Origin of the sequence: Fundidesulfovibrio magnetotacticus (assembly GCF_013019105.1) — a bacterium.
Taxonomy (GTDB): Bacteria; Desulfobacterota; Desulfovibrionia; order Desulfovibrionales; family Desulfovibrionaceae; genus Fundidesulfovibrio; species Fundidesulfovibrio magnetotacticus.
This window is the reverse complement of sequence record NZ_BLTE01000006.1, coordinates 1-53,622: the sequence shown is the minus strand read 5'-3', so window position 1 is coordinate 53,622 and position 53,622 is coordinate 1. Positions and strand designations below refer to the sequence as shown.

Genomic DNA, 53,622 nt, shown 5'->3' with positions numbered 1-53,622 from the left:
CCAACCTCAAGCAGGCCGTGGAACAGATCGACATCGGCGGCCCCACCATGCTGCGCGCCTCCGCCAAGAACCTGCACTCCATTCTGGTGGTGCCCTCGGCCGAACACTACGCGCGCGTCACCGCCGAACTGTCGGCCAACGCCAAGAACGGAACCCTCCACGCCCCCCTGGCCCTGCGCCGCGATCTGGCCGTGGACACCTTCCGCCGCACCTCCGCCTACGACGCCATGATCTCCGACTACCTCGGGCGCGCCCCCCAGTAGCCGCGCCGTTCCCCGGAAAACCCCCGCAAGGCCCCGCACGCCGGACACCCGGCGCGCGGGGCCTTGGCGCGATGCCGGCTGCCGTCGCGGAGAATGGAAAAGGCCGCTGGAGGAATAGCCTCCGGCGGCCTAAGGGCTACGCCCTTAGGAATCCCTTTTTGCTTCGCGGGTTTCACCGGGTAAGCCGGTGTTTATGGGGGCGGCCAGTCTCCAGACGCCCGGACAGCAGCAGACACCCGCCGGGAACGCGCTCAAAGCAGCGCTTATCCCGGCGGACTGCCATCGTCGCAAGCGACGATGAACAAGGAATTATCCTCTAAATTCCAAGAAACGGATCTTGCTCGAAAAGCTGGCGCGAAGCGCCACGGCCCCCCGCGCGGGGATTCGCGGCTTTGCGCGAATTCCCGCGCGACAGGCGGCGCAGCCGCAAAGGTCTTGCAAGCGGGAGCCGGGCCTCTGCACGGGGAGAACCCGCGGACCGATTTGAAGACGATCCGCAGGCTCTCCCCGTGCAGAAGCCCGGCTCCGGCAACACAGTCCTTCCCGGTGAAGCCCGCGAAGCAATTGCCGGGTCCAGGGGGGGGCTCCCCCCTGGCGGGTGAGGTCTGGAGAGGGCAGCGCCCTCTCCAGCGGGTCCAGGGCAGAGCCCTGGTGGGGTCCGGGGCGAAGCCCCGCTCTCCGGGTCCAGGGCAGAGCCCTGGCAGCCGGAGGCGTCGTCTTTGTCGGCCGCCTGCCTGGCGGCGTCTCGTGCTCCAGTCCGTGCCGTATCCTGGGGTTCCGGCGTTCAGGCGTCTTGCCCGCGTCGTTGTTTGAGGACGAGCCCCCACTGTTGGACTTTGTGGCGCAGGGTCCGTGGGGAGATGCCCAGGAGTTGCGCGGTGCGCGTCTTGTCGCCGTTCGCGATGCGGAAGGCGCGGTGGATGGCGCGGGTTTCGGCGTCGCGGACCACGTCGTCGAGGAGGAGGCTTTCGGGGAGGTCGTCGTTGTCGGCGTGCGGCGCGGGTCCGTGGTGGAATTCGAGGGGGAGGTCGTCGGGTTCCACGGCGGGGCCGGGGTTTACGAGGACGAGGCGTTCGATGAGGTTTCGCAGTTCGCGGGCGTTGCCTGGCCAGGCGTAGTCCTGGAAGGCGCGCAGGGTGTCCGGGGTGAGGAAGATGGGTGGGCGGTGGTAGCGCAGGCTGAAGTGTTCGATGAAGTGGGAGGCGAGCATGGGGATGTCTTCCTTGCGTAGGCGCAGGGGCGGGAGGAAGACGGGCACGACGTTGAGGCGGTAGTAGAGGTCGGCTCGGAAGCGGCCGTCGCGGACCATTTCGAGGAGGTTTCGGTTGGTGGCGGCCACGATGCGCGCTTCGAAGGGGAGGTTTCGTTCGCCGCCGAGTCTGCGGAAGGTGCGTTGTTCGAGGACGCGCAGGAAGTCGGCCTGGTTGGCGGGTGGTATTTCGCCCACCTCGTCGAGGAAGAGGGTGCCGTCCTGGGCGAGTTCGAAGCTGCCTTTCTGTTGGCGCGAGGCCCCGGTGAAGGCGCCGGCTTCGTGTCCGAAGAACTTGTCGGCGAAGAGTTCACCTTTGAGGACGCCGCAGTTGACGGGTATGAAGGGTTTCTCCTTGCGGTTGGAGAAGACGTGGATGAGCCGGGCGAAGAGCTCCTTGCCGGTGCCGGATTCGCCCTGGAGCAGGACGGGCGCGTCGGAGGGGGCCACCTGGGAGGCGAGTTTGTGGACGTCGCGCATGGCGCGGGAGCCGATGAGCACGGAGGTGACGCCTGTGGCTTCTCCGGGGAGTTCTTCGAGGTCCAGACGTACCGGCAAGTTTTTGCCGTTATCCATGGGCGAGGTCTCCGTCGCGGCTTCAGGGTGTTTCGGGTGGCGGCAAATCAATGCCGCGTGGGGTGGAAATAGACTTTCGGGCGGAGATAGGGAAGCGAAAAGCGGCAAGGCTTTGCCAAAATGTGGCAAGCTTTTGCCGTTCGGGAAGGGTAGAAAAAGATTAAACACCTTGAATTTATGTGATTTTATTGCGGCATGCTTCTTGATTGTGCATTAGGGAACAAGCGTGGGGGGCTGCGTCCGGGATGTCCGGACGGTCCAACGAGAATCTGGAAGCAAGGGAGAGCGTGCCAACATGAAATCGAGATGGTTGCGAGTGGGTATGGTGGTGCTGGCCTTGGGGCTGGCTGGGGCGGCGTTCGCCTACGCCGCGGGGGCGGACGGCGGCAAGGCCATGGCCGAAGCGGCCCAGGCCGCGGGAGCGCCCTCGGGTCCGTGGTGGATGTGGCCAGCCATTCTGCTGGTGTTCTGCTTCGTGCTGGGCATCATCGCGGTGCTGGCGGGCGTGGGCGGCGGCGTGCTCTTCGTGCCGCTGGTGAGCGGGTTCTTCCCCTTCCACCTGGACTTCGTGCGCGGCGCGGGCCTGCTGGTGGCCCTGGCGGGCGCGCTGGCGGCCGGCCCCGGTCTGCTGCGGCGCAACATGGCCAGCCTGCGTCTGGCCCTGCCCGTGGCGCTCATCGCCAGCGCCTGCGCCATCGTGGGCGCCATGATGGGCCTGGCCCTGCCCACCAACGTGGTGCAGATGTGCCTGGGCGGCACCATCCTGTTCATCGCGGTGCTGCTGCTGGTCTCCAAGAACACGGCCAAGCCCGTGGTGACCAAGCAGGACGCCCTGGGCCTGGCCCTGGGCATGAACGGCGTCTACTACGACCCCTCCACCTGCGAGACCGTGGAGTGGAAGACCCACCGCACCCTGCCCGGTCTTCTGCTCTTCATCATCATCGGCATCATGGCCGGCATGTTCGGCCTGGGCGCCGGCTGGGCCAACGTGCCGGTGCTCAACCTGCTCATGGGCGCGCCCCTCAAGGTGGCCGTGGGCACCTCCAAGTTCCTGCTTTCCATCACCGACACGTCGGCCGCCTGGGTCTACCTGAACCAGGGCTGCGTGATTCCCCTGATGGCCATTCCTTCGGTCATCGGTCTCATGTGCGGTTCCTTCGTGGGCGTGAAGCTGCTGGCCAAGGCCAAGCCCAAGTTCATCCGCTACATGGTCATCGGCGTGTTGCTCTTCGCCGGCGCTAAGGCGCTGCAGAAGGGCCTGGGCTTCTAACGAACGCGCAAGGAGAACATCATGGCTGACCAGAAAAACGCCTGCGTCCCCGTGGAGACGCCCAAAGAGCAGCTGCTCTACGCCGATATCCTCTTCTGGGGTTGCTGGGGCGGCCTGGCCCTCATGGCCGTCACCTATTTCATCTACCTCTCGGGCATCATGGCGCCCCATGTGCCCATGGACAAGATCACCGTGCTCTGGAGCAAGCCCGTGGCCACCTACCTCTCCGAGGGCCAGGTGCCCAGCGGATGGGGCTGGGTGGTGCTCATGGGCAAGGGCGACTTCCTCAACTTCGCGGGCATCGTGCTCCTGGCGGGCCTGACCGTGGTGGCCTACATCCCGCTCATCCCCGCCTTCCTGAAGAAGAAGGAGCCCCTCTTCGCGGTGCTGGCTCTGCTCGAAGTGCTTGTGCTGAGCCTTGCCGCCTCGGGCATCGTGGGCAGTGGTGGACATTAGCGCCAAGGTCATGGAAAACGCCTAGACGCACACCATGACCCGCCAAGCGACATAAGGAAAACGCACGATGCCCATCCCCCCCGAAATCCTCGCTTCCATCGACCTTCCCGGCGTCCTGGACGGCCTGCCCCTCGGCGTGGCCGTCCTGGACCCGGAGGGCCGGGTGATCACGGTCAACAGCGCCCTGGAGCGCCTGACCGGAATCTCCAGGGAGGAGGCCCGGGGCGTGCCCTGCCGCCACGTGATCCGCTCGGGCCTGTGCTTTAGGCGCTGCCCGGCGGAAGGCGGGGCCGACACGGACATCGTCAACCGCAACAGGGCGCGCATCCCCGTGCGCCTGAGCGCCGTGCCCGTGCGCGACGCCCTGGGACGCGAACTCTACCGCCTCGACATCGTGGAAGACCTGAGCGCGCTGCGCGAGATGGAGCGCCGCCTGGAAGAGCCCGGCGGCGTGGGCGGCCTGGTGGGCAAAAGCCCCGCCATGGAGCGCATCCTGCGCCTGCTCCCGGCCATGGCCCAGGCCGACGCCCCCGTGTGCGTCATCGGAGAGACCGGCTCCGGCAAGGACTCCGTGGCCGAGGCCATCCACAAGCTCTCGCCGCGCTCCCGCGAACCCTTCGTGCGCGTGGGCTGCGGCCCCACGCCGCCCCAGACACTGGAGGCCGAGCTTTTCGGCCGCCGCGCCGCCTCGGGGGAGATCGTCCCCGGGGCCCTGCAGCGGGCGGGGGCCGGCACGGTCTACCTCTCCGACGTGGGCGACCTGCCCGAGGAGCTCCAGGTGCGCCTGGTGCGCCTGCTCGACGAGGGCGTGGCCGTGCCGGCCGGGGGCAGCGCCCCGCTGCGCTGCCAGGCCCGGGTGCTGGCCTCCTCCGGCGCGAGCCCAGAGGAGCTCACCCGCCTGGGCCGCCTGCGCCAGGACCTGGCCTACCGCTTGGGCGCGCTGCGCGTGGACCTGCCGCCCCTGCGCGAGCGCCCGGAAGACATCGAGTTCCTGCTGGCCCACTTCCTGGAGGTGTTCGCCGCCAAGTTCCGCAAGGACGTGCGCTCCTTCACCCCCAAGGCAAGGCGGCTGCTCCTGGCGCACGACTACCCGGGCAACGTCCGCGAGTTGCGCAACATCGTGGAGTTCGCCGTGATGGTCTGCACCAAGCCAGCCATTCCGCCGGCCTGTCTCCCGGCGCACCTGCTGGGCCTTCTGGGCCAGGGCGGGGAGGAGTAGGCCATGCGTCCCAAAAGAATTCTCGTCCCCCTCCACCGCGACGAGGTGGCCCCCAGGTTCGACCTGGCCGGAGAGGCCCTCATCGCCGACGTGGACCCCGGGGAATCCGGCTTCACCGCCGAGGAATACCTTCTGCCCCAGGCCTCGGCCGAGGGCCTGTGCGACCTGGTGCTGCGCAAGGACGTGGACGTGGTGGTCTGCGGCGGCATCGAGGAGGAGTACTACCACTACCTGCGCTGGAAGCGGGTGGAGGTGCTCGACAACGTGGCCGGGAACGCCCGCGAGGCCATCGCACGCTTCGCGGCGGGACGCCTCAAGTCCGGCGAAATCCTCTTCGACAGGGGGGCAGGCCATGCTCGGTGACATCTTCCGCCGCCACTTCCGCGACCTGCACACCAGCGAGGACGCCATCTCCCCCGAGCGCTACAACGTGCTCAAGCGCAAGATCGTGGGACTCATGGCCCTGGTGACGCTCCTCCCGCTGCTCTTCATGAGCGCCATCAACTTCATGGAGTTCCAGTCCACCATGGCCCGCGAGGTCCAGAACCCCCTGCGGGTGATCCTGGGCAAGACGCGCAACACCATCGAGCTCTTCCTGGCCGAGCGCGCCTCCACGGTGGCCTTCGTGGCCCAGGCCTACTCCTACCAGGAGCTGGCCGACGAACGCGCCCTGGGCCGCATCTTCCGCGTGATCCGCAAGGAGTTCGACGGCTTCGTGGACATGGGCCTCGTCGACTCCAAGGGCCGCATGGTCAACTACGTTGGCCCCTACGACTTCAAGGACCGCGACTACTCCGGACAGGACTGGTTCGCCCAGGTGATGACCAGCGGCAAGTACATTTCCGACGTGTTCATGGGCTTCCGCAAGCTGCCCCACGTGGTCATCGCCATGCAGCACACCACCGAGGACGGCGAGACCTGGGTGGTGCGCGCCACCCTGGACACCCGCGTCTTCGACCGCATCATCGCCGCCATGAGCCTGGAGCCCGGCTCCGACGCCTTCCTGCTCAACCGCAAGGGCATCCTCCAGACCAGCTCCGCCCTCTACGGCAACGTGCTGGAGCCCTGCCCCCTGCGCCTGCCCCCCATCTCCTTCGAGCCCCAGGTGGTGGCCGCGAAAGATCCCTCGGGGCAGGACATCTACATGAGCTACGCCTACTTCCCCAACACCGACTTCGTGCTCATGGCCACCAAGCCCAGGCTCGGGGCCGTGAGCGCCTGGTACACCCTGCGCGGCGACCTGCTGCTCATCTTCGTGGTGGGCGTGGCGGCCATCTTCATGGTCACCTCCAAGGTGACGGGCATGCTGGTGAACCGCATGCGCGAGTCCGAGGAGCGCCGCTCCCTGGCCTTCCGCCAGGTGGAACACGCCCAGAAGCTCTCGTCCATCGGCCGCCTGGCCGCGGGCGTGGCCCACGAGATCAACAACCCCCTGGCCATCATCAACGAGAAAGCCGGGCTCATGAAGGACCTCCTGGCCCTGCAGGAGGAGTTCAAGGGCAAGGCCCGCTTCTCCATCCAGGTGGAGGCCATCCTGCGCGCCGTGGAGCGCTGCCGGGGCATAACCCACCGCATGCTGGGCTTCGCCCGGCGCATGGACGTGAAGATCGAGGCCCTGAGCCTCAACGAGGTCATCCGCGAAACCTCGGGCTTCCTGGTGCGCGAGGCCGAACACCGCAACGTGGAACTCGCCCTGGAACTCGACGAGAACCTCGCGCGCATCGAAAGCGACCGGGGCCAGCTCCAACAGGTGATCCTGAACATCCTCAACAACGCCCTGGCCGCCGTGCCCGACAAGGGACGCATCCTGGTGAAGAGCTGGAACGAAAGCCACGAAAGCGTGGGCTTCTCCATCACCGACAACGGCTGCGGCATGAGCCAGGACACCCTCAAGTGCATCTTCGAGCCCTTCTTCACCACCAAGCGTGGGAAAGGCACGGGCCTTGGGCTCTCCATCACCTACGGCATCATCAAGCGGCTGGGCGGGGAAGTGAGCGTGCAAAGCAAGGAGAACGACGGCAGCACATTTTCCGTGGTGCTGCCGGTGATGGCCCCCCCCTCGGCGGCCGTGGAGGCGCAATGAGCATGAATGACTGGAAAATCCTCCTGGTGGACGACGAAGAGGAGTTCGTCTCCACCCTGGCGGAACGCCTCTCCCTGCGCGGCATCGAGTGCCGCGTGGCCAAGGACGGCGAGGCGGGGCTGGCCATGATCGACCAGGACCAGCCCGACGTGGTGGTGCTGGACATGTTCATGCCCGGGCTCAAAGGCAACGAGGTGCTCAGGCGCATCAAGGAACGCCACCCCCGGGTGCAGGTGATCCTGCTCACCGGCCAGGGGGCCACCAAGGACGCCATGGAAGGCATGCGCCTGGGCGCGGTGGACTACATGATCAAGCCGCTCTCCATCGACGAACTCACCGCCAAGATCGGCGAGGCCGTCAAGGCGGCAAGGAAATAGGTTCCAACATGGACCGCGCGCGCTTCATGGGCCGTATGGCCGCCAGCCTCAGCCACGACCTCTGCAACGTCCTGGCCGTCATCCAGCAGGCCTCGGGCCTCATGGGCGACTACCTCGCCCTGGCGCGCAAGAACCAGCGGCTCTCCCTGGGGGTGCTGCCCAAATTCAAGTACGACGCCAAGTTCCAGGAGATCATCAGCCAGGTGCAGACCCAGGTGGACCGCGGGCAGGACCTCTGCGAATCGCTCAGCCGCCTGGCCCACTCCTCCGACGACGCCCAGTCCCCCACGGACCTGGCGTTCGCGGCGTGGCTCATGGCGAGGCTCTCGGGGCGCATGGCGAAGAAGAACAAGGTGGCCATCACCGTGGAGCCGGGCGACGGGCGAGCCCTGGCGGATGTGGCCATGGTGGACGCCCTGGCGGCCCTGGAGGCGGCGCTGCTCGCCGCGGCCTGGCGCTGTCGAGAGCAGGGCGAACTGCGGCTTCGGGGCGGCCTCGAGGGCGACGAGGCCTACGTGGACATTCTGAATCCGGCGCTGAACGCCGGCGAGGCAGGCTCCCTGGCAGGGGAGTTGGCGGCGTGCCGGGGGCCATTCCAGGCCAGGGCCGTCGAGGGCGGGGTGCGGCTGGGCTTTCCCAGGGCCGGCCGAGAGGGTTGAACGGTATTTCGGCGCGTTAGCGCCCAACGCTGGAAGGAGACTCGCATGAACAAGATCAAGCTGCTTCTCGTGGACGATGAGGAGAACTTCGTCAACACCCTGGCCGAGCGCATGAAAATGCGCGACGTGCCCTCCAAGGTGGTCTATTCCGGCGAAGAGGCCCTGGAAGTGGTCAAGCTGCAGGAGCCCGACGTCATGGTCCTGGACCTGCGCATGCCTGGCATCGACGGCATGGAAGTGCTGCGCAAGGTGCGCGCCGTCAACCCCAAGGTGCAGGTGATCATCCTCACCGGCCACGGCACCGACCTCGACGAGGAAGAGGCCCGCAAGCTGGGCGCGTTCCACTACCACAAGAAGCCCATCGACATCGACGAGCTGCTGGGCACCGTGAAAAAGGCCTACCGCGAGCGCATGGAAGACGCCATGGTGGCCGCCACCCTGGCCCAGGCCGGCGACTTCGAAGGCGCCCAGGAAATCCTCGACGAGAACAAGTAACCGGGAGCGGGCCATGCGCCCAGAAGTCCTGCTCATCGACGACGAGCGCGATTTCGTGGACCTCCTGGCCCAGCGCCTGGAGGCCAGGGACCATCCGGCGCTCGCGGCCTACGACGCCGCCGGGGGAATCGGGCTCATGGAGCAGGGAGCCCTCCCCGTGGTGGTGCTCGACGTGAACCTCCCGGACCGGGGCGGCCTGGAGGTGCTCGAAGAGATCAGGCGGCGCTGGCCGCTCACCCAGGTGGTGATGCTCACCGGCCAGATCGACCTGGGCACGGCCGTGGCGGGCATGAAGCTGGGCGCGCTCGATTATCTGGTGAAGCCCACCGACGTGGAGGCCCTGGTGCGCGCCATCGTGCGCGCCAAGGGCCGCTTCCGGGAGCAGTCCGAGAGCCTGCGCGTGGCCGACACCGCGCGCATGGCCTCCCTGGGCCGACTGGCCGGGGGCGTTGCCCACGAGCTGCTCAACCCCGTGAACACCATCATGCAAAAGGCCGGCTGGGCGGCCGAACTGATGGAAGAACCGGAATTCCAGGCATGCCCGGGCCTGCCCGAGGTGCTGGCCGAGCTCAAGGGCATCGAGGCCCAGAGCAGGCGCTGCAAGGAGGTTGTGGGCACGCTCATGCGCATGGGCGGGCGCATCGACCCCAGGCCCAGCGAGTTCGAGATGTCCCAGGTCCTGGAGGCCGTGGCCGCCCAGGTGGAGGCCAGGGCGAGGGAGCGGGGCGTGCGGGTGGCGGTCTTCTGCGAGCCGGGGCTGCCCCGGGTGACGCTGCCCCGGGCGGAGATCGAGCAGGTGCTGCGCCTGCTGGCGGACAACGCCCTGGAGGCCATGGCCCTGCGCACGGCGGGCAACCCCGCGCGGAAGCCCGACGGGGCGCCCGGACATGCCGGGGAGTCGTCGGCCGGTTCGGTCGGCCCCGGCGGCCTGCTCAGCCTAGGGGCGTTCCTCGGCGAGGGCGGCGTCCTGGAGGCGCGCGTGGAGGACACGGGGCCCGGCGTGCCGGAAGAGATCGCGCCCCACATCTTCGAGCCTTTCTTCTCCACCAAGGACGTGGGCCAGGGCGCGGGCCTGGGCCTGTCCGCGTGCAAGGGGATCATGCGGTCCCTGGGCGGCGACGTGCTTCTGGAACGCGCGGGCGGACCGGGCGCGGTGTTCCGCGTGCTGGCCCCGCTGCCGGGAGCGGCCCCAGGGGCCTGATCCGCGCCAAAACCCGGCGTGCGCGCCCCGGCCGTCCGGCGGGGGCGCGCGGAAAAAGACGCTCTAGTTGAGCCAGGGTTCGAAGAGCTTGTGCACCTCGCGCATTTCGGCCTCCATCTCGGCGAAGGAGGGCTTCTGCACGGGGTGGCGGGTGATGATGGTCTGGCGGACGGTCATGGCGAACTCGTCCCAGCGGGCCTGGCCCTGCACCTCCGTGAGCAGCAGGAAGGCCTCCTTGCGCATCTCGGGGTCGAGCAGGTCTTTTTTCTCTCCGGCAAAGAAATTCTTCACTTTTTCAACCCATTCCATCGCGGACCTCCATGGGGTCGGGTTCCGGGGCGCGGTCGCGCCCGTTCATTGCGGATAGGCGTTGCGGCAGTAGCGCTGGCACCAGTCGCGGGCGAATTCGGGTGCGCCTTTGCACCCGGTGAGGCCCATCCGCTGGACCTGCTCCGCATAAACGCCCTTGCAGCCGTCCAGGCAGGCCTGCTGGGAAGGCTGGGGCACGCCGATCACGGTGAGGTAGGCGTCGCAGGTGTTGATGGGCACGCAGTCGGTCTGCGGTCCGGCGTCGTACTGGTAGCAGAAGCCCTTGAATTCCGATTCGGTCATGGGGCGCACAGGGCCGCAGGCGGCGGCAAGGGCCAGGAGCGCCAGACAAAGGACGATTCGCATGAAGCCTCCGGGGGGACGCAAAGTCCCACGCCTTGAAGATACATGCTCCGGCCCGGAAATCAAGCGGCGGTCGCCGCTTGGCGGAAGCGCTTGACGCGCGCCGCCCGAAGGGCGACTAGGAAAGAGCGCGGCCCGGCCATGCCGGGCCATTCCCGCGCCCCAGGAGGACCCCATGCCATCTCGCATCCGCCAGGCCGCCCGCGCGCTCCTGGCCCTGACGCTTGCCCTGGCGGCGGCGCTGGCCCCGCCGTCCGCCGAGGCCCAGCCCGCGCCCGACGGCCGGGCCGAGGCCGTGCTGCGCGCCTCGTGCGCCGCCCTGTCCGGGCTTTCGGCCTACGGCTTCACCGCACAGGTGGACCGCGCCCTGGCCTGGCCCTCGGGCGACAGCGCCCGCGCCTCCCAGGTGGTGAAGGCCCTGGTGGTCAGGCCCGACCGCTTCCGCGTGGAGGTGGCCGGGGACGACCGCGACCAGACCGTGGTCTGCGACGGCAAGACCCTCACCGTGCTGGACGTGGACGCCAACGTCTACGGCACGGTGGAGGCCCAAGCCTCCATCGACGACACCGTGCGCGACGTGTTGGCGCGCTACGGCCTGCACTCCCCCCTGGCCAACCTGCTCTACAACGACCCCTGCCGGGGCGTGGCGGAGTGGGGCCCCAAGGCGCGCTATTTGGGCCTGCACATGGCCGCTGGCAGAAGCTGCCACCACCTGCTGGTGCTGGGGGAGGACATGAACTGGGAACTCTGGATCGACCAGGAGGACGCCCTGACGCGCAAGCTGGTGGTCACCGACAAGACCCTGCCCGGCTGGCCCCAGTACGAAGCCGTGATCACCTCCTGGAACACCTCGGCCAAGATTCCAGCCAAGGCCTTCGCGTTCGTCCCGCCCAAGGATGCGCGCAAGGTCCCCGTGCTGCCGGTCTCGGAACCGCAACCCGCCAACTAGGAGCGAGCCATGCGTGGAACCATCACATCCCGGGCGGGGCGCGTCCTGTCTTGTCTGCTGGCCTGCCTGCTGGCGGCGGCCCTGGCCACGGGCGATGTCCTGGCCAGGGGCGGCGGCTTCGGCGGCCGGGGCGGCGGCTTCGATCGCCCGGAGGGGCCTGGCCGGGGGGCCGGTTTCGAAGGAACGCGCGCGCCGCGCGGCAACTTCGACCAGGTGAACCAGCAGAGGAACTTCAACCAGGTCAATGAGGACAGGAACTTCAACCAGGTGAACGTGCAGCGCAACGTCAACGTGAACAACGTCAACCGGCCCGGTCCCTACCCCGGCCCGGGTCCGTATCCGCGCCCGCTGCCGCCTCCGCCGCCGCCGGTGGTGCCCGTCCCCGTGCCGGTGCCCGCTTACGGCGGCTGGGGCTACAACTCCGGCTACGGCGCGGGCGTGGCTGCCGGCGTGGCCGCAGGGGCCATGCTCACGCTGCTGCCCGCCACGGCGGTGATGATCGCCAACCAGAACTCCGGGCCGGTCTACCGCGTGGACACCCGCTGCTACCGCGAGGTGATCAGCGGAGGCCAGACGGCCTACCAGCCCATCCCCTGCCCCTGACCGGCAGGGCTGCCCCGCGCTCACACGGCCCGCCGCGCCACCGCACGGCGGGCCGTCCGCTTTGCTGGGCACGGCCCGCGCCCGGCGATTCAGCGCCTGCTCCACGCCGTACCCAACTCCTGCTCACGGACAGCCTGCGGCGTTTTGCCGCACACTGGCTGCGCACCCTGGCTCTTGCCACATCTTCTTCACTTCCACCTTCTCCTCCTCTTTCCCCCTCCCCGCGAACGCCGTGCCGATCTCAGGGATTTTTGGCGAGGCTGTAACCCTTTCGCGTTCGGATCGCACTTACCCGTCGAGCGCGCTCAAGCACTCGACACGTGAAGGAGCAAAACGATGAGACGCAGAGCCGTCATTCTGGCGTTGCTGGCAGTGTTGACCGCCTCAGCCGCAGCAGCGGGCGACATGGGTCCCCCCCCCGGCGGGCCCGGGGGCCAGGGCATGGCCGGTCACGACCCCTTCAGGGGCATCGTGCGCATGGCCGACGAGCTGAACCTCAGCAAGGAGCAGAAGCGCTCCGTGGCCCTGATCCTCAAGGAGAGCCGCGAGAAGGCCCAGGCCCTGCGCGAGTCCATGAAGACCGCGTGGCGCGCCATGGGCGACGTGATGGCCGCATCGCCCGGCGACGAGGCCAAGGTGCGCCAGGCCGCCCAGGGCCTGGCCAAGGCCGGCGAGGAACTGGCGGTGTTCACGGGCAAGGTGAAGGCCCGCGTGGACGCCGTGCTCACCCCCGAGCAGAAGGCCAAGCTGGCCGAGAAACGCAAGGAATTCCAGGAGCGCCGCGAACGCGGCCGCAAGTCCCTGGACGAGTGGATCGACGAGAACGCCAAGTCGTAGCCGCCCGCGCGGACACGTTTCAAAAGCCCCGGCGGGAAGGTCTTCCGTCGGGGCTTCGCAGTGCTGCCGACGCTCTTGCGTGCGTCCTCAAGATCAGTCCCTACGGATTGTCAAGGCAAGCAGCCAAATCCATTGATTTAAGTTTTGAAAAACATATTCATGTTTTTCAAAACCGCGACGCTATCCCGGGTCGCCCACGAAGGCGAAAGCGCCCCAGAAGAAGGGGTCCGGGTGCCTTAAGCGGGCGCGCACGTCGCCCGTCCCGGTGTTGCACCCGGAGAGCACCACCATGCGCGTGCCCTTGAGGTCCAGCGCCAGGGCCTTGGACGCCGTAAGCAGGCCCGGCGGCCCCAGGTTGGCCCCGGCCAGGGCCAGGCCGGAGCGGCCGAGCATCCCGGGGTCCGCAGCGCCACCGTGCCGTTCCGCGGGCAGGAAGAAGCCGTGGGTGGCCACGTGGAGCACCTCCGGCGAGCGCGCTCCGAGAAGGGCCTCCACGTCGGCCTGGACGCCCAGGCGCAGGTCGCAGGCGTCGGGACCGAGCAGTGCCTGGATGGAGCGCACCTCCCGGCGCGTGCCCGGCAGGGGTGAAAACCAGAGGTCTTCCACGCCGCGCACCTCCGCAGGGGGCTTGCGGGTCTGGGCCGTTCCGCCGGGGGGCGCGCCGCGGTCGAAATCCGGGTCGCCCAGGAGGATCGCCCGGCCGGGCCGGCCGCCGTTGACGCGCATGCCCAGCAACTCGCGTCCGCTGGTGAGGTAGGTGAACCCGTGGCGCTCCAGCAGAAAACGGCCGTCCGGTGCGACCATGACCTCGAAGGGGACCAGGCTCAGGGCCGCGTCCGGGGCAACGAAGACCTCCCGCGCTCCGGCAAGGGCCTTGGCCAGGGGGGCATAGGCCGTGTCGTGCAGGCGGCTGCAGGGGCATTTCCAGCGCGCCTCGCCGCCGCCGGGGCCGGTAGGCTGGATGCTCTCCGGAAACGAGCGCACGGCCCCGTCCACGGTGGCGGCGAGGCCGAGGTCGGCCAGATGGATCTCCGCCCCGGGCAGCAGGACGAAGGCCCGGTAGCGCTCGCCGCTAGGCTGTTCGCCCGGGGCCAGCGGGAGGGCCTGGTGGCGGACCAGTTCCAGCAGGGCCGCTCCCTGGGGGAGCGCGGCGGCCACGGCGGGGTGGGAGGCCCCGTTGCGCTTGCGCACGGCGTCGTGCAGCCGGGCGGCCAGGGGGATGGCCTCGGCGTAGCGGCCGCTCTCGTTGAGTTCGGTGATGCGCGCCAGCAGCTCCTCGGCCGTGGCGTGTTCGCCTTCCTCCAGGTGCACGCCCTGCCGGGCCTTGCAGGCGCACAGGAGGGCCAGAAGGAGCAGCACGGCCGCCGCGAGGCGGACGGAGGGAACGCCCCGGGGCGCGTGGAGGACGGGCATGGGCTCTCCAGGGGGAGCGGCCGTCCGCTAGATGCTGAGTTTGGCGAACTGCTCCGCAGCGTTCTGGCGCAGCTTGGTGAGGCGCGTGAGCTCCTCGGACAGCTTGGAGCGCACGGCGGATTCACTCTGGAAGGTCACCAGGTCGGTGTTGATCTGTGCCTCGATGCGGTCGGCCTCGGCGGTGATCCTGGTCATGAGGTCGCGGGCCTGGTCCTTGAGCTTCTGGAGGTTCTCCTGAAGGCGCGTGCCTTCTTCCTCGGACTTGGCCGCCGCCGCCTTCTTGGACGTGGAAGCGATGTCGGAGACCGCCGATTTCAGGGCGGAGATATGGCGCGAGAAGCTGTTCAACCCGCTCTCGGCGTCTTTCCCGGCGCATTGGCCCTGGGCTTGGGACGGGAACGCCGTCAGAAGAAGGACAAGCAGCTACGTCAGGGAGCGGACGAAGGGCATGGGATCTCCTTGAGTTCAGGTTGCGACGAGCTTCCAGGTCGGACGTTACCGGGGTTGAAGCACTTCCTTGAGCAGGTCCGCGAGGGCCTCGTTGGCTTCGTCGCGGGCCAGCAGATCCTTGAGCAGGCGCACGGCGCGGGCCTGTTGGCCCAGGGCGTCCAGCCCGGCGGCCAGGGCGAAGTCCGCCGTGGCGTCGCCGGGAGGCAGGGCCTTACGCAGGGCGTCGCAACGGGTCTCCAGGCGGTCGAGGTCCTTCTTCCCCGCGTCGTCCAGGGGGACGTCCGCCGGGGGGAAGCGTCCGGAGCGCACGGTGATCTGCCCCGAGATGAGTTCGGGCTGGGAATCCAGGAGCGCCGCCCCCCCCAGGGAGACGGAGGTCAGCTCCAGAGGGGTGATCGCGGGCGCGAGGGGCGCTCCGGCCGGGTCCGTCCCCTTGGTGCCGCCTTCCTCCACCACCAGCCGGGCCGGACCTCGCCAGGCCTCGGCCTTTCCGGCCCTGAGGAAGCTCAGGCGCAGCGTCGCGCCGGGTTCCAGGGTGATCCTGTCGCCCGGCAGGAGCTTGCGGAAGCGTTCGAGCCCCACATCGGGGGCCTCCTGGCGGGAGAGCAGCACGCCGCCCTCCACCAGGGCCGCGACGCATGCGGGCCTGGCCGGAGGGGCGGCCCAGGCGATGGCCGCCGTGAACAGGGACGCCAGGATCAGCGCGAGGAGCCGTTTCATGAGGTCTCCTTGGAGTCTTCCAGTCCCAACACGGCGAAGACGCGCACGGGCCGGACCTTGCCCTTCACGGGCAGTGTCTCGCTTCGCCCCGTGACGAGGCCTGGCCCTGCCGCGCGCGTCACGGCCTCGCTGGCCAGCACGGTGGCTCCCATGGTCTTGCACAGGCCCTCGATGCGCGAGGCCGTGTTTACGGTGTCGCCGATCACCGTGAACTCCATGCGCGTCGACGAGCCGATGTTGCCCGCCACGGCCTCGCCCGCGTGCAGCCCCACGCCCACCCGGAACGCCCCGGGACCGAGGTCCGGGAAGCGCCGGGCCACCCAGGCGTCCATCTCGCGGGCGGCTTCCTCGAGGGCCAGGGCGGCGGCCACGGCGCGGCGCGCGTGGTCCTCGGCGGGGACGGGGGTGCCGAACACGCCCATTACGGCATCGCCGATGAATTTGTCTATCATGCCGCCGTGGCGCTGCACGGCCTCGCAGGCCAGCTCGAACCAGGCGTTGAGCAGTTCCACGAGCTCGGGGGCGTCCAGGCGTTCGGAGAGCGTGGTGAAGTCCCTGATGTCGGAGAAGAGCACGGTGATCTCCACGGGATCGCCGCCCAGGCGGGGTTCCCCGCCGTCCTTGAGGATGTGTTCGAGGGCTTCGGCGGAGACGTAGCGGCCGAAGATGCGCCGGACGCGCGCGCGGTCGCGTTCGGTGCGGCGCAGGCGCAGGCTCCCGGCGGCGGCCCAGGCCAGGGCCGGACCGGCCACGGCCCCGGACACGGGGACCAGCCAGCCCGCCAGGAACAGGCCGAACCCCGCGCCCCAGGCGCACGCGGCGGCCAGCAGGCACGCCCCGGCCGCGTGCAGGGGCGAGGAATGCTCCGCCCGCCAGGAGATCAAGGTCAGGAGGGGCAGCCAGCAGGCGACGGCGACCCAGGCGGGCGGGAGCTTGAGCGGGCCGGCCCCGGCCAGGGTTTCCACGATGTTGGCATGCACTTCCACGCCGGTCATGTCGCGCGCGCCGCCGAAGAGAGTGGCAAGGGAGTAGGGGGTGGGCTGGCGGTCGCCCGAGCCCTCGAAGTCCGCGCCCACCAGGGCCACGCGGCCGCGCACCAGGGCGACGTCCGCCTCGGAGGGCGGTTCGTTCCCGGCGAAGCGCGCCAGCGAAACCCTGGGGATCGTGCCCGGCGGTCCGGTGAAGTCGATGGGGCGGGCGGCCAGCGGGTCGGCGTCCGGGGCGTTCCCGAGGGGGGGCGCCAGGCGCGCCGCGCCCAGAGCGGCCAGGGTTTGCCAGCCGGGGCCAGCCTGGGCGTCGGGCAGCGCGCGCACGAAGCGGCGCACCACCTTGTCCGGGTCGCGGGGGAAGAAGGTGAGGCCCACGTGGTCGCGCGCCGAGGGCAAGGCCTCCAGGTATTCGCGCGCGGGCAGCCGCGCCGCGAACCCGGCGGGCGTGCGCGCCAGCTGTGCGGCCAGGATCACGAACCCCGAGCCCAGGGTCTGGAGAAAGGGCAGGTCGTGGTCGAGCAGGGCTTCGGGGGGCGTTTCCAGGGTGGAGAGCCAGTCCGCCGGGGTGACGGCCAACAGGGCGTCCAGCGCCACGCAGCGTGCGCCGGCCTGGCGCAGACGCTCGGCGGCGCGGGCGTAGACTGGCCCCCAGAACACCAGCGGGGTGGCGGCGAAGCGCTCCAGGGCCTCGTCGTCGATGGCCACCACCACGGCATGGAGCGGCTCGCGGCGCTTTCCGGCCAGCACGTGCCAGGAGTCCTGGCACAGGCGTTCCAGCCCGTCCAGGAGTCCGGCGTTCCACGCCCAGGCCGTCACGGTCAGGGTGGCGACCGCCACCGCCAGGGCGCGGGTCACGCCGCGTCGCGCCATGCATCCCTCCTCGGGGAAACGTGCCGAGGAACCGCCAGGGGCCGATCCTGCCGGTCTAGAGCCCCCTCACCTGCACACGGAGTTTCCCGAAGTCGTCCTCCACTTCGATCTGGGGGGCCTGCGCGCCGTCGTTCACGGCGTCGGCCAGGCACTGCTCGGCCAGCCACGCGCCGTGGGCCTCCAGGGCCTCGCTCCAGACGCCCTCGGCGTCCACGCGCAGTTCGATGCGCTGGTCGTAGGCCAGGGCGAGCTTCTTGCGCTGGTCCTGGATCAGACGGTTGAGCGTGCGGGCCGCGCCTTCGCGCTTGAGCACCGGCGAGATGGCCAGCTCCAGGCCCACCACCAGGGTCTTGTCGGCGGCCACGCCCACCTGCTGCTGGTCCAGGGCCTGCCAGGCCACGGAGAAGTCGCCCGGCTCCACGCGGGTTCCGGCGGCCGTGAGCGCGCCGTCCTCGCCCACCTCGTAGTTGCCCGCCTTCACGGCGGCCAGGGTGGGGCCGAACGCCCCCTTGAGCAGGGGGCCGAGCTTCTTGGCGTCCAGCTGGGCCACGCGCGCGGCGAAGGCCTGGGGCGTTTCGGGGTAGTCCACGGCCTTCACGTTCACCTGTTCCTCGATGAGGCCCCGGTAGGGCTCCACCAGGGCCTTCTCCACGCCCGTGACCATGAGCTTCGCCAGCGGCTGGCGCAGGTTGATGCGCGCCTTCTCGCGGATGCTGCGGCCGCACTCGATGACGCGGCGCACGGTGTCGATCTCGGCGGTGAGGCGCGCGTCCTCGCGGGCGGGCACGGCCGTGGGCCAGTCGGCCAGGTGCACGGATTCGCCCGTCAGGTGGCGGTGCACGGCGTCCATGGCGAAGGGGATGAAGGGGGCCAGGATGCGCGAGGCCTCCAGCAGGCAGGTGTAGAGGGTGTCGAAGGCCTGGCGGGAGTCCTCGGTGACGGTGTCGGTCCAGAAGCGGGGGCGGTTCAGGCGCACGTACCAGCCCGAGAGGGTCTCGATGAACTCCAGGATGGCCTGGTAGCACCTGGGCAGGTCGTAGGCCTCGATGCTTGCGGACACGTTCTGGCGCAGGCGTTCGAGCTCGGCCAGGATGTGGCGGTCGGCCAGTTCCGAGGCGGTCTCCACGCGGCGGGGTTCGTAGCCCTTGGCCAGGGCCGCGTAGGACGTGAAGAAGTGGAAGACGTTCCAGAAGGGGATCAGGTAGCGGCGCACGGCGTCTTCCACGTCGCGCTCGGAGAAGCGGATGTCCAGGCCGCGCACCACGGGGGAGCCCAGCAGGTAGATGCGCAGGGCGTCGGAGCCGTGGCGGTTCACCACTTCCATGGGGTCGGGGAAGTTCTTCAGGCGCTTGGACATCTTGCGCCCGTCCTCGGCCAGCACCACGCCGTGGCAGATGCAGTTGAGGAACGGCGACTGCTCCTTGAGCAGCGCCCCCTCCACCATGAGCGTGTAGAACCAGCCCCGGGTCTGGGCGATGTATTCCACGATGAAGCTGGCCGGGTAGTTGGCGTCGAACCACTCCTTGTTCTCGAAGGGGTAGTGGGCCTGGCCGTAGGGCATGGCCCCGGACTCGAACCAGCAGTCGAACACTTCGGGCACGCGCTGCATGGTCCCGGTGCAGCCGGGGGCGGAGCAGACCCAGTGGAGCTCGTCGCAATAGGGGCGGTGCAGGTCCGTGACCTCGCGCCCGGCCTTGGCTTCCAGTTCGGCCAGGGAGCCGGGCACGTCCATGGCCTGGCAGCGCGAGCACTTCCACACCGGGATGGGCGTGCCCCAGAAGCGGTTGCGCGAGACGGACCAGTCGCGGGCGTCGGCCAGCCAGTTCTTGAAGCGGCCGGTGCCGATGTGGGCGGGCACCCAGTTGACGGGCTCGTTGCTGGCCAGGAGCTTGGGCCGGTTCTCGGCCACCTTCACGTACCAGCTGGAGATGGCCCGGTAGATGAGCGGCTGGTCGCAGCGCCAGCAGTGGGGGTACTTGTGGCGGTAGTTCTCCTGGGCGAAGAGGAGCGCTCGCTCGCGCAGGTTGCGGGCGATGTGCTTGTTGGCCTCGAACACGGTCATGCCGGTCCAGTCGGGGGCGGCCTCGGTGAATTTGCCCTGGTGGTCCACGGGGTCGAAGAGTTCGATGCCGTTGGCGGTGCACAGGGCGTAGTCGTCCTCACCGAACGCCGGGGCCATGTGCACGATGCCCGTGCCCATGGAGGTGTCCACGAAAGAGCCTTCCAGGACCACGTGGTTCTTGGGCGAGACGGCGTAGGGGAAGAGCGGCTCGTAGGCGCGCCCGGCCAGCTCCGCGCCTTTGGCCTCGGCCACGATCCTGGGCTCGGCGGGCAGGAACTTCTGGTAGGACTCCATGCGCGCCTTGGCGATCCAGACCTTGTCGTCCGGGGCGATCTCCACCAGGGCGTAGTCGATGTCCGGACCCACGGCCAGGGCCAGGTTGGAGGGCAGGGTCCAGGGGGTGGTGGTCCAGGCCAGGAAGGAGCGCGCGGGGTCGGCCTTTTCGCGGAAGCGCACGGTGATGGCCATGTCGTCGCGCTCGCGGAAGGAGTCGTCCAGGCCGGTCTCGAAGTTGGAGAGCGGCGTCATGCAGCGGTTGCAGTAGGCCACCACGCGGGGGCTCTCGTAGACCAGGCCCTTGGCGTGGAGCTGGGAGAAGATCCAGAGCACGCTCTCCATGAAGGTGAGGTCCATGGTCTTGTACTGGCGGGCGAAGTCCACCCAGCGGCCGATGCGGTTCACGGCCTTTTCCCACTCGCCCGCGTAGCCCAGCACGATGTCGCGGCACTTCTGGTTGAACTTGTCGATGCCGTATTCCTGGATCTCGGCCTTGCCGGAGATGGCCAGCTTCTTTTCCACCTCGTACTCGATGGGCAGGCCGTGGCAGTCCCAGCCCCAGGTGCGGTCCACGAAGCGGCCCAGCATGGTGAAGTAGCGGGGCACGGTGTCCTTCACGTAGGAGGTGAGGATGTGGCCGTAGTGGGGCAGGCCCGTGGCGAAGGGGGGGCCGTCGTAGAAGACGTAGGGCTTGCCGTTTTTGGTCTTTTCCAGGGATTTCCAGAAGGTGCGCTCTTCGTTCCAGGCGGAGAGGACTTCCTCCTCCAGCTTGGGGAACGAAACGGACGACGGGGCTGGTTTCACGGGCTGCTCCAGATGGCGGAATGGGAGGGCAGGACTTTTGATGAAATCGCCCGGCAAGTCAAGAATGGCGCGCGGCGGCGGGTCTAAAGAAACGGCGCGCAAGTCCGATAAGGAGTGTGAAGAAACCGGCAATGGCAGGGTTTCATCCAGGGAGGGGTGAGCCATGAACATCCAGAACATCGAAACGCCCAAGGAAGCGGCGCATCACGTGGACGCGGAAAAGGCCGTCCAGGCCTTGAAGGTCCGCGAGGAAGCCGTCCGCCAGACCGAGGAATCCCCCCGCGAGGGCCAGGGACAGGACCAGCACGCGCAAGAGCGCGACCCCGCCCGCGACCTCGCTGAACGTGAAAAGCTGCTCGCCCAGACCCAGGACTATTTCCACCAGCGCGGCGTGGACCTGCACTTCAAGGTGCTCGACGAAACGGGACAACTCCAGGTGGAGATGAAGGAAGCGGGCGGCACGCGCGTGATCCGCAAGATCCCCCAGGACGAGATCGTCAAGCTCTCGGACAACCTCAAGCGCATGGCCAAGGGGCTCCTGGACAAGTCCGTCTGAAAAGGCCCGGGCCTCCCTTCCGGGAGGCCCGGACAGCTTGATGACAAACCCCGAAGCGGGGTTTGTGAGATACGCTTACGGGCGGCAAAGCCGCCCTGCTCCATGCTGCGCTCTGCGCAGGGCTGCTGAAAAAGCCGCAAAGCCGACTTTTTCAGCAGCCTCCCCGGGCCTCCCTTCCGGGAGGCCCGGAGCTTGCTTGGCGGGCGGGCTTCCAGTATGCCCAGCCCATGACGAAGACCACGCGCATCCCCCGTCCCCGGCTGGCCGCGGCCCTCGTGCTCGCCCTGGCCGTGGGGTTCTGCTCCCTGACCGTCCCGGCGTTCGCGCAGGACGCCCCGCAGACCAAGAAACAGTCCAATAGCCAGGCCTCCCAGTCCAAGAAGAAGGCCTCCGGCGACGCCAAGGCCAAGGGGGACTCCTCTTCCAAGAAGAAGAAATCCTCAGGCGGGGCCAAAACCGGCGAGCCCAAGCCCGGGAAGAAGGCCGCCGCCGCGCCCGACGGCCCGGCCCCGGGGGCGGACACGTTTCGCGGCCTGGCCTGGGGCACGCCCCTGGCCGGAGTGCCCAACCTCTCCAGGCGCGAGGAGCAGGGGAACCTGGCCTACTACGTGCGCCTGGGCGAGGACATGGAAGTGATGGGCGTGGCCATGCGCGAGATCGTCTACGTGTTCTGCAAGGGCAGGCTCGCCGGGGCGCTCACGCGCTACGACGGCGAGGTGAACCACCTGGTGCTCCTGGCCCGCATGCGCGAGACCTACGGCGGCCCCCTTGAAAGCCCCCCAAACTACAAGGGCGACCGCTCCTGGCGCTTCGACGCCGGGCAGACCTCCATGGTCATGGAATATTCCCCCCAGGCGGGCACGGGCGCGGTGGGCTGGATGGCCCAGGACATCCTGCTGCCCTGCAAGCAGTAACGCCCCGGCCGGGCACGAACCCCAATCCGGAGGAGACTTCATGAAAGGCGTCTGGGACGGCCTCGACAAGGAACGCATCGGCCGCGCGGCGGTGACGGCCTTCGATTCCGACGAATATCTGGAACTGTTGGCCCGGCTCAACAACGCCGAATCCCTGGCCGACATCGAGGCGGCCCGGGAAAGCCTCAAGGACGTGATGGCCCTGTGGCGTCAGGAGTGCCCCGAGTACGCCTTCATGGTGGACTGCCTCTACCTCTTCTCCGAACGCATGGCCCTGCGCCTGGACCGGGGCGCCCCGTGACCCCCCCGGGCGACGGGCTGACCCGCTGCCCCTGGCCCGGCGCGGACCCCCTCTACACCGACTACCACGACCGCGAGTGGGGCACGCCCCTGCGGGACGAGCGCGCCCTCTTCGAACTGCTCATCCTGGAGGGCTTCCAGGCCGGGCTCTCCTGGCTGACCATCCTGCGGCGCCGCGAGAACTTCCGCCGCGCCTTCCAGGGCTTCGACCCCGAGACCATGGCCGCCTACGGCCCCACGGACTTCGCCCGCCTCCTGGCCGACCCGGGCATCATCCGCAACCGCCTCAAGGTGGAGGCCAGCGCGCGCAACGCCCGGGCCTTCCTGGCGACCCAGGAGCGCCACGGCGGCTTCGCGGCCTTCCTCTGGGCCTTCGTGGACAACACGCCCGTCCAAAACGCCTGGGAGCGCATGGACCAGACGCCCGCCACCACGCCCCTCTCCGACGCCGTGAGCCGCGCCCTCAAGGCCCAGGGCTTCACCTTCGTGGGCTCCACCATCGTCTATGCCCTGCTCCAGTCCGCCGGGCTGGTGAACGACCACCTCACCTGCTGCTTCCGCCACGCCCAGCTCGCCCGGACCGGCCCGCTGCCGTGAATCCCGCCCGGCCCCTGGCCGTCTGGATCACCCCGCAGCTCCCGGGGGCGCTCGGGGCCTTCCCGGCGGCGGTGCGCGGCCTGGAGGTCCCGCCCGGCATCGTGGACGTGGCGGCGCTGCTGGAGCGCGAGGGCCTGGAGCCCGATCTGCTGTTGCAAGACGAACGCCTGGCCCCGCGCACGCTCCTTCAGGGCCTGGAGCGCCTGGATTGCCCCAAGGTGTTCTGGAGCCTGGACCCGCACCTCAACCACCACTGGCAGGCCCCCTACGCCGCGCTCTTCGACGCCGTGGCCGCCACCCAGAAGCACTGGGCCGGGCTGTTGGGCGCGGAAAAGGCCCGCAAGGACTGGGTGACCTGGAGCGCGCCGCCCGCACCCTGGATACCCCACGCCGAGAGGCCCCACCGGACGGCCTTCGTGGGCCGTGTCACCGGGCACAGGCCCGTGCGCGCCGGCTTCGTCAAACACCTTCGGGAACGCTGGAGCGCTTTCGTTCACGGCGATCTCCCCCACGCGGAGGTTCTCCCGGCGTATTGTTCGGCGCGTGTCGCGCCCGGGGAGTCCATCCAGGGGGAGATCACCCAGAGGCTCTTCCTGAGCGCCTCGGCAGGGTGCGCCGTGGTGGACCCCCTGATCGACAACGGCCTGGAGGATCTTTTCGAGCCGGACCGGGAGGTGCTCACCTACTCCCATGTCCTGGAGCTGGACGAGGCCCTGGCGCGCCTGGAGGCCGACCCGGCCCTGGCCGAACGGCTGGGCCGCGCCGCCCGGGAGCGCCACGCGCGCGAGCACCTGCCGGAGCGCCGCGTGGAGGCCCTGGGGCGTCTGGCCCTTGCGGCGGAGCGTGTCGCGCCCGCGGGGGCGGAGGCGCGGCGTCTCTTCTGGCTGTCGGCGGCGCGCTGCACGGAGTCGGGGCATCTTCCCGCGCCACGGGACGAGGTTCTGGAGGGGGTGGGCGGATACGGGGGCGACCCGGAGTGTCTGGCGGCCCTGGGGGCGCTTCTGGCGTTGGCGGGGCGTGCGCGGGAGGCCCTTGGGCCATGCCTGCGGCTGCTCTCCGGCCCGGGGGCTGGCCACGCGGGGCTGGCGGCCTGCGCCTGCGCCCTGGCCCTGCGCCTGGGCGAGGCCGAAACGGCGGCCGGGGCCTACGCCTTGTTCGCCCGCGCCTCGGGGGAGCCACCCCTGGAGTCGCGGACACCGGCGGGGATCTGCCGGGGCATGTCCGGCGCGCTGGCCCGTCGGGGCGCGCTCTGGCGTCCGGGCTTCGCCTTCGATCCGGAGCGTCACCTGGCGGCCAGCGCGGTGGAGTTCCTGCACCTGGCGCACGCCTTGGACCCCCGGGACCTGGAGACGTGCCGTCGCATCGAGGCGCTGCTGCGCGGCCTGCCCGGCAGCGACCTGGTGCGCGTGGCGCACCTCTCCACCCTGACGCTGCACCGGCCGAAGGACTACCGCCTGGGCGCGGCCCTGGGCCTGGCGGATCTGAAGGCCTTCCGGGCGCGCGAAGGCCTGGAGGAACTGCGCTTGGCCCGGCTGCGCGCCCTGGAGCAGGGCAGGCTCCCGGCTTTCGAGGGCTTCCTGCGCGCGGCCGATCCGGGCGGCTCGGTGGAGCGCGCCCTGGCCTGGACGGGGTGAGGGGGGCTAGTCCCCCGAGGCGGCCAGCCAGCCGCCCAGGGCGGACATGACCACGGCCAACAGCGTCATCACCAGTGCTTCTTCCAGAGGGAGCGGGCCCAGCTTGATCCACAGGGGCGGCTCGTTGAGCACTCCGGACAGGGAATTCTGCACGGCGAAAAGCGCGCCCAGGCCCACCGAGGAGCCCACGAAGCCCGTGGCTGCGGCGCTCACGGTCCAGGGCAGGCGCACGAACCACTCCCGCGCGCCCACCAGGCGCAGGATTTCCGCCTCGGCCCGGCGGCCCTCCAGGCACAGCCGCGCGGCCAGGTAGGCCAGCAGGGCGATGGCCAGCGAGAGCGAGAGCGACAGCGGCACCAGGGCCTTCACCGAGAGCGCGCGCAAGGCCATGGCCACGTCGAGCTGCATGGGGTTGATGCGCACCTTCTCCACCCCGGGCAGGGCGTTCAGGCGGTCCAGGAAGGCCTCGGCCGGGCGCGATTCGGCGGAGTTCACCCGGAAGGAGGCCAGGGCCGTGGCGGGCAGGGGGTTCACGGTCATCCAGCTGAAATCGAAGCCCGGCCCGATGGTCTTCTTCAGAGTCTCCAGGGCCTGGTCCGGGGTGAAGGCCACCACGGAATCCACCCCGGGCATGGCGCGGATGGCCTCCCACTGGGAGCGCACCTGGGCCATGTCCGTGCCGGGGCGCCAGTAGACCTGGAACTGGGCGTGGCCCTGGCGGCTGGTGAGGTGGTGGTCCAGGTTGGAGAGGAACAGGCCGAAGGCCCCGGCCAGGAAGCAGGTCAGGCCCAGCGCGGCGGCGGCCATCAGGTGCAGGCCCGGCGCGTGGGAGATCAGGTCCAGGGCGCGGGCCAGGGCGCGTGCGAAGAGGATCATGCCGGGGCCTCCTCTTCGGGGGCGATGCCGTCGTCGGCTTGGCCCTGTTCGTCCTCCTCCTCGCCCCCGGCCAGCAGGAAGCCCGCTTCGAGGCTCAGCACCCGGGCCTGGGGCGTGGCGCGCACCAGTTCCATGTTGTGGGTGGCCATGAGGATGGTCACGCCGTGGGCGTGGAACTGCTTGAACACCTCCATGAGGCGCTGGGCGAGGTTGAGGTCCAGATTGCCGGTGGGCTCGTCGGCCAGGATCACCTTGGGGCCCCCGGCCATGGCCCGGGCGATGGCCACGCGCTGCTGTTCGCCGCCGGAGAGCGACAGGCAGGGCAGCTCGGCCATGCGCGTGAGGTGCAGGGAGGCCAGCACCGAGTCCACGCGGCGCACGATCTGCTCGCGCGGCAGGCCGCAGACCTCCAGGGGCAGGCTCACGTTTTCGCGCACGGTGCGGTCCATGAGGATCTTGAAGTCCTGGAAGACCACGGCCACGTCGCGGCGCAGGAAGGGCAGGTTCTTCCGGGGCAGCCCGGAGAGGTCGTACCCGGCGATGGAGGCCTTGCCGCGCTGCACGGGCAGGTCGCCGTGGAGCAGGCGCAGCAGGGTGGTCTTGCCCGCGCCGGAGTGGCCGGTGAGGAAGCAGAACTCGCCCTTGCGCACGCGAAAGCTCACGGCGCGCAGGGCCAGGTGCTCGTCGAAGGCGTGGGTGAGCTGGACGGCGGAGATCACGGCCTGGGGCTCCTATCTAGCCGCATTTGGTGAAGCCGCAGGCCTTGCACACGTAGCAGCCTTCCTCGAACACCAGCTCCTCGGCGCATTCCGGGCAGGTGGGGGCGTTGAGGGAGCGCACGTCGTCGGCCCGCTTGAGGCCCTGCATGTAGCGGTGCTCCAGCACCCAGGCCACGGCGTCCGGCAGGGAGAGCAGCAGGCCCTTCTTCTGGAACACGGGGTTCTCGCCGCCGATGCCCTTGAGCTGGCCCACCACGTCGGCCACGTCCACGCCGGAGCGCAGGGCCAGGGACACGAGCCTGCCGATGGCCTCGGCCTTGGCCGTGATGGAACGGCCCGACTTGCCGATGGTGGCGAACACCTCGAAGGGCTTGCCGTCCACCTCGTTGACGGTGAGGTAGAGGTCGCCGTAGCCGGTCTTCACCTTCTGGGTGAAGCCGTAGACCACGTCGGGGCGGTTGCGCACGCGCGATTCGGCGCGCTCGCCCTGCTTGTCCTTGGGCGCGCCGTCGCCGGTGCAGAGCACCTGGGCGGTCTTGCAGCCGTCGCGGTAGACGGTGACGCCCTTGCAGCCCAGCTCGTAGGCCATCCAGTAGATCTTCCAGATGTCGTCCTGGGTGGCCTCGTTGGGCAGGTTGACGGTCTTGGAGACGGCGTTGTCGGTGAATTTCTGGAATGCGGCCTGCATCTTGAGGTGCGATTCCGGGGTGATGTCCATGGCCGTGACGAAGACGCGGCGCAGGTCCTCGGGGATGTAGTCGATGTGGGCGATGGAGCCCTTGGCGGCCACCTCCTCCATGAGCCGGGGCGAGTGGCACTGGGCGGCCTTCACGGCGGCCTCGAAGTGGGGGTTGGACTCCACGAGCTTCTCGCCGTCCATCACGTGGCGGGCGAAGGAGAGGGCGAAGAGCGGCTCCACGCCCGAGGAGCACCCGGCCAGGATGGAGAGTGTGCCCGTGGGGGCGATGGTGGTGGTGGTGGCGTTGCGGAAGGGGCCCTGCTGGCGGCTGGCGTAGACCGAGGCCTCGAAGTTGGGGAAGGGGCCGCGCTCCTGGGCCAGCTGTTTGGAGGCCGCCTTGGATTCGGTCTGGATGAAGTCCATGATCTTCTCGGCCAGCTTGAGGCCCTCGCGGGAGTCGTAGGGGATGCCCAGCTGGAAGAGCAGGTCCGCGAAGCCCATGACGCCCAGGCCGATCTTGCGGTTGGAGCGCACCATCTCGGTGATGCGGTCCAGGGGGTAGACCGAGGCGTCGATGACGTTGTCCAGGAAGCGCACGGCCAGGTGGGTGACGCGCTTGAGCTCCTCCCAGTCCACCCCGTCGCCGGACTTGAGCAGCGCCAGGTTGAGCGAACCCAGGTTGCAGGCCTCGTAGGGGAGCAGGGGTTGCTCTCCGCAAGGATTCGTCGATTCGATCTCGCCCAGCGCCGGGGTGGGGTTGTCGCGGTTGATGCGGTCGAGGAAGATGATGCCCGGGTCGCCCGATTCCCAGGCCTTCTGCACCAGGAGCTGGAACACCTCGCGGGCGTTGAGGCGGCCCTTGGACTCCCGGGAGTGGGGGGCGACGAGGTCGTAGTCTTCGCCCTGCTCCACGGCCTGCATGAAAGGCTCGGTGAGGGCCACGGAGATGTTGAAGTTGTTGAGCTCGCCCTCGCGCTCCTTGCAGCGGATGAATTCAAGGATGTCGGGATGGTCCACGCGCAGGATGCCCATGTTGGCGCCCCGGCGCGTGCCGCCCTGCTTCACCTGCTCGGTGGCGGTGTTGAAGATGCGCATGAACGAGACCGGCCCCGAGGCCACGCCCCCGGTGGAGCCCACGCGGGAGTTCACGGGGCGAAGCCGCGAGAAGGAGAAGCCCGTGCCGCCGCCCGACTTGTGGATGAGCGCCGCGTGCTTCACGGCGTCGAAGATCTCGTCCATGGAGTCACCCACGGGGATCACGAAGCAGGCGGCCAGCTGGCCCAGCTCGGTGCCCGCGTTCATGAGCGTGGGCGAGTTGGGCAGGAACTTGAAGGAGATCATCAGGTCGTAGAAGGTGCGGGCCAGCTCGTCGGGCTGCCAGGGGGAGCCGGGGTGGCGGGTCTCCTCGGCGGCCACGGCGTGGGCCACGCGCCAGAACAGGGCCTGCTCGTCCTCCACGGGTTTCCCGTCGGGGCCCTTGCGCAGATAGCGTTTGGCCAGGACCACCTTGGCGTTCTGGTTGAGGTCGGGGACGGGCAGGTCGGCGGGAACGTGGGCGGGCATGCGCTCTCCTTCAAGGCGTGATGGAACGTCGGGCAAGGGAAAAGCGGCCGGACGGCCGCTTGCAAAACGCTTACTCCAAGCCGGATGAAAAATCCACAGCGCCAGGGGCGCGAGCCGCCGTGTCGTGATGCATCCGCCTGGATTCGCGCGTCATTTTGGGGCCGCGCAGGGCGTTGGGCCCGGGGTCTCGCCGCACGGCCGGGTTCCGGCTTGCCCCCGGGGGCCTGCGGGGATAGAGCTTCGCCCCGGGCCGCGCGGCCCGGGATAAAACAGGAAAATGAGCCCAAGTTGGAGGGCGCGATGATCGGACCATACGTGAACGGTGCCTGTGTGGTGTTCGGCGGCCTGGCCGGGGCGCTCCTGGGCGGCCGGATGGGGGCGCAGCTTCGCACGCGCTTGACCCAGGTGTTCGGGCTCTCGGCCATGGGCATCGGCGTGGTCATGACGGGAAAGGTGCACGCGCTGCCGCCGGTTGTGCTTGCGCTGGTGCTGGGGGCGCTCCTGGGCGAGCTTTTGCGCCTGGAGTCGGGCATCGCCCGGCTGGCGGGGCTGGCGCGCCGGGGCGTGGAGGCCGTGACCAAGCCCGCGGGCCAGGGGCCGGGCCAGGAGGAATTCCTGGAGAAGTTCGTGGCCCTGGCGGTGCTCTTCTGCGTGAGCGGCACGGGCGTGTTCGGCGCGCTCAACGAAGGCATGACCGGGGACTCCACGCTGCTGGTGGTGAAGGCCATCCTGGACCTCTTCACCTCGGCGGTGTTCGCCGCCACCCTGGGGGCCAGCGTGGCCCTGCTGGCCGCGCCCCAGCTGGCGGTGCAGGCCGCGCTCTACTTCGGGGCGTCGCTCGTGCTGCCCTGGACCACCCCGGAGATGATCGCGGACTTCTCGGCCGTGGGCGGCCTGGTGCTCCTGGCCACGGGCCTGCGCATCTGCGAGATCAGGCAGTTCGCCGTGGCCGGGCTCGTCCCGGCCATGTTCCTGGCCATGCCCCTCTCGGCGCTCTGGACGAGGCTGTTCGGCTAGCCGCTCCCGGCGGCCCCCCAGAGGGCCGCCTCTCCGTGCGACGGCGGATTCCCGGCTGCCGCTAGTTGGCCATGTCCACGTTGTCCGGGGGCAGGCCCATGCCGGGCTCCATCCTGCGTCCGGTCCAGGTGGTCTCGTAGCCGCCCAAGGCCGCGATCTTGCCCTGGAAGGCCTTGTCGCCCAGCACCGCGAGGAGCGTCTGCACGCGCGGCTCCTCCAGGCTGGCCAGGGGCAGCACGAGGTCGTAGCGCTCCCGGGCCAGGGGCACGAAGTCCAGGCCCAGGGCCTTGGCCGCGGAGAAGACGCCCAGGCCGCAGTCGGCCGCGCCGTTCTTGACGTTGGCGGCCACGCCCATGTGGGTGGTCTCCTCCTGGGCGTAGCCCTGCACCTGCGAGGGCGCGATGCCCGCGAGCTTCAGGTTGTAGTCCAGGAGGATGCGCGTGCCTGCCCCGCGCTGGCGGTTCACGAAGCGCACGTCGGGCCGGGCCAGGCTGCCCACGCCCTGGATCTCCTTGGGGTTGCCCGGGGCCACCATGAGCCCCTGGTGGCGGATGGCCAGGTTGATCACGGCCACCTCCACGCCCGGCAGGTGGCGGGCGATGAAGGGGAAGTTGAAGTCGCCGGATTCGGTGTCCAGGAGGTGCGCGCCCGCCAGCAGGGCCGCGCCCTGGGCCAGGGCCGTGAGCCCGCCCAGGCTGCCCACGTGGGAGGAGGCCAGACGCAGGGGGGAATCCAGGCGCATGAGTTCGTCGGCCAGCAGGTCCAGGGTGTTGTCGTGGCTGCCCACCACCACCAGGGTGCGTTCCAGCTCGTCCTGGGAGACCAGCAGTTCGGCCTGCACCACCTCGCCCCGGGCAACGCCCTCGCGGTCCTGGGCGATGCGGGCCACGGCCTGGGCCTTGGTGAGCGTGGTGATGAGCCCTGCCCCGCGCGAGAGCGGGATGGCCGAGTAGCCTTCGCCCACGCGACCGGCGGCCAGGCGCAGGAACTCCGTGAGCCCCGGGCGCGAAGGCACGTCCTTGGCCAGGCGCACGGGCACGCTGGGCCTGCGCGCGGGCTCGCAGCGCGAGAGCCACGCGGCCAGCGGGGCCAGCAGCTCCTCGAAGCAGACCACGGCCGAGACCGGATAGCCCGGCGCGCCCACCAGGAGCTTGCCCTGGGCCACGCCCAGCAGCGAGGGCTTGCCCGGCATGGCCTGGATGCCGTGCACGGCCACCTCTCCGAAGCGCTCCATGACGGCGCGGGTGAAATCCTTGCTGCCCGCCGAGGACCCGGCCAGGATGGCCACCACGTGGGCCGGGGAGTTGAGGGCCTCCTCCACGGCGCGGGCCAGGGCCCCGGGCTCGTCGCGCACGGGGGGCCTGCGCCGGGCGTCCAGTCCCCAGCCCTGGGCCAGGGCGCAGAGCATCACGGAGTTGGATTCCACCACCTGCCCGGGGCCGGGCTCGGGGCGGGAGGTGTAGTCGAGCACCTCGTCCCCGGTGGGGATCACGGCCATGCGCACCTGTTCGTAGACGTCCACCTCCCAGACGCCGCAGGAGAGCAGCGCGCCCAGGTCGTAGGCGGTGAGCTTGCGCCGCCGGGGCAGGATGAGCTCCGTGGCCACGATGTCCTCGCCGATGCGGCGCACGTGGGTCCATGGGGCCACGGGGGTCTCCAGGGAGGCGTTGCCCGCGTCGTCGAAGACCACGTGTTCGATCATGGCCACGGCGTCAAAGCCCGGGGGCAGGGGCTGGCCGGTGTTCACCAGGGCGAAGCCCTCGCCCGGGGAGAGGGTCACGGGGCTGCCCTCGCGGGCGGCGAAGGTGGATTCGCCCCGCACGGCGATGCCGTCCATGGCCGCGCAGTGGAACGTGGGCGAGGAGAGCCGGGCCGTCACGGGGCTCGCGGTGACGCGGCCCAGGGCCTGTTCCGTGGGAATTTTCTCCACGCCCACCAGGGCGGCGCGGTTCAGAAGGGATTTCACCCGCTCCAGGGCTTCGGGGATGGGCACGGTGCGCAGGTAGATGTTGCGTTTGTGGCTCATAGCAGCATGACCTCCACGGAGGAGCCGGCCTCCAGGCCTTCGAGGCCGGCCGGGATGCGAAGGAGCCCCTGGGCCTGGACCAGGGTTTTCACGAGGCCCGACTTGCCCAGCACGGGGAAGGCGTCGGGGAGCGGACCGCCGGAGGGGGCCAGTCGCACGCGCACCCAGTCCTCCCGGCCCTGGCGGGAGGCCAGGTTGCGGGTGAGCCGGGCCTGCACGGCCGGGCGCGCGCGCGTGAAGGCGTGGACGTCGCCGGCCAGACGCTCCAGGAACGGGCAGCCGAAAAGAAACATCACCACCTGGGCGGAGGTGATCTGGCCGGGCAGGCCCCAGACGGCCTTGCCCCGGGCGCGGGCCAGGATGGTGGGCTTGCCGGGGGAGAGGGCCAGGCCGTGGGCCAGCACCTCGGCCCCGGGGATGCGCGCCAGGGCCTCCACGGTGAGGTCGCGCACGCCCACGGAGCTGCCGCCCGAGAGGAACACCGCGTCGGCCTCCTCCAGGCCCCGGGCCATGCCCTCGGCGATGGCCCCCAGGTCGTCGCGGGCGATGCCCAGGTCCAAGGTGGACGCGCCGGTCTGGGCGCAGAGGGCGAACAGGGCGGGGCGGTTGGCGTCGCGGATCTGTCCGGGCAGGGGGCGGGCGGCGTGGGGCACGATCTCGTCGCCGGTGGAGAGCACGGCGGCCCTGGGGCGGCGCCCTGCGTGCACACTTTCCACGCCCAGCGCGGCGAGGAAGGCGATCTCGGCCGGGCGCAGGAGGGTTCCGGCGGGCAGGGCGGTCTCGCCGGCGCGGGCGTCCTCCCCGGCCAGCATGACGTTCTCGCCCGGCGCCGCGGGACGCCTGATCTCGATGGTTCCCGCGCCCAGGTCCTGCGTGTGCTCCACCATGACCACGGCCCCGGCCCCGGGGGGCAGGCTGGACCCGGTGACCAGGCGCACGCAGCGTCCGTTTTCCAGGGGCTCGCGGGAGACGGCGGCGATGTCCAGGGTTCCGGCCAGGTCCAGGTAGGCGGGGTTGGTCTCGGTGGCCCCGAAGGTGTCCTCGGGGCGCACGGCGTAGCCGTCCATGCCGGAGCGGGACAGGGCGGGGAGGTCCTCCCCGGCGGTGACGGGGCGGGCCAGGAAGCGTCCGGCGGCCTCTGCCAGGGGCACGTCCTCGCCGGGCAGGTGGGCGAATCCGGTCAGGATGCCCCGGAAGGCGTCGGGGGAGATGAGTTCGAGGAAGCCTTTGTCCATGGAAATCCTTGAGGCGAAGGGGTCAGCCGCCGATGGCGGTCATGGGCTTGTGGCACACGCCGCCGGGGCCGCGCTCGGCCAGGAGCTTGTAGCCCATGGGCTTGCGGGCCAGGGCGCGGCGCAGCACGTCGAGGATGCGCTCGTCGCTCGTCTTGAGGCAGCGCAGGAGCGGGCGCAGGCGGTATTCCTTGTCGGAGTAGAGGCAGGGGCGGAGCCTGCCGTCGCAGGTGAGGCGCAGGCGGTTGCAGCTGCGGCAGTAGTGCCCCGAGAGCCCGGAGATCACGCCCAGGCGGCCCTTGCCGCCCTGGATGGTCCACATGCGGGCCGGGCCGCGCCCCTCGTCGCCGTGGAGCACGGGCGCGATGTCCGCCAGGCTGCGGGCCTGCTCCAGGACGTCCGAGGCGGCCCAGTAGCGTGAGGAGTCCCAGAGGGTGTCGCCGCCGATGGGCATGAACTCGATGAAGCGCACGTCCAGGGGGTATTGCGAGGCGAGGGCGAGGAAGGCCGGGAGCTCGTGGTCGTTGACGCCCTTGAGGGCCACGGCGTTCACCTTCACGCGGATGCCCGCCTCCAGGCACTCGTCGATGCTCGCGCGCACCAGGCGGAAGGCGTCCACGCCGGTGATGCGCCGGAAATTCTCCGGGTCGAGCGAGTCCAGGGAGATGTTCACGGCCGCCAGGCCCAGCGAAGCCAGGGAGCGGGCGCGACCGGCCAGGAGGGTGCCGTTGGTGGTGAGGCGCACGTCCATGCCGGGAGCGGCGGCCATCACCTCGGAGAGGAAACGCTCGAAGCCGCGCCGGGCCAGGGGCTCGCCGCCCGTGAGGCGTATCTTGGTGAGCCCCAGCGGCGCGGCCAGGCGGATCACGCGCAGGTATTCCTCGTAGGAGAGCATGTCCGCGTGGTCCAGGGCCGTGAAGTCCTTCACGGGGCGGCAGTAGACGCAGCGGAGGTTGCAGCGGTCGGTGACGCTCACGCGCAGGTAGTTGACCACGCGCCCGAAGGCGTCTGCGAGAACGTCCCGGGAGTCTTTGGCGGGCTGGTCCATCGGGATCATCTATGCCAAAGCTCCCATGATGTGAAGAAGCATCACCCTCCCTCGACCATTGGCAGCAGTTCCAGGCGGCAGCCCTCGGCCAGGGGGGTGTCCGGTCCGGCGGGTCCGGCATCGACAAGGGCCACCACGGCTCCAGGGTCCAGGCCCAGCAGGGCCAGGGCGTCGGCAACGCGCGCGCCGGGGGGCAACTCCAGGCTGTGGGGCAGGGCGGCGGCCCCGGGCAGGGAGGGCAGGGTGGCGAGGGTTACGGTCACGGCCCCTCCACGGTGTACCCCTTGGCGCGCATGCAGCCGTCCAGGATCTTCTGGGCCAGGGCCTCGGCCTCCTTGGCCGGGGCCAGGGCCGTGGACACGGCCGAGCGGGCGCGGCATTCGTCGTAGTCGCCCCTGGCCTCGGCGGCCGACTTGTTGGGGTTGACGATGCGGGGCGGCCCGGAGCAGGCCCCGAGCAGCGCGACAAGCACGAACAGAGCGGTACGGCGCATGAAAATCCTCCGTCTTGACAGCCGGAGCCAAGGATGACTAAAGGTTCGGACATGCGCAAGTCCCATTTCGTCGCCGCTTCCTCCGTCAGCATGGCGTATTATTGCTACGGTGTCCGCGTTCGCGGCGCGCGGCGGGGCGGGCGCTTCTAGCAACCGGCAACGGAGATGCCCCTTCGCGGGGCCGCGAACCGAGCGTTCGCGGCCCCGTTTTTCTTGGCCCGGACGCGCAACCCCAGACGCCATCAGGAGGCGCTCATGCACATCGGGAAAACCATCCGTCTGGAACGCATCATCAACCGCGACACCGGGCGCACCATCATCGTGCCCCTGGACCACGGCGTGACCGTGGGCCCCATCGAGGGCATCATCGACATGCGCGACACCGTGACCCACATGGTGGAGGGCGGGGCCAACGCCGTGCTCATGCACAAGGGCGTGGTGCCCTGCGGCCACCGCGCCAGGGGCCGCGACATCGGGCTGATCGTGCACCTTTCGGCCTCCACGAGCCTGTCGCCCTTCCCCGGGGCCAAGACCCTGGTCTGCGACGTGGAGGAGGCCGTGAGCCTGGGCGCGGACGCCGTGAGCGTGCACCTGAACCTGGGCGACGCCTCCGAGCGCGACATGCTGGCCGACATGGGCCGCATCTCCAAGGACGCCGTGCGCTGGGGCATCCCGGTGCTGGCCATGGTCTACGGGCGCGGCCCCAAGATCTCCAACGAGTTCGACCCCGCCGTGGTGGCCCATTGCGCCCGCGTGGGCATGGAACTGGGCGCGGACATCGTGAAGGTTCCCTACACCGGCGACCCCGAGAGCTTCGCGGGCGTGGTGGCCGGGGCCAGGGTGCCCGTGGTGATCGCGGGCGGACCCAAGACCCCCACCACCCGCGACTTCCTGCGCATGGTTTTCGATTCGGTGCAGGCGGGCGGCATGGGCCTCTCGGTGGGCCGCAACATCTTCCAGCACAAGCACCCGGGCCGCCTCCTGCAGTCCCTGGCCAAGATCGTCCACGACGGCTGGAGCGTCGAAGAGGCCCTGGAGGGGCTGGGCGAATAGCCTGTCGGACGGGAGCCGCCGGGCCGCGAAGAACCGGCTGGTTCCCCGCGTCCGGTCCCAGAAGGAAGCCCCCGCGCGAGCGGGGGCTTTTGCGTGGGGGCAGGCAGGGCGTGTTCGCATCCGGGGAGGCCTGGCCCGGCAGGGGCGATCGCGGGTGCGCTCGCGGGGGGCGTCTGGCTTCCCCTGTCGTCCGGCGGCAAGGCCCTGAACCGCCAAGCCGCAGGGTCCTGGTGTTCCCTTCTCGCCGGACCCTGCCGCCAATGCCCCCCGTGCCCAGCCTGCCGGAGCAGGCTCCGGAGCTTCGGCATCGTCGAGGGACACGCAAGATTTGGTTTGCATGACTTTCCGGAAGGGCTACACTGGTCGGAAACACGCTGCGCTCGCAGCGCCCACAAGGGGGTTTCCATGAAAGTCAGCGCCCGCAACCTGATCCCCGGCGTCGTCAAGTCCATCACCCCCGGCGCGGTCAATTCCGAGGTGGTCATCGAGGTGGCCCCCGGAGTGGAGGTGGTGTCGATCATCACCAAGCATTCCGTGGAGTCCCTGGGCCTCAAGGAAGGCTCCCAGGTGAAGGCCATGGTGAAGGCCTCCAGCGTGATGGTGGTGGTGGACTAGACGCGAGGCGGCGGGCATGCCCCTGCTTTCGGCATGATCGCCGCCCGCTGCGGCTGTCCGCCCGGCAGGGCGAACGGACCCCTCGCCGGGCGCGCCGACGGAGACGCGCCTTGCCCCCGGGGTGCTGCCATCCGCGTAGCGTAGCGGGTCATCGACGCGAAAGGATGCGGCAATAAGAATCACGAAAAATAGTACTTGCATGACTTTTGTTGGTGGTTATCCTTGCACCCAACCCCCGGACGCAAGGGCGTCCGGGCAAAACCAAGGAGAACATCATGAAAGTCAGCGCCCGCAACCTGATCCCCGGCGTCGTCAAGTCCATCACCCCCGGGGCGGTCAATTCCGAAGTGGTCATCGAGGTGGCCCCCGGAGTGGAGGTGGTGTCCATCATCACCAAGCATTCGGTGGAGTCCCTGGAGCTTAAGGTGGGGTCGCCCGTGAAGGCCATGATGAAGGCCTCCAGCGTGATGGTGGTGGTGGACTAGCCTCCGCCCTTCCGGCGCATACCCGGCGCGGCCCGTGCCGCACGGCATGGCGTCGGCTGCCCGCGTGGCGATGCCGCAATGCAAAAGCCCCCGCAAGAGCGGGGGCTTTTTCTTTCCGTCGTGCCGTGTGGGCGAGGCCTAGTCCACGTTGATGGTCAGGCGGTCGCCGGGCTTGAGGTGCGCGGTGCGGTCGAGCTTGTTCCAGGAGAGCAGGGCGATGGGGTCCACCTTGAACTTGCGGGCGATGCTCCACACGGTCTCGCCGTTCTCCACTTTGTACTGGATGGGGCCGGAGGGTTTGCGGGAGTCCTTGACCTGGGCCTGCTGCGGGGCCTTGGGGTCCGGCTTGGCGGCCTGCTGCACTGCGGGCTGTGCCTTGGCCTGCTGGACGGCGGGCTGTGGCTGCTGGACGGGCTGCGGCTGGGCTTTTGCCAGTTGCTGCACTGCGGGCTGGGGCTGTTGCGCGGGCTGTGCCTTGGCCTGCTGCTGCGCCGGTTGCGGCTGGCCTTTGGCCAGGGCCGCCAGCTTGCCCGCCTGGGCCTGGGCCTGGGCGGCCAGCTGGGGCTGCACGGCCTCGGCGGGGATCTTGAGGGTCATCCCCTGTTTCACGTCCCCGGCGGATTTGAGGCCGTTGAGCGCCAGGATGGCCTGCACGTCCACCTTGTTGGTTTTGGCCACCTCGGCCAGGGTGAGGCCCTTCTTCATGGCCACGGTCTTGGCGGCCTGCGGGGCCTGGGCCTGGGCCTGGGGAACGGGCATGGGCGGGCAGGCCGCCCCGGCCTTGACGGGGATGGTGATGGTCTGCCCCGAGGCCACGCCCTTGCCGGACTTCACGCCGTTGGCGCGCGCCAGGTCCGCCTGGGAGACGCCGTAGCGCTTGGCGATGGCCGCCAGGGACTCGCCCTTTTTCACGCGGTGGGTCTGCAGGCGCTGGGCGTCGGCCCGGGGCGGGATGTCGTCGAGGTTCGCCAGTGCGGTGTCCTGGGCGGAGCTGTCCAGGGGGATGTACACGGTCTGGCCCGGGGCCACGTTCTCGCCCACGGTGGGGTTCATCTGGCGCAGGGCGGCGATGGGCACGCCGGTGCGGCGCGAGAGGTTCCACCAGGTGTCCTGCCCGGCGGCGGTGTAGGACTTGATGCCGCGCGAGGCGTGGCAGGAGGGGTTGGCCAGATAGGCCATGGCCAGCTCTTTCTTGGCCACGGGCACGTAGACGGGGCTCTGGCGGTCCGGCGGGCTCACCTGGCGGCGGAAGCCGGAGTTGAACCGGTGGAACTCCTCCCAGTTCATGGAACAGGCTTCGGCCAGGGCGGCAAGGTCGGTGCCGCCGGGCACGGAGACTTCTTCGAGCACCTGCCCCGCGCCCCAGTTGACGGTCTTGAAGCCCAGGGTGTCGAGGTTCTTGAAGATCTTGAGCACCGCCAGGAACTTGGGCACGTAGTTGCGCGTCTCCTGCTTGAGCAGGTTGGGGTTCTTGGCGATGTCGAAGAAGTCGGTGTGGCCGGACTGGTTGATCACGCGGCTCATCTTGCCCTCGCCACAGTTGTAGGCGGCCAGGGCGACGTTCCAGTCGTTGAAGAGGTTGTAGAGCTCGGCGAGGTATTTTGCGGCGGCGACGGTGGCGAGGTAGGGGTTGCGGCGTTCGTCCTCCCACCAGTCCACGGAGAGGCCGAAGCGGCGGCCCGTGGCGGGCATGAACTGCCACATGCCGCCCGCGCCAGCCGGGGAGTAGGCCATGGTGTTGTAGCCAGACTCGATGAACGGCAGCGCGATGATGTCCGGCGGCAACTTGTACGTCGCCAGCACGGCGCGGATGTAGGGCAGGTGAGGGGCGGCGCGCTCCAGCCACTTCTCCATGGTGTCGCGGCGTTCCTGCGTGAAGTAGGTGAGGTACTGCTGCACCTCTTCCGTCTCGCGCACGTCCAGGTTGAAGGGGATGTCCGTCTTGGAGGCCAGGGCCTCCTTCTCCTGCTTGGTCAGCGGCCGGGGGCGCTTGATCTTCAGAAAATCGGGGTGCGCCAATTCGGGGTCGAGGTTGGGGCGCATGTCGTCGTTTTCGGCCTGGTATTTCTTGGCGCAGGCCGAAAGGATCAACATGCTGAAAATCAGCAGGCAGGTCAGCGATTTGTGCATTACGCCTCCAGGGCGGGGCGAAGCCGAATGGGCAAAAGAGGAGTGAGGCCGTGATCCGGCTTCGAAACGTGTCGATTAGTCTCAATGCCCGCCTACCCGAAGAAGACGAAAGAATCAACGGGCTTTTTGCGTGAAAATTGTGTAGTCACGGCCCGGATACTGATGCGCTCCCGCGACGCCGATGCAACACCGGACAACCGCAACGCAGACCAAACAGATGGTGGAACCCATGGACAACGTGGTGATGGGACGCAAGCCCGTCCTGGAACTCCTGACCAGCAGGCCCGGAACCGTGGAACACGTCCTCCTGCGCCAGGGACTCAAAGGCCAGGACATCAAGGAGCTCATCGACGCCTGCAAAGCCTCCGGCGTGCGCTACCGCTTCCTGCCGCCGGATGCCCTCGAACGCAGCGCGCCCGGCTGCCGCCAGGGCGTGGCCGCCTTCACCGCCGCCAAGGAATTCCAGGACCTCGAACAACTCCTCGACAACATCCGAAACGCGCCGCTCCCTGTCATCCTCGCCCTCGACCAGGTGCAGGACCCAGGCAACGTGGGAACCCTCGCCCGCACGCTCCTCGCACTGGGCGGCGCGGGCCTCGTCACCACCAAACACCATGCCGCCCGCCTCGGCGGCCAGGCCTCCCGCGCCTCCGCCGGAGCACTCGAACGACTCCCCGTCCACATGTGCGTCAACCTGGCCCGCACACTCGACCAGTGCGCCGACGCCGGGCTCGAAATCCTCAAAGCCGAAGCCGGGCCGCAAGGCGAAAACCTCTTCACCGCACGCTTCGACACCCCCTGCGTCCTCGTCCTGGGCGGCGAAGAAGACGGCGTGCGCCCAAACGTCGCCAAACGCTGCGCGCGCAGCCTCTACATCCCCATGCCCGGAGGGTTCGAATCGCTCAACGTCGCTCAAGCCGGAGCCATCGTCCTGGGGCAGATGGCCCGCTACGCGCACCTGAAAGCGTCGGGGAAGCCCTGACGGACTCGATCCCGAGGAACTCCGGCCCCGAGGAGCGCCTCGCGCCTGCCCAAGGCTCGCCGCGAAAGAGGGCCGGGCAGACGGAGATGAAGCCTCCGACCCACCTCTCACCGTCCGCAACCTCTCCACACGCCAACGCGAAGCGGCCGTCGAGGAAGTCCTCGACGGCCGCCGTGCGTTCATGGCGTGACGTGCTCAGGCTTTGAGCGAGCGGGGTTTGGCCGGGGGGAGGCTTTTCCGGGCCGGTGTGGCGGCGAGCAGCTTTCCGGCGGTCCCCCCGCCTTCGGATTTGAGTTCCTCGATGAGCCGGGCGAGGGCCTGGGCCTGATCGGCCAGTTCGTTCACCGCGCGGGAGGACTGGTTCATGGCTTCGGAGGTTTCCAGGGAGATGCGGCTCACGTCTTCGATGGCGCGGTTGATCTCGTCGCTTGCGGCGGACTGCTGTTCCGATGCCGTGGCGATGGAGCGCACCTGGTCGGTGGAGAGGTCCACGAGCTGGACGATGTTCTGGAGGGCTTCGCCGGATTTGCCCGCGAGATCGGTGGCTTTGCCGATCTGCCCCACGGTGCGGTCCACGTTGGCGATGTTCTTGCGCGTGCCGTCCTGGACCGCGCCGATGGCCTGGCCCACTTCCTTGGTGGCGCTCATGGTTTTTTCGGCGAGTTTGCGCACCTCGTCGGCGACGACCGCGAAGCCTCTTCCGGCCTCACCGGCTCGGGCGGCCTCGATGGCGGCGTTGAGCGCCAGGAGGTTGGTCTGGTCGGCGATGTCGGAGATCACGTTCATGATCTTGCCGATGGCGTCGGCCTGTGCGCCCAGGGCGGTCATGTCGCCCTTGAGTTCCTCGGCCTGGCGTTCCATCTGGCTGATCTCGCGGACCACGTCGTTCACGATGCCCGCGCCGTCCTGTGCGCGGCGTTTGGCGCGGTCGGCGGTTTCGGCGGCCTGGGAGGCGTTGCGGGCCACCTCGAGCACGGTGGCGTTCATTTCCTCCATGGAGGTGGCGGTTTCGCCCACGCGTCCGGCCTGGATTTCCGCGCCCCGGCTGGACTGTTCCACCTGGGCGGCGAGCTCTTCGGAGGCGGAGGAGATCACGGCGGCCACGTCCTCAAGGCGCGCGGCGGCCTGAAGCATGCCTTCGGCCTTGGCGCGTTCGGCCTGGGCCTTGGCCTCCTCGGCCTGGGCCGTGGCCTGGAGCGCGGCCTCGGCCTGCCGGGCGGCGTCCTGGGATTTCTGCTCGGCCTCGGCGATCTTCTCCTTGAGGGTGGCGACCATCTTGATGAGCACGGCGTAGACGCCGCCCTGTCCGCGCACGGGGCGGAAGGACACGTCGAGGTTGCCGCCGGCGATGTCGCCCGCCACGGACTGGAGATATCCCGGGTCTTCGCCGAGCTGCCCCAGGACGTTTCGCGCGATGAAGAAGGCCAGCCCCAAACCCAGGGCCACGGCCGCCAGGATGGCCCCGATGAGCTGGGCACGGCCGGAGAAGAAGGCGTCCATGGCCGTGGATGCGCTCTTTTCGCCCGCCTCGGTGTTCACGGTGATGAGCCGGGCCAGGATGGAGATGGTCTCCTGGATCAGGCGCGCGGAGTCGGCGGTGGCCATCTCGGCGGCCTTGTCCCGGTTCATGGCGGCGACTTTCTTGATCTTTTCAGAGATGGCCAGGTACTTGGCCCACGCTTCCTTCATCTGGTCGAACTGGCGGCGCTCGTCCTGCTGGTCGGCGGTGATGAGCTTGTCGTACTCGGTCAGATCCGTCTTGAACTTGTCCAGGGTTTCTTTGAGCAGCCCCTCGTAGTGGGCCATTTCCTTCTCGTTGGTGGAGAGGATGTAGACCAGCTCGTAACGCCTGTAGGACTGCACGTGGTCGTTAAGTCTTCCCAGGCGGACGATGCTGGGAAGCCAGTCCCCGGCGAGGAGTTCGGTCTCGTTTTCGATGGCCTGCATCTGACGGATGCCGAAGAGGCCGATGCCCGCGGTGAGCACCAAGAGCGCGCAGAACCCGGTGTAGAGCTTGGACGAGAGTTTCATGGGCATATCCTTACATATTTTGATTCGGCAGGCGCATTCCATGAATGATGCCTTTTTTGTAAAAAGGCAACCCCGGGACGGCTCCCTCCGATGGCGTGACGCTTCTTCCTGCGCAAGCTGCCCCGGGGAGACCTTCCGAATGTTTAATCCATTATATCATCAGGTTGGACCTGCAACGCCGAAACCCCAAACAGACGCGCCGCGCCGCGCCCATCGCTTCTCCCCCGTTGCCTGGGAGTTTACGAGACCATGGGAACCGTACGTTTCGGACTTCGTGGGTCGCAATCAGGAACGCAACGACTTCTTCACCAAAAGGACGCAAGCGAGCAGCATGAAGGCTGGCCCTGAGCGCCCGCCGGGAGGGGCTGCGGGGACGAGAGACGGGTGGCGCGGCCTTGAAGTGCAGACCGTGAACCAAAAATTAATCGATGGTTCTTTGTCGCTTGCCTTGAAAATCCGTCAGGCGGCACTGCGAGGACGCATCACTAGGGCCTGCCGCCCTCGGAGGGGGAGAAGATGGCGTGCTGGTAGCGCTCGGCGGCCTCGAAGATCACCACATCGGGGCGTTCCGCCAGCACCACGCCCGGGTTGAAGCGGTGGGTCCAGAGGAAGACGGAGCGCCGGAAGCGTTCCGCCAGGAAGGGGATGGCCTGGGAGCCGAAGGAATCGCGGAAGAAGAGGGCGCGCGGCAGGGAGTTGTCGTCCACGGCCTTGACGATGCGCCGCCTGCCGGGGAGGTCGGCGGGGTCCTTCCAGGGGGGCGGGGGGGCGTCGTGGGCGCGGTGCGGGGCGTGGGGGACCATGCGCACGTTGGCCTCGGGGAGCTGGTTCTCCAGGAGCATCATGGCGGCCAGGTCGCCGCCGGGAGTGTTCTCGGCCACGGCCGTGTAGGCGGCGGGGTCCAGGGGCGGCATGGCGGGGAAGCGCTCGCGCAGCTTCTCCACGATGGCCGAACACCCGGCCAGCGCGCCCCACTCGTTCCAATGGGAGTCGGTCTTCCAGTAGGCCTGGCGCACGGCCTTGGCCCGGAGCATGACGGGACGCAGGTCCAGGAAGGGGATGCCGCCCTCCTCCATGGCCCGGGCGAGCTGGTCGAGCCGGGTGGTCTCGCGCATCTTGCGCAGGGAAGAGGGGAGAAATTCGCCGTAGACGGTCTTCTTGTTGGGCACGATGACCACCAGCATGGCGATGCCGCGCGCCGCCAGCCAGTCGCGCCGCTCCTGGTGGAGGCGCACGTTGTCGGCCAGTTCCTGGGGGTCGAAGCGTGTCGCGCCCATCCAGTCTTCCAGGGCCATCTCGTCGTTGTAGAACCACCAGCACTCGCGGCCCCGGATGAGCGTGCGCATGGGCGATTCGCCCCACACGGCCAGGCGCAGGCGGTTAAGGGTGCGGATCATGGATTCGCGGAAGGGGAAGTTGTCGGCGTAGGCCGTGGCCGTGCGCGTGGCCCAGGCCTGGAAGTCGGTGACGGCCAGGGACGCGGGCGGCCAGGGGCCGGGGGCGTCGGCCGCGCGCGGGTGGACGCCCAGGCCCAGGAGCCCCAGGCCCTGGGGCCAGACGAGGGGGGCCAGGAGCAGCGCGCAGCACACGATGAGGGAGAAACGTTTCATGGCCTAGAACTGCGCGTAGATGAAGGGTGTGTGGGCGCCCGCCGCCAGGGCCAGCAGGGCCAGGGCCAGAAGCGCCGGGGCGGCCAGGCCCCTCGCCAGGGGCATGAGACGCCCGAGCCGCTCGCCCAGCCAGGGGAGCGCGGGCGCGCTGCCCAGGATGCCCGCAGCCAGCATGCACAGGGTCTCGCGGTTCACGCGCACGGTCCAGGTGTAGTCCCAGCCGTGGAAGCTGAAGCTGGCCAGGGCTTTGAAGTAACCCCAGGCGTGGGCGAAGTCCGGGGCGCGGAAGAACACCCAGCCCAGGCCTACGGCCAGCAGGGCGTAGGCGTGGCGCGCCGGGCGCGGCAGGGCGTCCAGCCGCTTGCCGACGCCGGTGCGCTCCAGGGCCAGAAAAAGACCGTGCCACAGGCCCCAGACCACGAAGCTCCAGCTCGCGCCGTGCCACAGGCCGCAAAGGGTGAAGACGATCAGCAGGTTGCGCTGCACCTTCCAGGGGGCCGCGCGCCCGCCGCCCAGGGGGATGTAGAGGTAGTCGCGGAACCACGTGGAAAGCGTGAGGTGCCAGCGCCTCCAGAACTCGCGCACGGATTGGGCCGTGTAGGGGTAGTTGAAGTTCTCCGGCAGATTGTAGCCGAAGAGGCGGCCCAGGCCCACGGCCATGTCGGTGTAGCCGGAGAAGTCGAAATAGAGCTGCAGGGAGTAGGCCAGGAGGCCAAGCCAGGCCGTGCCCATGTCCAGTTCGGCCGAAGGCAGTGCGAAGGCCTGGTCGGCCAGGCGTCCCAGGGGGGCGGCCACCAGGGTCTTCTTGGCCAGGCCCACGGCCAGACGGGTCAGGCCGTCGCGCAGTCCCTCCAGGGTGGGGGCGTGGGGGGCCATGTCGCGGCAGCGGGCGATGGGGCCGGCGGCCACCTTGGGGAAGAAGGCCAGGAAGAGGCCGAAGCGGACTGGATCGGCCAGGGCGTCCTGGCGGCGTCCGGCCACGTCCACCAGGTAGGCGATGGCCGAGAAGGTGAAAAAGGAGACGCCCAGGGGCATGGAGGCCGGGGCCAGGGCGCGCAGGCCCTCCAGGCCCGGGATCTGGGCCGCCAGGAAGAGCGGATACTTGGCCCAGGCCAGGAAGGCCAGGTCGAGCCCCACGCCCAGGGCCAGCAGGGCCTTGCGCGCGCCGCCCCCGGCCCAGGAGATGGCCAGACCCATGAGCATGTTGAAGGCCATGGAGGCCAGGAAGAGCGGCAGGGAGGCGGCGTCGGACAGGGCGTAGAAGAGAAGGCTCGCCCCCAGGAGCAGGGCCTCGCGCCCCCGGGCCGGGCACAGGGCGAAGAGCCCCAGGAGCACGGGCAGGAAGACGAACAAAAACAGCGGGGAGTCGACGGCCATGGAAGGCCTTAGCCCGGAAGCGCCGGGGATTCAAGGGGGCAGACGCGCCTGTCCGCGCGAGGCGTCGATGCTTCGTGAAACCCGCAAGCATTGCCATCGTCATCCCATATTGGTAGAAAGCCAGCAAACAACTGGATGTCGTACTTTATGCCGCGTTTTCTCATCACGGACGACGACGAGGTGGCCCACGCCTTCCTGCGTCATGTGCTGCTGGCCCTGGGGGAAGTGTCGCACGCCTTTTCAGGCCAGGGGGCCGTGGAGGCCTGCGGCCGCGCCCTGGACGAGGGACGCCCCTTCGACGTGGTGTTCCTTGATGTCCTCATGCCCGGCATGGACGGCGTGCAAACCCTGAACGCCGTCCAGGCGCGCCACGACGAGGCCGGAGCGAAGCGCCCGGGCTTCGTGCTGGCCACCTGCCTGTCGCTCTCCACTCCGCCCCTGGACGCCCTGCCGCCGGGCCCCCACTGGACGCACCTGCACAAGCCGTTCGACAGGCGCGAGGCGCTGGCCGCCCTCGGCGTCCTGGGCCTTGCCCAGCCTCCCGCAGCGGAGGAGGGCGAGGACTTCTGGTGACCGACGCGCCCCGGAGCAAAACCTGGAAGATCGGGCAGATCGCCGAGCTGGTCGGGCTCAAGCCCTTCGTGCTCCGCTACTGGGAGACGGAGTTCCCGCAGCTCGCTCCCATCCGCACGCCCAAGGGACAGCGGGTCTACACCGAGGAGCACCTGCGCCTGATACGGATCATCCAGCGCTGCATGCACGAGGAAGGCATGACTCTTGAAGGAACGCGCCGCAGGCTGGCCGAAGGCGAACGCCGCGACGCGCTCAAAACCATGGTGGAACGGGAGCTTCTGTCCATCCGCTCCCTGCTCGACCCCGAGGACGCCCCATGAAACGTTCACGACATTTCGCGATTCTCACGTGTCTGGCGCTCGTCCTGGCCTTCGCGGCGGTCCGGGCCAGCGCGCCCGCGCCCGCCGGAACCGTCGAGGAACTCCAGGGGCAGGCCCAGGCCCGCCAGGGGGAGGAAGCGCCCCGCAAGCTGGCAAAGGGCGCGCCCTTCTTCGCACAGGACGTGGTGACCACCCCCACCGCCGGAGACAAGCTCCGCCTGGCCTTCGCCGACGGCTCCTCCCTGGACGTGGGCCCCGAATCCCAGGTGGCCCTCAAGGATTTCGCCTACGACGAGGCCGACAAGGACAAATCGAAGCAGGTGATCGCCATGGGCAAGGGCATGTTCCGCTACGTCACCGGCAAGGTGGTGGCCCAGAACCCGGACAACCTGAAAATCCAGAGCCCCCTGGCCGTGGTGGGCATCCGGGGCACCGTCACCGACCACTGGGTGAAGTACAAGCCCAACGGCGAACTGGACTCCGAGTTGCACGCCCTGCGCGAGACCAAGTCCGGCACGGTGGTCACCGTGCGCGACGCCGAGGGCAAGGAGCTCTCCCTGGACAAGCCCGGGCAGACCGCCTGGGTGCGGCCCAACCTGCCCGGCGCGGTGCGCCAGCTGAGCGATGACGAAATGCAGAGCCTGGGCAAGGCCCCCATCAAGCGCTCGCCCTTCGACCCGCCCGCCCGCGCCTCGTTCTCGGGCGGGGCCAACTGAGCGCCGGGGAGCACAAGACCGATTGACACACGAGGCATCGGGCTCTACACGTCGTAAGTATAGGAATAGCATGGAGGCGACATGGCTTCGTTCTTTCTGGCGGCGATCCTGACGGTGCTCACGGCCCTTCCCGGCACGGCCCTGGCGTTCAGCTTCTCCGAAGAGGCCGGGAAAGACGCGGCCCAGGCCCGGGCCAAGGCCGCGCGCACGCAGTCCCTGCTCTCGGAGCCCTGCAAGGCCAGGATCAAGGGCCAGAAGATCGCCGTGATGATCGCGGAGCGCCACCAGGGCATCAACAACGTCAACTCCTCCAACCAGGGCGAACTCTTCGAGCTGCTCAACGCCAAGCTGCGCTCCGTGGGCCTGGCCACCATCACCCAGGGCGAGATCAACGCCCGCATCGCCCGCGCCGAGGCCGAAGCCATCCTGAACAACGATCCCGACGCCGCCATGGCCGCCTCGCGCAAGCTGGGTGCCTCGTTCTTCCTCAAGGGCATCATCTCGGCCCGCTCCGGAGCCAACAAGATGGTGCGCGCCAACGAGGTGGCCGTGTCCATCCAGCTCACGCTTTCCGACGGCTCGGGCCGCGTGCTCTCCCAGGTGCGGGCCTCGGGCCAGTCCTGGGCCGGGTCCGACGTGGTGGGCGCGGCCATGTCCGTGCTGGAGGACGAGGCCGACTCCCTGGTGGCCCAGCTCTACTCCGACTTCTGCTCCAAAGGGAAATAACCGTGCGCCGCCGCGCCGATCAACCCATTGAAAGGAACTCCGCCATGTCGCTTCCGCGCCGCCTAGCCCTCGCGCTCGCACTCTTCGTCCTGGTCGCGGCCTGCGCCCTGCCCGCCCGCGCGGCCGACCCCAAGACCATGGTCATCACCGCCGAGGGCCTGGCCGACCCCAACGCCGACACCTACAAGCGCGACAAGGGCCTCCTGGTGGACGACCTGCGCGCCGACGCCAAGCGCCAGGTCATCGAGAAGGCCGTGGGCTCCTACGTGGAGACCTCCACGCTCATGCAGAACTACACCCTCATCCACGACAAGGTGCTCTCGCGCTCCCAGGGCCTGATCAAGCGCGTGATCAAGGAGAGCCCCCCCTTCCAGGGCGACGACGGCTTCGCGCACATGCTCATGACCGCCGAGGTCTACGTGGGCGACGTGCAAAGCGCCCTGAACGAGATGGGCAGGCAGGAACGCGTGAGCCTCATCAAGGACTTCGGCAACCCCCGCATCTCCGTGCGCATCGACATCCGCGACGCCGAGCGCGGCGTGGACACCAAGGTGGAACGCTCCGCCGTGGCCGAAAACATCCTCAAGGACCGCATCAAGAGCTTCGGCTACCGCGTCTGGAGCGAAGAGCAGTCCGTGAAGCTCAAGACCGAACTGATGGAGACCAGCCAGCTGGCCGGACAGACAGAGGCCACCATCTCGGCCTCCCAGGTGAAGGCCGCCGACTTTTCCATCGTGGGCGAGGCCAAGTTCAAGAAGGTGTCGGCCAAGCTCGCGGCCTCGGGGCTCACGGTCACCAAGTTCGTGCTCACGTCCTGGTCGGTGAAGTGCGTGGACAACAACACCGGCGAGGAAATCTACTACAACAACAAGGTGCCCCAGAAGCAGAGCTGGGCCGACGAGGACCAGGCCATCGAGGAGATCGGCCGCATGATCGGCGGCGAATTCTCCAAGGACTTCTTCGAGCAGCACCTCCAGGCCCCGGCCAAGACCTACCAGCTCCAGGTGCTGGGCCTGCCCAGCTACGACGCCGGACAGCTGCTCAAGAAGGAGTTCATCGGCCTGCGCCCCGTGCTCAACGTGGACTTCCGCGACTTCGACCGCTCCGGCCTCTCGCTCTACGAGGTGGAGTTCGTGGGCACCCGCTCCAACTTCAACCAGCTGCTCAACGCCACCATCCTGGCCCCGCTCAACGCCAAGCTGGGCGAGCAGTCCTTCGCGCTGGAATCCTCCCACGGCAACGTGGTGCGCGTGAGCTTTCGCTCGCGCCTCAAGCCCGAGGAGTTCATGACCAAGATGCAGGGCATGCCCCCGGCCAGCCTGGCCCAGGCGTCGCCCGAGCGCGTGCGCGAGGTGGTGCGCAGCGAGGAGACCCTCAAGCGCGTGGCCGACGTGGCCCCGGACGTGGCCAGGAAGGTGGAGGAGCAGGGCCTGCTCAAATCCGACAAGGCCCTGGATGCGGTGAAAGGCTTCTAGGTTTCCAGGCATGGCGTTCGTATTCCGCCATCCGACGTGGCAGGTTCCCGGCTTCAGCCTTTGGAACGGGTCGGCGCGGCCCGGGCGGCGGACGCCCGCATCCGGCCCCAACGTGTCATGCATCTGAGGGAGGACAACATGCTCGTGAGAAGGATCGGACTGCTGGCGCTCTTGGCGGCGCTCACCCTGACCCTGGGCTGCCAGTCGGCGTCCCAGAAGGCCAACCAGGAAGCGGACGCGGCCATGTACCAGCCGGTGACGTACGCCAACTCGGACAAACCCGGACCCCAGGTGGTGGTGATTCCCGGGGCGGTGAAGTCGCAGAACGCCACCTTCGCCCAGAAGTACGGCCCCAACAACATCGCCGACTTCGCGGAAATCGAGCTGGCCAAGGCCAACTTCCCGGTGCTCGAACGCCAGGACCTGGGCCCCATGCTCCAGGAGATCGAGGTGGCCGCCAACCTGGGCGACGCCAAAACCCTGAAGAAGTTCAAGAAAGGCAAGATGCAGGCCACCAACTGGCTTGTGCGCTTCGACGTGCTCAAGGCCGAACCCGTGGCCCAGGTTGAACGCAAGTTCGACGGCACCTACCTGGGCATCATGGCCGGCAGCGTGGTGGGCTCGGCCACCGGCTCCTGGGCCGCCGGCACCGCCACCGGCGCGGGCGTGGCCTCCATCAAGGCCGAAGACGCCAGCGGCATCTGGATCGTCGGCATGCGCTTCAAGGTGCTCGACGCCAACACCGGCGAACAGAAGGCCAGCGACTACTTCGAGGACAAGATGGAGATCACCTCCAAGGGCGGCGGCGCTCTCGGCTACACCGAGAAGAAGACCACCGGCGTCACCCTGGACACCATGGTGCAGCGGCTCGTGCAGCGGGCCGTGCAGAAAATGGACGAGATGAAATAGGAGGCTGCCAACATGCGTCGCGTCACAACCGTCGTTTTCGTGTGTCTCTGTCTGGCCCTGGCCGCGGGCTGCGCCAAGAAAGCCCCGCCGCCCGAGCCCACCGCACAGGAATACTTCGATTCCGGCATGCGCTACTTCACCCAGGAAAACTACACCATGGCCCTCTCCGAGTTCGAGATGGCCGTGGCCAAGAGCCCCAGCTTCGTGGAGGCACAGTACTACCTGGGCGTGAGCGCCTTCAAGCTCAACATGGTCGACCGCGCCCGCCGTGCCTTCATCGACGCGCTCAACCTGAACCCCAACCATGTCAAGTCGCGCGAGGCCCTGGGCATCCTCTACTACCTCACCAACGACTTCAACGAGTCCAAACGGCATCTTGAAGCCGCGCGCAACCTCAACTCCATCAACGTGGAAGTCTACTTCTACCTGGGCAAGATCTACGTGATGGAAAAGCGCTGCCCCGAGGCCATCGAGGTGTTCCAGAAGGGCGTGATGGTCGATTCCACCTTCCTGCCCATCAAGACCGAACTGGAAAACGCCAAGCGCCTCTGCGGCAAGGGCTCCGGACCCAAGCAGCCGCCCGTGATCTACGAGAAGAAGTTCCGCGGCGGCGGCATGGCCATCGACCCGAGCGACTTCTAGCATGACCGCGCGCATCATCCTGGCGGCCGGGGCCCTGGCCCTGGCCGCCTTCCTCTTCCAGCCCGGAAAGGCCCAGGCGCAGGACAAGATTCCTTTCCCCGAGGGCAAAGGCAGCCAGAAAGCCCTCATGGACGACTGGGTGCGCAAGAAACGCGCCCTGCGCGACCAGGTGGCGCAGGACCTTCGCCGCAAAGGCCTTCTGCCAAAGGACGGCGTCGTCTCCTTCGAGGCAGTCGTGAAACCGGACCCCAAAAACCCCGGCAAGGTTCTGGTGCACATCGAGTCGCTGACCATCCACGAGGCCAGGTCTCCGGTGAACACCGCCACGGACGCCATCTTCGCGCCCCGCAAGGGGGGCGCCGAAGCGGCCTCCATCCCCGTCGGAGGCGGCACGGTGCGCGAAAACATCACCATCGTCGGGGGCAAACCCCAGGAACCGGCCAAGCCCTGACAAGGCCAAGGAGCCTGCCATGCACATCCGCCGCATCGCCGTCCAGACATTCGCGCTGCTCGTCTTCCTGGCCTTCGCCGCCCAGGCCCTCGCCCAGGGCAACCGGCAGCTTATGAGCCAGAAAATGGCCGAACAGGACATGAAACGCCAGCTTGTCGAAGCCGTGGTAGGCTTCAAGGTGAAGAGCGAAGGCGAATTCGGTCTCACCGAGGACGCCCAGTACAAGGTGGACACCAAGGCCGCCGCCGTCATCAAGGGCATCAAGGTAGACAAGATGGTCTACGACAAGGAAAAGGACATCGCCCTCTGTTACGGCCACATCGAACTGGGACGCATCAAGAACATCACCGGGCTCACCTTCCAGTTCAAGAACGTCAAGGTGCAGAGCTTCGGCTTCGGCTCCATGACCGAGGCCTCCCGCGTGCCCCTTCGCGCCCTGCGCGCCGCGCTCATCAACGCCTACGACGAAATGGCCGCAAAGCTCATCGGCGAAAAGATCCTCAGCCAGTCCTCGGCCGAAAACTTCATCCTCACCAAGGACTCCAACCGCTCCAAGGTCTGCGCCGCGCTTTTCGGGGCTTACATCCCCAACCCCGAAATGAACGCCGCCAACCGCGGCTGGGGCTGGGACGAAAACGGCCTCGCCTTCGTGCGCCTGAACCTGGACGCGCGCGTGGCCAAGGACATCATGGGCAACATCATCGTCTACACCGGCGGGGAGAACATCCTCGAGGTCACCGGCTACGGCGCGCAGAAGGACGAACTCTCCCCCCAGGGCCCCGAAGGCGGCCCCTCCATGATCCGCCCCGGCGGCCCCAAGACCTCCTACCAGAACCTTGACGTGCCCATCGGCGGAGGGCAAGCCAAGCCCCAGCAGGAACTCAAGGGCATGCCCGCCCAGTGAGTCCTTCCCTGGGTTCTGGCCCGGAAGTTGCTCACCTGCCTGGAGACGAGGAGAGGAGGCTTGAAATGACGAAATATCGCAACACTCTCGCGGCGGCCCTCATGCTGGCCGTCGCGGGCGGCGCGGCCCAGGCCCGTGCCTGGTCCTTCGACGAGGTGTACGCGCCGCGGGCCGTGCCCGGCCTGGAACTGGCGTCCCTGGAGGTGCCGGTGGCCGCCAAGGCCCGCCCGGCCGAAGCGCCGACGCAGGCCCCCCAGGCCCCCGCGCTGGAGTCGGCCCCCGAGCAGCCGGCGGCCCCGCCCACGCTGTGGCGGCGCTTCCGGGATTACCTGGGATTCTAAACCCACAAGGAGCATCACCATGCGACGCATCACCGCCAGCGCCCTGGCCCTGCTCGTGGCCCTGCTCGTGGCCGCCTCGGCCATGGCCCAGGGCAACAAGCAGCTCATGAGCCAGAAGATGGCCGAGCAGGACCTCAAACGCAACATCGTCGAGGCCGTCATCGGCTACAAGGTCAAGAGCCAGGGCGAATTCGGCCTCACCGAAGACGCCCAGTACCAGGTGGACACCAAAGCCGCCGCGGTCATCAAGGGCATCAAGGTCGACAAGATGATCTACGACCGCCAGAAGGACGTGGCCCTCTGCTTCGGCCACATCGAACTGGGCGACATCATCAACGTCCTGGGCGAACGCATCAGCTTCAAGAACGTGCGCGTCGAGGGCTTCGGCTTCGGCACCATGACCGAGGCCTCCAGGCCCCCTCTGCGCGCCCTGCGCGCCGCGCTCATCAACGCCTACGACGAAATGGCCGCCAAGCTCGTGGGCGAGAAGATCCTCAGCCAGTCGCGCGCGGAAAACTTCATCCTCACCAAGGACTCCAACCGCTCCAAGGTCTGCGCCGCCGTGTTCGGGGCCTACATCCCCAACCCCGGCATCAACGCCCCCAACCGCGGCTGGGGCTGGGACGAAACCGGCAACGCCTTCGTCTTCCTGGAAATGGACGCCCGCAAGGTCAAGGACCTGCTCGGCAACAAGCTCGTCTACAAGGGCGAGAACATCATCCAGGTGCGCGGCATCGGCGCGCAGGTGGACGAGGTCTCCGGCGTCGGCCCCGACGGCAAGAGCGCCAACCTCACCCGCGACCCCGGCTCCAAAACCCAGTACATGGACCTCAACATGCCCGGCTCCACCCCCCCTCCCCCCCAGGAGGAACTCAAAGGCAAGCCCGCACAGTAGACCCCACCAGCGGGGAGGCGAAAGCCTCCCCGCTTCGTTCACGCCGTGATCACCACCCGCACCGTCTCCCACGCCGAAGCCGGACAAAAGCTCGTCCAATACCTGGGACGCATCCTCCCGGACACCCCCGGCTCCGTCTTCATGCGCTGGATACGCACCGGGCAGGTCCGCGTGGACGGCAAACGCGCCAAACCCTTCGACCGCCTCTCAGTCGGCCAGAACGTGCGCATCCCACCCTTCGCGGCGGCCGAATCGTCGCCCCCCGCCGCCGCCTCCAGCGAAATCCCCCAACTCCCGGGGCTCCAACTCGCCGGATTCGACGACCTCTACCTGGCCATCGCCAAACCCGCCGGACTCCCCGTGCATCCGGGCTCCGGCTGGACCGACTCCATCCAGACGCGCCTCGCCCAGGCCTTCGCCGGGCAACCCTTCGTCCCCACCATCGTCCACCGCCTGGACCGCGACACCTCCGGCGTGCTCCTCGCCGCGCGCACCCACAACGCCCTCACCAGCGCACACCAGGCCCTCAAGGACCATCAGGCCGCAAAAGAATACCTCTGCTGGACCACCGGCCGCTGGAACCTCTCACCACCAGGACAAACCGTCGAATTGACCGACCGCCTCGAAAAAGCCGGAGACCCCGGACTCCAGCGCGTCCAAACCGGCGACTCCGGCAAAGAAGCGCGACTCCTGGCCACCCCCCTGGCCATCCTCGATGACCGCTCCCTCCTGCTCGTGCGGCTCCTCACCGGCCGCACCCACCAGATCCGCGTCCAACTCGCCTCGCGCGGACACCCCATCGTCGGCGACCCCAAATACGGCAGCGGTTCACCACCGCTGCGACTCCACGCCTGGCGCGTCACGCTGCACGGCAAGACCTGGCGCTGCCCCCCCGCCTGGGACGGCGACTGGGACTCCACGCCCTGGACCACGGACAAGGAAACGGACAACGACGCGCAGCCTTGATGCCATCGCGGCGGAACGGTTGTGGCGGTGGAATGAAGGAGAGAAGATAGAGGAGGGGAGAGAGGGAGGAGGGAGGAATAGCCTCCGGCGGCCAAAGGGCTACGCCCTTTGGAATCCCTTATTGCTTCGCGGGCTTCACCGCGCAGGGCCGGACTGGACACGGATGCCCGGACAACAGCAGACACCCGCCGGGAACGCGCTCAAAGCAGCGCTTATCCCGGCGGACTGCCATCGTCGCAAGCGACGATGAACAAGGAATTATCCTCTCAATTCC

The 53,622-nt window shown here is 68.8% G+C and carries 55 protein-coding genes (1 of these 55 only partly in view); 35 read left to right on the top strand and 20 right to left on the bottom strand.

Annotated elements, in window-relative coordinates; genetic code table 11:
* Positions 1–263, top strand: partial view of an IMP cyclohydrolase gene (locus NNJEOMEG_RS07870; RefSeq protein WP_173083088.1) — the final stretch only. It extends 349 nt beyond the left edge of the window; the window shows 263 of its 612 coding nt (coding positions 350–612); the start codon falls outside the window, past its left edge; it ends in the stop codon at positions 261–263.
* A 784-nt stretch (positions 264–1,047) separates the two neighbouring features.
* Here the strand turns inward: NNJEOMEG_RS07870 and NNJEOMEG_RS07865 are convergent.
* On the bottom strand, positions 1,048–2,088 hold the full coding sequence (locus NNJEOMEG_RS07865) for a sigma-54 interaction domain-containing protein (RefSeq protein ID WP_173083086.1): 1,041 nt from the start codon (positions 2,086–2,088) through the stop codon (positions 1,048–1,050).
* 295 nt (positions 2,089–2,383) lie between these two features.
* Between NNJEOMEG_RS07865 and NNJEOMEG_RS07860 the strand changes: the two genes are divergently transcribed.
* The 9 genes from NNJEOMEG_RS07860 to NNJEOMEG_RS07820 all read left to right on the top strand — a co-directional run bounded on the left by NNJEOMEG_RS07860 (position 2,384) and on the right by NNJEOMEG_RS07820 (position 9,848).
* Complete coding sequence (locus NNJEOMEG_RS07860; RefSeq protein ID WP_173083084.1) at positions 2,384–3,358, top strand: sulfite exporter TauE/SafE family protein; 975 nt, start codon at positions 2,384–2,386, stop codon at positions 3,356–3,358.
* A 21-nt stretch (positions 3,359–3,379) separates the two neighbouring features.
* A complete protein-coding gene (locus tag NNJEOMEG_RS07855) occupies positions 3,380–3,814 on the top strand; it encodes a DUF1634 domain-containing protein (protein WP_173083082.1) in 435 nt (144 codons plus the stop codon).
* A 67-nt stretch (positions 3,815–3,881) separates the two neighbouring features.
* Positions 3,882–5,033, top strand: coding sequence for a sigma 54-interacting transcriptional regulator (locus tag NNJEOMEG_RS07850; protein ID WP_173083080.1), 1,152 nt, complete (start codon positions 3,882–3,884; stop codon positions 5,031–5,033).
* A gap of 3 nt (positions 5,034–5,036) precedes the next feature.
* Complete coding sequence (locus tag NNJEOMEG_RS07845) at positions 5,037–5,396, top strand: NifB/NifX family molybdenum-iron cluster-binding protein (protein ID WP_173083078.1); 360 nt, start codon at positions 5,037–5,039, stop codon at positions 5,394–5,396.
* Positions 5,386–7,116: a sensor histidine kinase gene (locus NNJEOMEG_RS07840; RefSeq protein WP_173083076.1), complete on the top strand. Its 1,731-nt coding sequence runs from the start codon at positions 5,386–5,388 to the stop codon at positions 7,114–7,116. The genes NNJEOMEG_RS07845 and NNJEOMEG_RS07840 overlap by 11 nt, the downstream gene beginning before the upstream one ends.
* Positions 7,117–7,118: 2 nt before the next feature.
* Entirely contained in the window at positions 7,119–7,493 is a 375-nt protein-coding gene (locus tag NNJEOMEG_RS07835; protein WP_173083382.1) for a response regulator, read from the top strand.
* Between the two features lie 8 nt (positions 7,494–7,501).
* A complete protein-coding gene (locus tag NNJEOMEG_RS07830) occupies positions 7,502–8,152 on the top strand; it encodes a sensor histidine kinase (RefSeq protein ID WP_173083074.1) in 651 nt (216 codons plus the stop codon).
* A 45-nt stretch (positions 8,153–8,197) separates the two neighbouring features.
* Positions 8,198–8,647 carry a response regulator gene (locus NNJEOMEG_RS07825; RefSeq protein ID WP_173083072.1) on the top strand — a complete coding sequence of 150 codons (450 nt, stop codon included), beginning with the start codon at positions 8,198–8,200 and terminating at the stop codon, positions 8,645–8,647.
* A 13-nt stretch (positions 8,648–8,660) separates the two neighbouring features.
* The gene (locus NNJEOMEG_RS07820; RefSeq protein ID WP_173083070.1) at positions 8,661–9,848 is read left to right on the top strand and encodes a sensor histidine kinase; all 1,188 of its coding nucleotides are present in this window, start codon (positions 8,661–8,663) and stop codon (positions 9,846–9,848) included.
* Positions 9,849–9,911: 63 nt separating this feature from the next.
* On the opposite strand, the gene NNJEOMEG_RS07815 is transcribed toward NNJEOMEG_RS07820, so the two are convergent.
* Entirely contained in the window at positions 9,912–10,157 is a 246-nt protein-coding gene (locus NNJEOMEG_RS07815; RefSeq protein WP_173083068.1) for a hypothetical protein, read from the bottom strand.
* Between the two features lie 45 nt (positions 10,158–10,202).
* Entirely contained in the window at positions 10,203–10,523 is a 321-nt protein-coding gene (locus NNJEOMEG_RS07810; protein WP_173083066.1) for a hypothetical protein, read from the bottom strand.
* 172 nt (positions 10,524–10,695) lie between these two features.
* On the opposite strand from NNJEOMEG_RS07810, the gene NNJEOMEG_RS07805 reads away from it, so the two are divergent.
* From NNJEOMEG_RS07805 to NNJEOMEG_RS07795, 3 genes are all read left to right on the top strand, one after another.
* Positions 10,696–11,469 (top strand): DUF2092 domain-containing protein, encoded by a 774-nt coding sequence (locus tag NNJEOMEG_RS07805; RefSeq protein WP_173083064.1) that lies wholly within the window; start codon positions 10,696–10,698, stop codon positions 11,467–11,469.
* A gap of 9 nt (positions 11,470–11,478) precedes the next feature.
* Positions 11,479–12,072, top strand: coding sequence for a hypothetical protein (locus NNJEOMEG_RS07800; RefSeq protein WP_173083062.1), 594 nt, complete (start codon positions 11,479–11,481; stop codon positions 12,070–12,072).
* A gap of 336 nt (positions 12,073–12,408) precedes the next feature.
* Complete coding sequence (locus NNJEOMEG_RS07795; RefSeq protein WP_173083060.1) at positions 12,409–12,909, top strand: Spy/CpxP family protein refolding chaperone; 501 nt, start codon at positions 12,409–12,411, stop codon at positions 12,907–12,909.
* A 180-nt stretch (positions 12,910–13,089) separates the two neighbouring features.
* Here NNJEOMEG_RS07795 and NNJEOMEG_RS07790 read toward each other — a convergent pair whose 3' ends face one another.
* The 5 genes from NNJEOMEG_RS07790 to ileS form a co-directional block, all read right to left on the bottom strand.
* On the bottom strand, positions 13,090–14,322 hold the full coding sequence (locus tag NNJEOMEG_RS07790; protein WP_173083058.1) for a CHAT domain-containing protein: 1,233 nt from the start codon (positions 14,320–14,322) through the stop codon (positions 13,090–13,092).
* 27 nt (positions 14,323–14,349) lie between these two features.
* Entirely contained in the window at positions 14,350–14,670 is a 321-nt protein-coding gene (locus NNJEOMEG_RS07785) for a hypothetical protein (protein ID WP_173083056.1), read from the bottom strand.
* Positions 14,671–14,817: 147 nt separating this feature from the next.
* Positions 14,818–15,492 carry a hypothetical protein gene (locus NNJEOMEG_RS07780; RefSeq protein ID WP_173083054.1) on the bottom strand — a complete coding sequence of 225 codons (675 nt, stop codon included), beginning with the start codon at positions 15,490–15,492 and terminating at the stop codon, positions 14,818–14,820.
* Positions 15,489–17,351, bottom strand: coding sequence for an adenylate/guanylate cyclase domain-containing protein (locus NNJEOMEG_RS07775; protein WP_173083052.1), 1,863 nt, complete (start codon positions 17,349–17,351; stop codon positions 15,489–15,491). The genes NNJEOMEG_RS07780 and NNJEOMEG_RS07775 overlap by 4 nt, the downstream gene beginning before the upstream one ends.
* Positions 17,352–17,406: 55 nt before the next feature.
* Complete coding sequence (gene ileS, locus NNJEOMEG_RS07770; RefSeq protein WP_173083050.1) at positions 17,407–20,493, bottom strand: isoleucine--tRNA ligase; 3,087 nt, start codon at positions 20,491–20,493, stop codon at positions 17,407–17,409.
* Between the two features lie 163 nt (positions 20,494–20,656).
* Here ileS and NNJEOMEG_RS07765 point away from each other — a divergent pair, with 163 nt between their 5' ends.
* From NNJEOMEG_RS07765 to NNJEOMEG_RS20945, 5 genes are all read left to right on the top strand, one after another.
* The gene (locus NNJEOMEG_RS07765; RefSeq protein ID WP_173083048.1) at positions 20,657–21,049 is read left to right on the top strand and encodes a flagellar protein FlaG; all 393 of its coding nucleotides are present in this window, start codon (positions 20,657–20,659) and stop codon (positions 21,047–21,049) included.
* A gap of 227 nt (positions 21,050–21,276) precedes the next feature.
* Positions 21,277–21,963 carry a hypothetical protein gene (locus tag NNJEOMEG_RS07760; protein WP_173083047.1) on the top strand — a complete coding sequence of 229 codons (687 nt, stop codon included), beginning with the start codon at positions 21,277–21,279 and terminating at the stop codon, positions 21,961–21,963.
* Between the two features lie 40 nt (positions 21,964–22,003).
* The gene (locus NNJEOMEG_RS07755) at positions 22,004–22,264 is read left to right on the top strand and encodes a hypothetical protein (RefSeq protein ID WP_173083045.1); all 261 of its coding nucleotides are present in this window, start codon (positions 22,004–22,006) and stop codon (positions 22,262–22,264) included.
* A complete protein-coding gene (locus tag NNJEOMEG_RS07750) occupies positions 22,261–22,860 on the top strand; it encodes a DNA-3-methyladenine glycosylase I (RefSeq protein ID WP_235956878.1) in 600 nt (199 codons plus the stop codon). The genes NNJEOMEG_RS07755 and NNJEOMEG_RS07750 overlap by 4 nt, the downstream gene beginning before the upstream one ends.
* Positions 22,857–24,494 (top strand): glycosyltransferase, encoded by a 1,638-nt coding sequence (locus NNJEOMEG_RS20945; protein WP_173083043.1) that lies wholly within the window; start codon positions 22,857–22,859, stop codon positions 24,492–24,494. The genes NNJEOMEG_RS07750 and NNJEOMEG_RS20945 overlap by 4 nt, the downstream gene beginning before the upstream one ends.
* Positions 24,495–24,500: 6 nt before the next feature.
* Here the strand turns inward: NNJEOMEG_RS20945 and NNJEOMEG_RS07740 are convergent, their stop codons facing one another.
* The 3 genes from NNJEOMEG_RS07740 to NNJEOMEG_RS07730 are packed head-to-tail and all read right to left on the bottom strand — an operon-like array spanning position 24,501 to position 28,331.
* A complete protein-coding gene (locus tag NNJEOMEG_RS07740; RefSeq protein WP_173083041.1) occupies positions 24,501–25,370 on the bottom strand; it encodes a cell division protein FtsX in 870 nt (289 codons plus the stop codon).
* A complete protein-coding gene (locus NNJEOMEG_RS07735) occupies positions 25,367–26,089 on the bottom strand; it encodes a cell division ATP-binding protein FtsE (RefSeq protein ID WP_173083039.1) in 723 nt (240 codons plus the stop codon). Before NNJEOMEG_RS07735 ends, NNJEOMEG_RS07740 begins: the two co-directional genes overlap by 4 nt.
* A 16-nt stretch (positions 26,090–26,105) precedes the next feature.
* Positions 26,106–28,331, bottom strand: coding sequence for a vitamin B12-dependent ribonucleotide reductase (locus tag NNJEOMEG_RS07730; protein WP_173083037.1), 2,226 nt, complete (start codon positions 28,329–28,331; stop codon positions 26,106–26,108).
* 315 nt (positions 28,332–28,646) lie between these two features.
* Here NNJEOMEG_RS07730 and NNJEOMEG_RS07725 point away from each other — a divergent pair, with 315 nt between their 5' ends.
* Positions 28,647–29,348, top strand: a complete 702-nt coding sequence (locus NNJEOMEG_RS07725) for a DUF554 domain-containing protein (protein WP_235956877.1) — start codon at positions 28,647–28,649, stop codon at positions 29,346–29,348.
* 61 nt (positions 29,349–29,409) lie between these two features.
* Here the strand turns inward: NNJEOMEG_RS07725 and NNJEOMEG_RS07720 are convergent, their stop codons facing one another.
* From NNJEOMEG_RS07720 to NNJEOMEG_RS07700, 5 genes are read right to left on the bottom strand one after another with little or no spacing between them, the layout of a single operon-like run.
* Positions 29,410–31,374 (bottom strand): molybdopterin biosynthesis protein, encoded by a 1,965-nt coding sequence (locus NNJEOMEG_RS07720; RefSeq protein WP_173083033.1) that lies wholly within the window; start codon positions 31,372–31,374, stop codon positions 29,410–29,412.
* The gene (locus NNJEOMEG_RS07715) at positions 31,371–32,609 is read right to left on the bottom strand and encodes a molybdopterin molybdotransferase MoeA (protein ID WP_173083031.1); all 1,239 of its coding nucleotides are present in this window, start codon (positions 32,607–32,609) and stop codon (positions 31,371–31,373) included. The genes NNJEOMEG_RS07720 and NNJEOMEG_RS07715 overlap by 4 nt, the downstream gene beginning before the upstream one ends.
* 22 nt (positions 32,610–32,631) lie before the next feature.
* Complete coding sequence (gene moaA / locus NNJEOMEG_RS07710) at positions 32,632–33,663, bottom strand: GTP 3',8-cyclase MoaA (protein ID WP_173083029.1); 1,032 nt, start codon at positions 33,661–33,663, stop codon at positions 32,632–32,634.
* 32 nt (positions 33,664–33,695) lie between these two features.
* Entirely contained in the window at positions 33,696–33,917 is a 222-nt protein-coding gene (locus NNJEOMEG_RS07705) for a MoaD/ThiS family protein (protein WP_173083027.1), read from the bottom strand.
* Positions 33,914–34,147 (bottom strand): hypothetical protein, encoded by a 234-nt coding sequence (locus tag NNJEOMEG_RS07700; protein ID WP_173083025.1) that lies wholly within the window; start codon positions 34,145–34,147, stop codon positions 33,914–33,916. Before NNJEOMEG_RS07700 ends, NNJEOMEG_RS07705 begins: the two co-directional genes overlap by 4 nt.
* 255 nt (positions 34,148–34,402) lie before the next feature.
* On the opposite strand from NNJEOMEG_RS07700, the gene NNJEOMEG_RS07695 reads away from it, so the two are divergent.
* The 3 genes from NNJEOMEG_RS07695 (at position 34,403) to NNJEOMEG_RS07685 (ending at position 36,300) form a co-directional block, all read left to right on the top strand.
* Positions 34,403–35,200 (top strand): 2-amino-3,7-dideoxy-D-threo-hept-6-ulosonate synthase, encoded by a 798-nt coding sequence (locus NNJEOMEG_RS07695; RefSeq protein ID WP_173083023.1) that lies wholly within the window; start codon positions 34,403–34,405, stop codon positions 35,198–35,200.
* Positions 35,201–35,605: 405 nt separating this feature from the next.
* Positions 35,606–35,815 carry a TOBE domain-containing protein gene (locus tag NNJEOMEG_RS07690; RefSeq protein WP_173083021.1) on the top strand — a complete coding sequence of 70 codons (210 nt, stop codon included), beginning with the start codon at positions 35,606–35,608 and terminating at the stop codon, positions 35,813–35,815.
* Positions 35,816–36,090: 275 nt separating this feature from the next.
* Complete coding sequence (locus NNJEOMEG_RS07685) at positions 36,091–36,300, top strand: TOBE domain-containing protein (RefSeq protein ID WP_173083019.1); 210 nt, start codon at positions 36,091–36,093, stop codon at positions 36,298–36,300.
* A gap of 138 nt (positions 36,301–36,438) precedes the next feature.
* Here the strand turns inward: NNJEOMEG_RS07685 and NNJEOMEG_RS07680 are convergent, their stop codons facing one another.
* Positions 36,439–38,430 (bottom strand): LysM peptidoglycan-binding domain-containing protein, encoded by a 1,992-nt coding sequence (locus NNJEOMEG_RS07680; protein WP_173083017.1) that lies wholly within the window; start codon positions 38,428–38,430, stop codon positions 36,439–36,441.
* A gap of 229 nt (positions 38,431–38,659) precedes the next feature.
* Here NNJEOMEG_RS07680 and NNJEOMEG_RS07675 point away from each other — a divergent pair, with 229 nt between their 5' ends.
* Complete coding sequence (locus NNJEOMEG_RS07675) at positions 38,660–39,412, top strand: TrmH family RNA methyltransferase (RefSeq protein ID WP_235956876.1); 753 nt, start codon at positions 38,660–38,662, stop codon at positions 39,410–39,412.
* Positions 39,413–39,607: 195 nt separating this feature from the next.
* Here NNJEOMEG_RS07675 and NNJEOMEG_RS07670 read toward each other — a convergent pair whose 3' ends face one another.
* From NNJEOMEG_RS07670 to NNJEOMEG_RS20940, 3 genes are all read right to left on the bottom strand, one after another.
* On the bottom strand, positions 39,608–41,443 hold the full coding sequence (locus NNJEOMEG_RS07670; protein WP_173083013.1) for a methyl-accepting chemotaxis protein: 1,836 nt from the start codon (positions 41,441–41,443) through the stop codon (positions 39,608–39,610).
* A 485-nt stretch (positions 41,444–41,928) separates the two neighbouring features.
* Positions 41,929–43,053 (bottom strand): alginate O-acetyltransferase AlgX-related protein, encoded by a 1,125-nt coding sequence (locus tag NNJEOMEG_RS07665; RefSeq protein ID WP_173083011.1) that lies wholly within the window; start codon positions 43,051–43,053, stop codon positions 41,929–41,931.
* Positions 43,054–43,056: 3 nt separating this feature from the next.
* Positions 43,057–44,430, bottom strand: coding sequence for an MBOAT family O-acyltransferase (locus tag NNJEOMEG_RS20940; protein WP_173083009.1), 1,374 nt, complete (start codon positions 44,428–44,430; stop codon positions 43,057–43,059).
* Positions 44,431–44,577: 147 nt separating this feature from the next.
* On the opposite strand from NNJEOMEG_RS20940, the gene NNJEOMEG_RS07655 reads away from it, so the two are divergent.
* From NNJEOMEG_RS07655 to NNJEOMEG_RS07600, 12 genes are all read left to right on the top strand, one after another.
* Complete coding sequence (locus NNJEOMEG_RS07655) at positions 44,578–45,003, top strand: response regulator (RefSeq protein ID WP_173083007.1); 426 nt, start codon at positions 44,578–44,580, stop codon at positions 45,001–45,003.
* Complete coding sequence (locus tag NNJEOMEG_RS07650; RefSeq protein WP_173083005.1) at positions 45,000–45,323, top strand: MerR family transcriptional regulator; 324 nt, start codon at positions 45,000–45,002, stop codon at positions 45,321–45,323. The genes NNJEOMEG_RS07655 and NNJEOMEG_RS07650 overlap by 4 nt, the downstream gene beginning before the upstream one ends.
* Positions 45,320–46,039, top strand: a complete 720-nt coding sequence (locus NNJEOMEG_RS07645; RefSeq protein ID WP_173083003.1) for a FecR family protein — start codon at positions 45,320–45,322, stop codon at positions 46,037–46,039. Before NNJEOMEG_RS07650 ends, NNJEOMEG_RS07645 begins: the two co-directional genes overlap by 4 nt.
* 81 nt (positions 46,040–46,120) lie before the next feature.
* Positions 46,121–46,765: a hypothetical protein gene (locus NNJEOMEG_RS07640; protein WP_173083001.1), complete on the top strand. Its 645-nt coding sequence runs from the start codon at positions 46,121–46,123 to the stop codon at positions 46,763–46,765.
* A 44-nt stretch (positions 46,766–46,809) separates the two neighbouring features.
* Positions 46,810–48,240, top strand: coding sequence for a hypothetical protein (locus NNJEOMEG_RS07635; RefSeq protein ID WP_173082999.1), 1,431 nt, complete (start codon positions 46,810–46,812; stop codon positions 48,238–48,240).
* 138 nt (positions 48,241–48,378) lie between these two features.
* On the top strand, positions 48,379–49,149 hold the full coding sequence (locus tag NNJEOMEG_RS07630; RefSeq protein WP_173082997.1) for a hypothetical protein: 771 nt from the start codon (positions 48,379–48,381) through the stop codon (positions 49,147–49,149).
* A gap of 12 nt (positions 49,150–49,161) precedes the next feature.
* Entirely contained in the window at positions 49,162–49,791 is a 630-nt protein-coding gene (locus NNJEOMEG_RS07625) for a tetratricopeptide repeat protein (protein ID WP_173082995.1), read from the top strand.
* Between the two features lies 1 nt (position 49,792).
* Entirely contained in the window at positions 49,793–50,242 is a 450-nt protein-coding gene (locus NNJEOMEG_RS07620) for a hypothetical protein (RefSeq protein WP_173082993.1), read from the top strand.
* Positions 50,243–50,261: 19 nt separating this feature from the next.
* Positions 50,262–51,146 (top strand): hypothetical protein, encoded by an 885-nt coding sequence (locus NNJEOMEG_RS07615; protein ID WP_235956875.1) that lies wholly within the window; start codon positions 50,262–50,264, stop codon positions 51,144–51,146.
* A 65-nt stretch (positions 51,147–51,211) separates the two neighbouring features.
* The gene (locus NNJEOMEG_RS07610; protein WP_173082991.1) at positions 51,212–51,487 is read left to right on the top strand and encodes a hypothetical protein; all 276 of its coding nucleotides are present in this window, start codon (positions 51,212–51,214) and stop codon (positions 51,485–51,487) included.
* Positions 51,488–51,506: 19 nt separating this feature from the next.
* A complete protein-coding gene (locus tag NNJEOMEG_RS07605; protein WP_173082989.1) occupies positions 51,507–52,382 on the top strand; it encodes a hypothetical protein in 876 nt (291 codons plus the stop codon).
* Positions 52,383–52,427: 45 nt separating this feature from the next.
* Positions 52,428–53,348 carry an RluA family pseudouridine synthase gene (locus NNJEOMEG_RS07600; protein ID WP_235956874.1) on the top strand — a complete coding sequence of 307 codons (921 nt, stop codon included), beginning with the start codon at positions 52,428–52,430 and terminating at the stop codon, positions 53,346–53,348.
* The last annotated feature ends 274 nt before the right edge of the window (positions 53,349–53,622 follow it).

What these genes read in the sequence shown, in the direction of transcription:
- NNJEOMEG_RS07865 (WP_173083086.1), bottom strand. Translation starts at nt 2,088, where the DNA reads ATGGATAACGGCAAAAACTTGCCGGTACGTCTGGACCTCGAAGAACTC.
- NNJEOMEG_RS07860 (WP_173083084.1), top strand. Translation starts at nt 2,384, where the DNA reads ATGAAATCGAGATGGTTGCGAGTGGGTATGGTGGTGCTGGCCTTGGGG.
- NNJEOMEG_RS07855 (WP_173083082.1), top strand. Translation starts at nt 3,380, where the DNA reads ATGGCTGACCAGAAAAACGCCTGCGTCCCCGTGGAGACGCCCAAAGAG.
- NNJEOMEG_RS07850 (WP_173083080.1), top strand. Translation starts at nt 3,882, where the DNA reads ATGCCCATCCCCCCCGAAATCCTCGCTTCCATCGACCTTCCCGGCGTC.
- NNJEOMEG_RS07845 (WP_173083078.1), top strand. Translation starts at nt 5,037, where the DNA reads ATGCGTCCCAAAAGAATTCTCGTCCCCCTCCACCGCGACGAGGTGGCC.
- NNJEOMEG_RS07840 (WP_173083076.1), top strand. Translation starts at nt 5,386, where the DNA reads ATGCTCGGTGACATCTTCCGCCGCCACTTCCGCGACCTGCACACCAGC.
- NNJEOMEG_RS07835 (WP_173083382.1), top strand. Translation starts at nt 7,119, where the DNA reads ATGAATGACTGGAAAATCCTCCTGGTGGACGACGAAGAGGAGTTCGTC.
- NNJEOMEG_RS07830 (WP_173083074.1), top strand. Translation starts at nt 7,502, where the DNA reads ATGGACCGCGCGCGCTTCATGGGCCGTATGGCCGCCAGCCTCAGCCAC.
- NNJEOMEG_RS07825 (WP_173083072.1), top strand. Translation starts at nt 8,198, where the DNA reads ATGAACAAGATCAAGCTGCTTCTCGTGGACGATGAGGAGAACTTCGTC.
- NNJEOMEG_RS07820 (WP_173083070.1), top strand. Translation starts at nt 8,661, where the DNA reads ATGCGCCCAGAAGTCCTGCTCATCGACGACGAGCGCGATTTCGTGGAC.
- NNJEOMEG_RS07815 (WP_173083068.1), bottom strand. Translation starts at nt 10,157, where the DNA reads ATGGAATGGGTTGAAAAAGTGAAGAATTTCTTTGCCGGAGAGAAAAAA.
- NNJEOMEG_RS07810 (WP_173083066.1), bottom strand. Translation starts at nt 10,523, where the DNA reads ATGCGAATCGTCCTTTGTCTGGCGCTCCTGGCCCTTGCCGCCGCCTGC.
- NNJEOMEG_RS07805 (WP_173083064.1), top strand. Translation starts at nt 10,696, where the DNA reads ATGCCATCTCGCATCCGCCAGGCCGCCCGCGCGCTCCTGGCCCTGACG.
- NNJEOMEG_RS07800 (WP_173083062.1), top strand. Translation starts at nt 11,479, where the DNA reads ATGCGTGGAACCATCACATCCCGGGCGGGGCGCGTCCTGTCTTGTCTG.
- NNJEOMEG_RS07795 (WP_173083060.1), top strand. Translation starts at nt 12,409, where the DNA reads ATGAGACGCAGAGCCGTCATTCTGGCGTTGCTGGCAGTGTTGACCGCC.
- NNJEOMEG_RS07790 (WP_173083058.1), bottom strand. Translation starts at nt 14,322, where the DNA reads ATGCCCGTCCTCCACGCGCCCCGGGGCGTTCCCTCCGTCCGCCTCGCG.
- NNJEOMEG_RS07780 (WP_173083054.1), bottom strand. Translation starts at nt 15,492, where the DNA reads ATGAAACGGCTCCTCGCGCTGATCCTGGCGTCCCTGTTCACGGCGGCC.
- NNJEOMEG_RS07775 (WP_173083052.1), bottom strand. Translation starts at nt 17,351, where the DNA reads ATGGCGCGACGCGGCGTGACCCGCGCCCTGGCGGTGGCGGTCGCCACC.
- NNJEOMEG_RS07765 (WP_173083048.1), top strand. Translation starts at nt 20,657, where the DNA reads ATGAACATCCAGAACATCGAAACGCCCAAGGAAGCGGCGCATCACGTG.
- NNJEOMEG_RS07760 (WP_173083047.1), top strand. Translation starts at nt 21,277, where the DNA reads ATGACGAAGACCACGCGCATCCCCCGTCCCCGGCTGGCCGCGGCCCTC.
- NNJEOMEG_RS07755 (WP_173083045.1), top strand. Translation starts at nt 22,004, where the DNA reads ATGAAAGGCGTCTGGGACGGCCTCGACAAGGAACGCATCGGCCGCGCG.
- NNJEOMEG_RS07740 (WP_173083041.1), bottom strand. Translation starts at nt 25,370, where the DNA reads ATGATCCTCTTCGCACGCGCCCTGGCCCGCGCCCTGGACCTGATCTCC.
- NNJEOMEG_RS07730 (WP_173083037.1), bottom strand. Translation starts at nt 28,331, where the DNA reads ATGCCCGCCCACGTTCCCGCCGACCTGCCCGTCCCCGACCTCAACCAG.
- NNJEOMEG_RS07720 (WP_173083033.1), bottom strand. Translation starts at nt 31,374, where the DNA reads ATGAGCCACAAACGCAACATCTACCTGCGCACCGTGCCCATCCCCGAA.
- NNJEOMEG_RS07715 (WP_173083031.1), bottom strand. Translation starts at nt 32,609, where the DNA reads ATGGACAAAGGCTTCCTCGAACTCATCTCCCCCGACGCCTTCCGGGGC.
- moaA (WP_173083029.1), bottom strand. Translation starts at nt 33,663, where the DNA reads ATGATCCCGATGGACCAGCCCGCCAAAGACTCCCGGGACGTTCTCGCA.
- NNJEOMEG_RS07700 (WP_173083025.1), bottom strand. Translation starts at nt 34,147, where the DNA reads ATGCGCCGTACCGCTCTGTTCGTGCTTGTCGCGCTGCTCGGGGCCTGC.
- NNJEOMEG_RS07695 (WP_173083023.1), top strand. Translation starts at nt 34,403, where the DNA reads ATGCACATCGGGAAAACCATCCGTCTGGAACGCATCATCAACCGCGAC.
- NNJEOMEG_RS07690 (WP_173083021.1), top strand. Translation starts at nt 35,606, where the DNA reads ATGAAAGTCAGCGCCCGCAACCTGATCCCCGGCGTCGTCAAGTCCATC.
- NNJEOMEG_RS07685 (WP_173083019.1), top strand. Translation starts at nt 36,091, where the DNA reads ATGAAAGTCAGCGCCCGCAACCTGATCCCCGGCGTCGTCAAGTCCATC.
- NNJEOMEG_RS07680 (WP_173083017.1), bottom strand. Translation starts at nt 38,430, where the DNA reads ATGCACAAATCGCTGACCTGCCTGCTGATTTTCAGCATGTTGATCCTT.
- NNJEOMEG_RS07675 (WP_235956876.1), top strand. Translation starts at nt 38,660, where the DNA reads ATGGACAACGTGGTGATGGGACGCAAGCCCGTCCTGGAACTCCTGACC.
- NNJEOMEG_RS07670 (WP_173083013.1), bottom strand. Translation starts at nt 41,443, where the DNA reads ATGAAACTCTCGTCCAAGCTCTACACCGGGTTCTGCGCGCTCTTGGTG.
- NNJEOMEG_RS07665 (WP_173083011.1), bottom strand. Translation starts at nt 43,053, where the DNA reads ATGAAACGTTTCTCCCTCATCGTGTGCTGCGCGCTGCTCCTGGCCCCC.
- NNJEOMEG_RS20940 (WP_173083009.1), bottom strand. Translation starts at nt 44,430, where the DNA reads ATGGCCGTCGACTCCCCGCTGTTTTTGTTCGTCTTCCTGCCCGTGCTC.
- NNJEOMEG_RS07655 (WP_173083007.1), top strand. Translation starts at nt 44,578, where the DNA reads ATGCCGCGTTTTCTCATCACGGACGACGACGAGGTGGCCCACGCCTTC.
- NNJEOMEG_RS07645 (WP_173083003.1), top strand. Translation starts at nt 45,320, where the DNA reads ATGAAACGTTCACGACATTTCGCGATTCTCACGTGTCTGGCGCTCGTC.
- NNJEOMEG_RS07640 (WP_173083001.1), top strand. Translation starts at nt 46,121, where the DNA reads ATGGCTTCGTTCTTTCTGGCGGCGATCCTGACGGTGCTCACGGCCCTT.
- NNJEOMEG_RS07635 (WP_173082999.1), top strand. Translation starts at nt 46,810, where the DNA reads ATGTCGCTTCCGCGCCGCCTAGCCCTCGCGCTCGCACTCTTCGTCCTG.
- NNJEOMEG_RS07630 (WP_173082997.1), top strand. Translation starts at nt 48,379, where the DNA reads ATGCTCGTGAGAAGGATCGGACTGCTGGCGCTCTTGGCGGCGCTCACC.
- NNJEOMEG_RS07625 (WP_173082995.1), top strand. Translation starts at nt 49,162, where the DNA reads ATGCGTCGCGTCACAACCGTCGTTTTCGTGTGTCTCTGTCTGGCCCTG.
- NNJEOMEG_RS07620 (WP_173082993.1), top strand. Translation starts at nt 49,793, where the DNA reads ATGACCGCGCGCATCATCCTGGCGGCCGGGGCCCTGGCCCTGGCCGCC.
- NNJEOMEG_RS07615 (WP_235956875.1), top strand. Translation starts at nt 50,262, where the DNA reads ATGCACATCCGCCGCATCGCCGTCCAGACATTCGCGCTGCTCGTCTTC.
- NNJEOMEG_RS07610 (WP_173082991.1), top strand. Translation starts at nt 51,212, where the DNA reads ATGACGAAATATCGCAACACTCTCGCGGCGGCCCTCATGCTGGCCGTC.
- NNJEOMEG_RS07605 (WP_173082989.1), top strand. Translation starts at nt 51,507, where the DNA reads ATGCGACGCATCACCGCCAGCGCCCTGGCCCTGCTCGTGGCCCTGCTC.